Origin of the sequence: Nocardia sp. NPDC056952 (assembly GCF_042674185.1) — a bacterium.
Lineage (GTDB): Bacteria > Actinomycetota > Actinomycetes > Mycobacteriales > Mycobacteriaceae > Nocardia.
The window spans coordinates 409,114-466,784 of the sequence record NZ_JBHURA010000005.1; the positions used below are offsets into that span (position 1 = coordinate 409,114).

45 protein-coding genes (1 of these 45 running past the window's edge) are annotated in these 57,671 nt (G+C 69.0%); 23 read left to right on the forward strand and 22 right to left on the reverse strand.

Annotated features, from left to right (window positions below; genetic code table 11):
• From ACFTS5_RS20675 to ACFTS5_RS20695, 5 genes are all read left to right on the forward strand, one after another.
• A protein-coding gene (locus tag ACFTS5_RS20675; protein WP_358063630.1) for an ABC transporter ATP-binding protein crosses the window boundary here: on the forward strand, window positions 1-42 show its final stretch. 795 nt of this gene lie to the left of the window's left edge; only the last 42 of its 837 coding nucleotides appear in the window; the start codon falls outside the window, past its left edge; it ends in the stop codon at window positions 40-42.
• 196 nt (window positions 43-238) lie between these two features.
• Window positions 239-1,045: an NUDIX hydrolase gene (locus ACFTS5_RS20680; RefSeq protein WP_378633240.1), complete on the forward strand. Its 807-nt coding sequence runs from the start codon at window positions 239-241 to the stop codon at window positions 1,043-1,045.
• 9 nt (window positions 1,046-1,054) lie between these two features.
• Complete coding sequence (locus ACFTS5_RS20685; RefSeq protein WP_378633242.1) at window positions 1,055-1,831, forward strand: enoyl-CoA hydratase-related protein; 777 nt, start codon at window positions 1,055-1,057, stop codon at window positions 1,829-1,831.
• A 216-nt stretch (window positions 1,832-2,047) separates the two neighbouring features.
• Window positions 2,048-3,025, forward strand: coding sequence for a class I SAM-dependent methyltransferase (locus tag ACFTS5_RS20690; protein WP_101466273.1), 978 nt, complete (start codon window positions 2,048-2,050; stop codon window positions 3,023-3,025).
• Complete coding sequence (locus ACFTS5_RS20695; RefSeq protein ID WP_378633245.1) at window positions 3,026-4,267, forward strand: class I SAM-dependent methyltransferase; 1,242 nt, start codon at window positions 3,026-3,028, stop codon at window positions 4,265-4,267.
• A gap of 35 nt (window positions 4,268-4,302) precedes the next feature.
• Here the strand turns inward: ACFTS5_RS20695 and ACFTS5_RS20700 are convergent, their stop codons facing one another.
• The gene (locus tag ACFTS5_RS20700; protein ID WP_378633247.1) at window positions 4,303-4,842 is read right to left on the reverse strand and encodes a DUF1697 domain-containing protein; all 540 of its coding nucleotides are present in this window, start codon (window positions 4,840-4,842) and stop codon (window positions 4,303-4,305) included.
• 102 nt (window positions 4,843-4,944) lie between these two features.
• Window positions 4,945-5,691 carry an acyltransferase gene (locus ACFTS5_RS20705; RefSeq protein ID WP_378633250.1) on the reverse strand — a complete coding sequence of 249 codons (747 nt, stop codon included), beginning with the start codon at window positions 5,689-5,691 and terminating at the stop codon, window positions 4,945-4,947.
• Window positions 5,692-5,813: 122 nt separating this feature from the next.
• On the opposite strand from ACFTS5_RS20705, the gene ACFTS5_RS20710 reads away from it, so the two are divergent.
• Window positions 5,814-7,106, forward strand: coding sequence for a PQQ-binding-like beta-propeller repeat protein (locus ACFTS5_RS20710; protein ID WP_378633252.1), 1,293 nt, complete (start codon window positions 5,814-5,816; stop codon window positions 7,104-7,106).
• A gap of 9 nt (window positions 7,107-7,115) precedes the next feature.
• On the opposite strand, the gene ACFTS5_RS20715 is transcribed toward ACFTS5_RS20710, so the two are convergent.
• Window positions 7,116-8,093 carry a polysaccharide deacetylase family protein gene (locus ACFTS5_RS20715; protein ID WP_378633255.1) on the reverse strand — a complete coding sequence of 326 codons (978 nt, stop codon included), beginning with the start codon at window positions 8,091-8,093 and terminating at the stop codon, window positions 7,116-7,118.
• A 187-nt stretch (window positions 8,094-8,280) separates the two neighbouring features.
• On the opposite strand from ACFTS5_RS20715, the gene ACFTS5_RS20720 reads away from it, so the two are divergent.
• Window positions 8,281-9,579, forward strand: a complete 1,299-nt coding sequence (locus tag ACFTS5_RS20720; protein WP_378633258.1) for a putative glycoside hydrolase — start codon at window positions 8,281-8,283, stop codon at window positions 9,577-9,579.
• An 85-nt stretch (window positions 9,580-9,664) separates the two neighbouring features.
• Here the strand turns inward: ACFTS5_RS20720 and ACFTS5_RS20725 are convergent, their stop codons facing one another.
• The 4 genes from ACFTS5_RS20725 to ACFTS5_RS20740 are packed head-to-tail and all read right to left on the reverse strand — an operon-like array spanning window position 9,665 to window position 13,744.
• Complete coding sequence (locus tag ACFTS5_RS20725; RefSeq protein WP_378633260.1) at window positions 9,665-10,135, reverse strand: GNAT family N-acetyltransferase; 471 nt, start codon at window positions 10,133-10,135, stop codon at window positions 9,665-9,667.
• A gap of 29 nt (window positions 10,136-10,164) precedes the next feature.
• Complete coding sequence (locus ACFTS5_RS20730; RefSeq protein WP_378633263.1) at window positions 10,165-11,418, reverse strand: glycosyltransferase family 4 protein; 1,254 nt, start codon at window positions 11,416-11,418, stop codon at window positions 10,165-10,167.
• Window positions 11,415-12,959 carry a 1,4-alpha-glucan branching protein domain-containing protein gene (locus ACFTS5_RS20735; protein ID WP_378633265.1) on the reverse strand — a complete coding sequence of 515 codons (1,545 nt, stop codon included), beginning with the start codon at window positions 12,957-12,959 and terminating at the stop codon, window positions 11,415-11,417. Before ACFTS5_RS20735 ends, ACFTS5_RS20730 begins: the two co-directional genes overlap by 4 nt.
• Window positions 12,956-13,744 carry a class I SAM-dependent methyltransferase gene (locus ACFTS5_RS20740; protein WP_378633268.1) on the reverse strand — a complete coding sequence of 263 codons (789 nt, stop codon included), beginning with the start codon at window positions 13,742-13,744 and terminating at the stop codon, window positions 12,956-12,958. Before ACFTS5_RS20740 ends, ACFTS5_RS20735 begins: the two co-directional genes overlap by 4 nt.
• A gap of 187 nt (window positions 13,745-13,931) precedes the next feature.
• Here ACFTS5_RS20740 and ACFTS5_RS20745 point away from each other — a divergent pair, with 187 nt between their 5' ends.
• From ACFTS5_RS20745 to ACFTS5_RS20760, 4 genes are all read left to right on the forward strand, one after another.
• Window positions 13,932-14,717: an electron transfer flavoprotein subunit beta/FixA family protein gene (locus ACFTS5_RS20745; protein WP_067449214.1), complete on the forward strand. Its 786-nt coding sequence runs from the start codon at window positions 13,932-13,934 to the stop codon at window positions 14,715-14,717.
• Window positions 14,718-14,754: 37 nt separating this feature from the next.
• Window positions 14,755-15,711 (forward strand): electron transfer flavoprotein subunit alpha/FixB family protein, encoded by a 957-nt coding sequence (locus ACFTS5_RS20750; RefSeq protein WP_378633270.1) that lies wholly within the window; start codon window positions 14,755-14,757, stop codon window positions 15,709-15,711.
• A gap of 219 nt (window positions 15,712-15,930) precedes the next feature.
• Window positions 15,931-17,484 (forward strand): protein kinase, encoded by a 1,554-nt coding sequence (locus tag ACFTS5_RS20755; protein WP_378633273.1) that lies wholly within the window; start codon window positions 15,931-15,933, stop codon window positions 17,482-17,484.
• Between the two features lie 35 nt (window positions 17,485-17,519).
• Window positions 17,520-18,506, forward strand: a complete 987-nt coding sequence (locus ACFTS5_RS20760; protein ID WP_378633276.1) for an aminoglycoside phosphotransferase family protein — start codon at window positions 17,520-17,522, stop codon at window positions 18,504-18,506.
• A gap of 20 nt (window positions 18,507-18,526) precedes the next feature.
• Here ACFTS5_RS20760 and ACFTS5_RS20765 read toward each other — a convergent pair whose 3' ends face one another.
• On the reverse strand, window positions 18,527-19,381 hold the full coding sequence (locus ACFTS5_RS20765; protein WP_378633279.1) for a LysR family transcriptional regulator: 855 nt from the start codon (window positions 19,379-19,381) through the stop codon (window positions 18,527-18,529).
• A 145-nt stretch (window positions 19,382-19,526) separates the two neighbouring features.
• On the opposite strand from ACFTS5_RS20765, the gene ACFTS5_RS20770 reads away from it, so the two are divergent.
• A complete protein-coding gene (locus ACFTS5_RS20770) occupies window positions 19,527-20,855 on the forward strand; it encodes an NAD(P)/FAD-dependent oxidoreductase (protein WP_378633281.1) in 1,329 nt (442 codons plus the stop codon).
• Window positions 20,856-20,929: 74 nt separating this feature from the next.
• Here the strand turns inward: ACFTS5_RS20770 and ACFTS5_RS20775 are convergent, their stop codons facing one another.
• The 5 genes from ACFTS5_RS20775 to ACFTS5_RS20795 all read right to left on the reverse strand — a co-directional run bounded on the left by ACFTS5_RS20775 (window position 20,930) and on the right by ACFTS5_RS20795 (window position 27,287).
• On the reverse strand, window positions 20,930-21,691 hold the full coding sequence (locus ACFTS5_RS20775; RefSeq protein WP_378633284.1) for an ATP-binding cassette domain-containing protein: 762 nt from the start codon (window positions 21,689-21,691) through the stop codon (window positions 20,930-20,932).
• Window positions 21,688-23,520, reverse strand: coding sequence for a dipeptide/oligopeptide/nickel ABC transporter permease/ATP-binding protein (locus ACFTS5_RS20780; protein WP_378633286.1), 1,833 nt, complete (start codon window positions 23,518-23,520; stop codon window positions 21,688-21,690). The genes ACFTS5_RS20775 and ACFTS5_RS20780 overlap by 4 nt, the downstream gene beginning before the upstream one ends.
• Window positions 23,517-24,458 carry an ABC transporter permease gene (locus ACFTS5_RS20785; RefSeq protein WP_378633289.1) on the reverse strand — a complete coding sequence of 314 codons (942 nt, stop codon included), beginning with the start codon at window positions 24,456-24,458 and terminating at the stop codon, window positions 23,517-23,519. The genes ACFTS5_RS20780 and ACFTS5_RS20785 overlap by 4 nt, the downstream gene beginning before the upstream one ends.
• Window positions 24,455-25,996, reverse strand: a complete 1,542-nt coding sequence (locus tag ACFTS5_RS20790; RefSeq protein ID WP_378633291.1) for an ABC transporter substrate-binding protein — start codon at window positions 25,994-25,996, stop codon at window positions 24,455-24,457. The genes ACFTS5_RS20785 and ACFTS5_RS20790 overlap by 4 nt, the downstream gene beginning before the upstream one ends.
• A 196-nt stretch (window positions 25,997-26,192) precedes the next feature.
• Entirely contained in the window at window positions 26,193-27,287 is a 1,095-nt protein-coding gene (locus ACFTS5_RS20795) for an Lrp/AsnC family transcriptional regulator (protein ID WP_378633293.1), read from the reverse strand.
• Window positions 27,288-27,393: 106 nt separating this feature from the next.
• Here ACFTS5_RS20795 and ACFTS5_RS20800 point away from each other — a divergent pair, with 106 nt between their 5' ends.
• From ACFTS5_RS20800 to ACFTS5_RS20815, 4 genes are all read left to right on the forward strand, one after another.
• Entirely contained in the window at window positions 27,394-28,689 is a 1,296-nt protein-coding gene (locus ACFTS5_RS20800) for an amidohydrolase (RefSeq protein WP_378633294.1), read from the forward strand.
• A 96-nt stretch (window positions 28,690-28,785) separates the two neighbouring features.
• A complete protein-coding gene (locus ACFTS5_RS20805) occupies window positions 28,786-29,604 on the forward strand; it encodes a GNAT family N-acetyltransferase (protein WP_378633297.1) in 819 nt (272 codons plus the stop codon).
• A 46-nt stretch (window positions 29,605-29,650) separates the two neighbouring features.
• Window positions 29,651-30,562 carry a lysophospholipid acyltransferase family protein gene (locus ACFTS5_RS20810; protein ID WP_378633299.1) on the forward strand — a complete coding sequence of 304 codons (912 nt, stop codon included), beginning with the start codon at window positions 29,651-29,653 and terminating at the stop codon, window positions 30,560-30,562.
• A 378-nt stretch (window positions 30,563-30,940) separates the two neighbouring features.
• Window positions 30,941-37,093, forward strand: coding sequence for an amino acid adenylation domain-containing protein (locus tag ACFTS5_RS20815; protein WP_378633302.1), 6,153 nt, complete (start codon window positions 30,941-30,943; stop codon window positions 37,091-37,093).
• A gap of 54 nt (window positions 37,094-37,147) precedes the next feature.
• Here ACFTS5_RS20815 and ACFTS5_RS20820 read toward each other — a convergent pair whose 3' ends face one another.
• The 3 genes from ACFTS5_RS20820 to ACFTS5_RS20830 form a co-directional block, all read right to left on the reverse strand.
• Entirely contained in the window at window positions 37,148-37,999 is an 852-nt protein-coding gene (locus ACFTS5_RS20820) for a 3-hydroxybutyryl-CoA dehydrogenase (RefSeq protein ID WP_378633304.1), read from the reverse strand.
• Between the two features lie 146 nt (window positions 38,000-38,145).
• Entirely contained in the window at window positions 38,146-38,790 is a 645-nt protein-coding gene (locus ACFTS5_RS20825) for a Rid family hydrolase (RefSeq protein WP_378633307.1), read from the reverse strand.
• Between the two features lie 29 nt (window positions 38,791-38,819).
• Entirely contained in the window at window positions 38,820-40,385 is a 1,566-nt protein-coding gene (locus tag ACFTS5_RS20830; protein ID WP_378633479.1) for a flavin monoamine oxidase family protein, read from the reverse strand.
• A gap of 238 nt (window positions 40,386-40,623) precedes the next feature.
• On the opposite strand from ACFTS5_RS20830, the gene ACFTS5_RS20835 reads away from it, so the two are divergent.
• Together ACFTS5_RS20835 and ACFTS5_RS20840 are read left to right on the forward strand one after the other, a co-directional pair.
• Complete coding sequence (locus ACFTS5_RS20835) at window positions 40,624-42,117, forward strand: APC family permease (protein WP_378633309.1); 1,494 nt, start codon at window positions 40,624-40,626, stop codon at window positions 42,115-42,117.
• Window positions 42,114-42,848: an IclR family transcriptional regulator gene (locus tag ACFTS5_RS20840; RefSeq protein ID WP_378633312.1), complete on the forward strand. Its 735-nt coding sequence runs from the start codon at window positions 42,114-42,116 to the stop codon at window positions 42,846-42,848. Before ACFTS5_RS20835 ends, ACFTS5_RS20840 begins: the two co-directional genes overlap by 4 nt.
• A 57-nt stretch (window positions 42,849-42,905) precedes the next feature.
• On the opposite strand, the gene ACFTS5_RS20845 is transcribed toward ACFTS5_RS20840, so the two are convergent.
• From ACFTS5_RS20845 to ACFTS5_RS20865, 5 genes are all read right to left on the reverse strand, one after another.
• The gene (locus tag ACFTS5_RS20845) at window positions 42,906-44,399 is read right to left on the reverse strand and encodes an APC family permease (RefSeq protein WP_378633315.1); all 1,494 of its coding nucleotides are present in this window, start codon (window positions 44,397-44,399) and stop codon (window positions 42,906-42,908) included.
• Window positions 44,396-45,478, reverse strand: a complete 1,083-nt coding sequence (locus ACFTS5_RS20850; RefSeq protein WP_378633317.1) for a Glu/Leu/Phe/Val dehydrogenase dimerization domain-containing protein — start codon at window positions 45,476-45,478, stop codon at window positions 44,396-44,398. The genes ACFTS5_RS20845 and ACFTS5_RS20850 overlap by 4 nt, the downstream gene beginning before the upstream one ends.
• A 181-nt stretch (window positions 45,479-45,659) precedes the next feature.
• Window positions 45,660-49,133: an indolepyruvate ferredoxin oxidoreductase family protein gene (locus ACFTS5_RS20855; RefSeq protein WP_378633320.1), complete on the reverse strand. Its 3,474-nt coding sequence runs from the start codon at window positions 49,131-49,133 to the stop codon at window positions 45,660-45,662.
• Between the two features lie 198 nt (window positions 49,134-49,331).
• Window positions 49,332-49,817, reverse strand: a complete 486-nt coding sequence (locus tag ACFTS5_RS20860) for an Lrp/AsnC family transcriptional regulator (protein WP_378633322.1) — start codon at window positions 49,815-49,817, stop codon at window positions 49,332-49,334.
• Window positions 49,818-49,863: 46 nt separating this feature from the next.
• The gene (locus ACFTS5_RS20865) at window positions 49,864-50,442 is read right to left on the reverse strand and encodes a dihydrofolate reductase family protein (protein ID WP_378633325.1); all 579 of its coding nucleotides are present in this window, start codon (window positions 50,440-50,442) and stop codon (window positions 49,864-49,866) included.
• A 402-nt stretch (window positions 50,443-50,844) separates the two neighbouring features.
• On the opposite strand from ACFTS5_RS20865, the gene ACFTS5_RS20870 reads away from it, so the two are divergent.
• The 5 genes from ACFTS5_RS20870 to ligA all read left to right on the forward strand — a co-directional run bounded on the left by ACFTS5_RS20870 (window position 50,845) and on the right by ligA (window position 57,305).
• On the forward strand, window positions 50,845-51,279 hold the full coding sequence (locus tag ACFTS5_RS20870; protein ID WP_378633327.1) for an ester cyclase: 435 nt from the start codon (window positions 50,845-50,847) through the stop codon (window positions 51,277-51,279).
• Window positions 51,280-51,493: 214 nt separating this feature from the next.
• The gene (locus ACFTS5_RS20875; RefSeq protein ID WP_378633329.1) at window positions 51,494-52,714 is read left to right on the forward strand and encodes a cysteine desulfurase family protein; all 1,221 of its coding nucleotides are present in this window, start codon (window positions 51,494-51,496) and stop codon (window positions 52,712-52,714) included.
• On the forward strand, window positions 52,714-53,832 hold the full coding sequence (gene mnmA / locus ACFTS5_RS20880) for a tRNA 2-thiouridine(34) synthase MnmA (RefSeq protein WP_378633331.1): 1,119 nt from the start codon (window positions 52,714-52,716) through the stop codon (window positions 53,830-53,832). Before ACFTS5_RS20875 ends, mnmA begins: the two co-directional genes overlap by 1 nt.
• A gap of 201 nt (window positions 53,833-54,033) precedes the next feature.
• The gene (locus tag ACFTS5_RS20885) at window positions 54,034-55,092 is read left to right on the forward strand and encodes a methionine synthase (RefSeq protein WP_378633482.1); all 1,059 of its coding nucleotides are present in this window, start codon (window positions 54,034-54,036) and stop codon (window positions 55,090-55,092) included.
• A gap of 89 nt (window positions 55,093-55,181) precedes the next feature.
• Entirely contained in the window at window positions 55,182-57,305 is a 2,124-nt protein-coding gene (gene ligA / locus ACFTS5_RS20890) for an NAD-dependent DNA ligase LigA (protein WP_378633333.1), read from the forward strand.
• Between the two features lie 21 nt (window positions 57,306-57,326).
• On the opposite strand, the gene ACFTS5_RS20895 is transcribed toward ligA, so the two are convergent.
• On the reverse strand, window positions 57,327-57,665 hold the full coding sequence (locus ACFTS5_RS20895) for a hypothetical protein (protein WP_378633335.1): 339 nt from the start codon (window positions 57,663-57,665) through the stop codon (window positions 57,327-57,329).
• Window positions 57,666-57,671: the final 6 nt, after the last annotated feature.

Here is a 57,671-nt window from a genome sequence, read left to right on the forward strand (position 1 = left end):
CGGCGGGCTCGTCGTTCGGGCGGGCACCGGCGCCGCAACTGAGAGTCGGCTCGCGGGCCGCGATTGCGCACCGACGGCCGGGCTGACCTGGCTGGGCGTCCGGTCGCCGGGAATCCCGGCTCACGGCCGACCAAGCGGGCGTTAGGGTGCTGACAGGGCTGCGCTCGAAGGAGACAGCCGGTCCGGTCGGCAGATCGGTGTTCGCCGGGCGTGCGGCTCGGTGGTGGAGAGGAACGATATGAGTGAGTCCGGGGTCTCCGTGCGGGACGCGTCGACCGTGATGCTGGTGCGTGACGGCGAGGCGGGTATCGAGGTGTTCCTGCAGCGCCGGGTCAAGGGGATGGCGTTCGCGGCCGGGGTGACAGTGTTCCCCGGCGGTGGCGTCGACGCCGCCGACGGCACTGCCGACATCGCCTGGACGGGCCCCGAACCCGCCTGGTGGGCCGAGCGCTTCGCCACCGACGAACAGACCGCGCAGGCGCTCGTCGCCGCGGCCGTGCGGGAGACGTTCGAGGAATGCGGCGTGCTGCTTGCCGGACCGACCGCGGATTCCGTCGTCGACGACTCGGCGCGCTATCGCGCGGCGCGCGGCAAGCTCGAGCGCCGCGAATTGTCGCTCGCGGACTTCCTCGCGGCCGAGGGCCTGGTGTTGCGCGCCGACCTCCTCCGTCCGTGGTCGAACTGGATCACGCCGGAGGCCGAACCCCGCCGCTACGACACCCGCTTCTTCGTCGCGGTGCTCCCGCAGGGCCAGATCGCCGACGGCGCCACCTCCGAGGCCGCCCAGGTGGCCTGGCGGACACCACAGGACGCCCTGGCGAGCTGGCGGGCAGGCGAACACGTGCTGATGCCACCGACGTGGTCGCAGCTCGACGCCCTGTGCGGGTTCGCCGACACCGCGGCCGCGCTGGCCGCCGACCGCGTCGTCGAGCCGATCATGCCGAAGTACTCGCCCGGGGCGGGCGGGCGTCCGCTGTCGGACTTCCCCGACAACGAACGGTATTTCGACGAGCTGCCGCAATTGGGTGCACTCGGCGGCCGGTAGGTTGCTCCCATGGCCGAATTCGTGACCCTCGAGCTGCCCGCCGAGCCGACCACCCGTGGCGTCGCGCTGTTGCGCATCGATCGTCCGCCGCTGAACCTCGTCGACGCCCAGCTGGCCCGTGAGGTGGCGGCCGCGGCGGCCACGGTGGCCGAGCATCCCGGGGTCTCGGCCCTGATCGTCTACGGCGACGAGCGGGTGTTCAGCGCGGGCGACGAGATGTCGGAGCTGGCCGAGCTCGACGCCGGACAGGCCGCCGCCATGGCCGCCGATCTCCAGGCCGCGCTCGGCTGCCTCTCGCGGGTTCCGCAGCCGACGGTCGCCGCGATCACCGGCTACTGCCTCGGCGCCGGCCTCGAACTCGCGCTGGGCGCCGACCACCGGATCGTCGGCGACAACGTGAAACTCGGTCTGCCGCAGATCAAAGCGGGCCTGATTCCGCTCTCCGGCATCCGAAGGCTCTCGCTGCTCATCGGCGCGAGCCGGGCCAAGGATCTCGTCTACACCGGTCGTTTCGTCGGCGCCGAAGAAGCCGAGAAGATCGGCCTGGTCGATGAGGTCGTCGCGCCCGACGATGTCCTCACCGCGGCGCGTGCGTGGGCCGCGCAGTTCGTCACCGCCGCACCCCGCGCCCTCGCCGCGGCCAAGGCGGTTTTCGAGTCCGGGCCGCACGGCCATTCCACCGCTGTCACCGAATGGTCGGCGCTGTTCGACACCGACGACGCCCGCACCGGCACCCGCACCTTCGCCGCGGAAGGACCCAACGCCGCGACCTTCACGGGTCGCTAGCAACACCGCCGGAACCTGGGTTAACTTCGTGCGGGCCGGTGTTGTGAGAACCCGGGTAACATCCCAGCCATCCCGCGCTGAGGCGGTGCGAACCGGCCGTCCGGTCCGGTGGCGGCTCGCGCTCGTGGGAGTCCGGCGGCCGGTCGTGAGCGCAGGAAAGAGCAGTCTCTTGTCCCAGCAGCGGCGTGCCCGGGCGCACATATTAGGCTGGCCTGCATGACGGTCCATCCCGACGACCCGGCGCCGAACCCCCACGCCACCGCGGCCCAGGTCGAAGCAGCGCGCAAAGACACCAAACTCGCCCAGGTCCTGTACCACGACTGGGAAGCGGAGACCTACGACGACAAGTGGTCGATCTCCTATGACGAACGCTGTATCGCGTATGCGCGCGGCCGGTTCGACCTCGCCGTCGGCCCCGCTCCGCTGCCGTACGAGCGTGCGCTCGAGCTGGGCTGTGGCACCGGATTCTTCCTGCTCAACCTGATGCAGGGTGGCGTCGCCAAGTCCGGCTCGGTCACCGACCTCTCGCCCGGCATGGTGAAGGTCGCGCTGCGCAACGCCGAGCACCTCGGCCTCGATGTCGACGGTCGCGTCGCCGACGCCGAGACCATCCCGTACGACGACGACACCTTCGACCTGGTGTGTGGCCACGCCGTGCTGCACCACATCCCCGACGTGGAACTGGCGCTCAAGGAGTGCCTGCGCGTGCTCAAGCCGGGCGGGCGCTTCGTGTTCGCCGGTGAGCCCACCACCATCGGCAACATCTACGCCCGTCGCCTCGGCCAGGCCACCTGGAAGGTGACCACCGAGATCACCAAGCTGCCGTTCCTGTCGGGCTGGCGTCGTCCGCAGACCGAACTGGACGAGTCGTCTCGCGCCGCCGCGCTCGAGGCCGTCGTCGACCTGCACACCTTCGACCCGAGCGATCTCGAGAAGATGGCGAAGTCGGCCGGTGCCGTCGATGTGAAGGCCACCACCGAGGAACTCGCCGCCGCCCTGTGGGGCTGGCCGGTGCGCACCTTCGAGGCCGCGGTCCCCGACGAGAAGCTGACCATGCCCTACCGCCTGGCGCAGTACCGCGCGTGGCTGGGCCTGAGCTGGCTCGACGAGAACGTGCTGCGCAAGGTCGTGCCGCGCGAGTTCTTCTACAACGCGATGATCACCGGCGTGAAGCCGGGCGCGGCGCAGAAGTAGGTGGGCTATCGCTTCGGCCGCGACGATGTCGCCTATCTCGGCAGCGCGGCAGGCCGTGCCGCGCTCGCCGAGGTCGACCGGCTGGAGCTGACGACCGCGACGCACCTGCGCGATATCGAGCAGGTGCGTCGTGCGCACGGTGCACTCGCGCCCGCCTTGATCGAGACGGTGCGGTTGCGCCGTAAGGCCGTGGTGAAGCTGCCCACGGCAGGGCAGTGGCTGTTCACCGACGACGCGCTGCAACAGGCGACGCCCGCGCTCGTCGCCCGGCATCGGGCGACCCGCCTGGCCGGCCGCGCGGTGCACGACGTGACCTGCTCGATCGGCGCGGAACTGTCCGAGTTGGCAGCGGCCTGTCCGACTGTGGTCGGTAGCGATCTCGACGACGTCCGCTTGGCCATGGCCGCCCACAATCTCGGGGTGGGGCCGGTATCGGCGGTGGACCGCGGCCCGGTGACCGGTTCGGATGCCGCCCCGTCAGCGGCTGGTAGTCGAAACATCGTGTTGGCCAGGGCCGATGCCCTCGTACCGACCACGCGCGACACCGTGATCATCGCCGATCCGGCTCGTCGGGCCGACGGCCGTCGCACCTACGATCCCGCGAAACTCCAACCCCCACTTCCGGATCTGCTCGCCGCCTACGCGGGCCGCGATCTCGCCGTGAAGTCCGCGCCCGGCCTGGATTTCGACCGCCTCGGCTGGGACGGTGAGGTGGAGATCGTCTCGCTCGACGGCGCGGTCCGCGAAGCCTGCCTCTGGTCGCCCGGCCTCACCGAGCCCGGCGTCACCCGCCGCGCCACCGTCCTGACTTCCCACGGCGGCGCGACAACGCTCACCGACGCCGCCCCCGACGACATCCCCGACCGCGCCCCCGGCGACTGGATCGTCGACCCCGACGGCGCCGTCGTCCGTGCGGGCCTGGTCCGTCACTACGCCGCGAAACACGGCCTCTGGCAACTGGACCCACAGATCGCCTATCTCACCGGCGACACGGTTCCCACGGGCATGCGGGGCTTCCGCATCGAGGACCGTTTCGAACTCCGCGAGAAGACCCTCCGCCAGGAACTGAACCGCCGTGACTGCGGCTCCCTGGAAATCCTCATCCGCGGCGTCGACGTCGACCCCGATGGACTTCGCAAGAAGCTCAAGCAGCGCGGCTCGACGCCGTACACCCTGGTGATCACCCGCATCGGCCGCGCCGGCGTCGTCTTCCTCTGCCGAGCGGTCGCTCCCGCCCGCTGACAGCGCGGCTATGGCCGGCCGCACCTGGTCACGGGTCAGGCTTCCATCTTCTTCACCACGCGCTGCACCGTGAGCCAGGTACGGGTGGTGATGTCCTTGCCGTAGATCTTCTCCAGGCGGGCCATGAAGTCAGGGGTCGCGCCGGTGCTGTTGTCGATGACGGTGAGGAAGGCGCGGGCCTTGCGGTCGTAGCCGATGACGCGGGTGAGGGGGTCGTCGTCGAAGGTCTTGGTGTCGGCTTCGCGCATCTTCGTCTTGAAGAAGGTGACGGTGAGATAGGAGCCGCGTTCGTGGGGGAGACCTTCGAAGGGGTCGCGGTCGAGGAGCGCGCGCAGTTCGGAATGGCTGCGGACGATGGTGCCGCCCGGAATGCCGAGTTCGGCGTTGAGTGCCTGCTGGATGCGATCTTCCAGGTCGGCGGGGTCGTCGGCGGTGCGGAAGACGACATTGCCGCTCGTGAGTACCGACGCGACATTCTCGAAGCCCAGCCCCTCGAACACCCCGCGCAACTTCTCGTTGCGCATGTTCGGGTTGGTCGGCATGATCCCCCGCAGCAGCGCCGCATAGCTTTCCACGTCGCTGACCGTACCGACCCCCACCGACAGAAACCATCGCATCCGGCGGCCGTGTCAGCGCGATTCGGCCGATTCCCGTGAACCGGCCGAATCACCCGGGAGTCAGGACTGAGCGGCGGCGTTCTTCTTGCGCTCGATGTCGGCCAGCGCCGCCATGTAGGCCTCGCGCTCCTCGGCACTGGCATCCCAGGCGACCTTGCGGTTCTTCACGACCTTGGCGGGAGCGCCGACCGCGATGCTGTAGTCGGGGACATCGCCACGCACCACCGCATGCGCGCCGAGCACGCAACCGCGTCCGACCCGGGTGTCGCGCAGGACGGTCACCTTCGCCGCGATCCAGGTGTCGGGGCCGATCCGCACGGGACTCTTCACGATGCCCTGATCCTTGATGGGCATGTTGATGTCGTCCATGCGGTGGTCGAAGTCGCAGATGTAGCACCAGTCGGCGACCAGGGTCGACTCACCGATCTCGATGTCGAGGTAGGTATTGACGACGTTGTCCTTGCCGAACACCACCTTGTCGCCGATCCGCAGCGAGCCCTCGTGGCAGCGCAGGGCGTTGCCGTCGCCGATGTGCACCCACCGGCCGATCTCCATGCGCGCGAGTTCCGGGGTCGCGTGGATCTCCACATTGCGGCCGAGGAACACCATTCCGCGCAGCACGATATGCGGGTTGGCCAGGCGGAACTTGGCCAGCCGGTAGTAACGCACCAGGTACCAGGGGGTGTAGGCGCGGTTGGCGAGCACCCAGCGCAGCGAATCCCTGGTCAGAAATCGGGCCTGCTGCGGATCGCGGCGGCGTGATCCACGCCAGCGCGCGCTCAGTGGCGCGCCCCACATGCTCGTCACGAACTACTCTCCCGTCATGATCGCACCGGGCGTGCCCCGGGGATTCGGTCGTCGGGTACACAGAGTACTTTCGCAGGGCACACTTACCGTGCCATACCCCGATTACACAGGGAGATCAGCAGGTGCGAACTCGGACTCGCGTCGTTGCCTCGCTCGCTGCCGCCGGTGTGGTGGCGCTGGCCGGGTGCGGCACGGATGTGGACGACATCACGGTCGGCGCCGGAAAAGGCTGGCCCGCAACGCATCACGATGGCAGCAACGCGAGCGGCAGCCCGGTGCGGGGTGCGGACTCGATGTCGCTGAGCTGGTCACGTCCGGTGGGCGGCCCGATCGCCCAGCCGTTGACGATCGGCGCCGAGGGCCAGATGTTCGTCACCACGAGCACCGGCAACTGTGCGATCTTCTCCTTCCAGATGCTCACCGGCCGCAAACGCTTCTGCAACCCGCTCGGCCCGTCGACGATCGAAGCGCCGACCGTGCTCGACGGAGTCAGCAATGTGTACGTCGGTGACGACGGCGCGGTGAATTCGTTCAACTACCTCGGTCAGCCGCGATGGCGCACCCCGGTGGCGGGCGTGCCGGTGGCGATCCAGTTCACCGGTGACGGCAACGTGCTGACGGTGACGCAGTCCGGTCAGGTCGACGTGCTGAGCCGTCAGACCGGCGGTCGTGTGGTGCCGACCCTGCAGTTGCTCGGTGAACCCGACTTCCTGAAGTACCCCGGTCTCACCCGTCCCGCCTCCGGCGACGGGCTCGACGACTGCCGGACCGGTGGTCCCCGCTGCGCCGTCGCCAATACCACCGCCGTCGACCCGTCGACCGGGCGCTTCTTCGTCACCGTCTGGGAGCCGGGCAAGCAGGCCGCCGCGCTGCGCGCGATGCGCTACGCCGACGGCGCGGTGACCCAGGAGTGGAGCGCCGAGGTACTCACCGGCGGCAGCGCGACCAGCCCCTCCCTCTCCGCCGACGGCGGCACCGTCTACATCGGCGACAACAGCAAGCGCCTGATCGCCCTGAACACCACCGACGGCGCCACCCGCTGGACCCAGCCGTTGCCGTGGGCGCCGCAGGGTGGCATCTCCGTGGCGGGCGACCTGATCATCCCGGCGGGCGACGACGGCTACCTGACCGCGCTGCGCGACCAGGACGACAAGGCCGAGATCGTCTGGGAACGCAAGGACCTCGCCCTGCGTGGCACCCCGGCACACACCTCGGGCGACATCGGCTACACCGTCGCCGCCATCGGCGCGGGCCTGAGCCTCATCACCTTCGACACCACCACCGGCAACACCATCGACTCCGACCCCCTGCCGGCTGCCACCGGCACCACCACGGGCACCTCCATCGGTCCGGAAGGTGAAGTCGTCGTCGCCACCCGCCTCGGCGAGATCTTCGCTTTCACCCCGGACGCCTGAGTACCCGCCTCAGTACGGGTTGGCTCGGTCCAGCCAGCGCGCGTCGAGTTCCGTCGCGCGCTGCCGGGTGAAGGAAATGCGCGCCGGATCGCCGTCGGCGGTATAGCGCTGGTCCGGGTTCGCGGCGAGCCAGTCCAGCCAATAGGCCGAATCGAACGGGACCGCACCCCGGCCCGATCGGATGCGCGGCACCCCGCCGGGGTCGACCGCGCCGTAGGGGGCGGGGGCGGGGTTGGAGCCCACCAGCATCACGGCGTCGAAGCGGTAGGAGGTGCCGTCCCAGTGGCCTGCCGTGGCCAGTGCGTGATCGCGAGGATGGATGCCGAGCGGTAGCGCCATGGTGCGCACGACCGCTCCGGGCGCCGCCGTGGTCACCGCGCGCACGTTCTGCACCAGTTCGCGTTGCACGCCGTCGGCGTCCAGGCTCGCGAGGTTGGCGTGATCGGCTGTGTGCGCGCCGATTTCGTGGCCGTTCGAGACCAGCCATGGCAGCGCGCGCGGGTCTGCGCCGAACGGCTCGTTGTTCACGTAGAAGGTGGCCACCGGGTGGAAGTCGGGGTAGCGGGCGCCGAACTCGGCGAGAATGCCCGCGGCACTGTCCGGTGCCACCGCGCCGGTGTCGGTGAAACCGAGTTGGCTGCCGGTGGAATCGTCGAAGGTGAGTACCACCGGGTGGGTACCGGCGGGCAGGTCGAGGTCGCCGGAGATGTAGTGCGCGGCGGTCACCGGGCGGTAGTTCTCGCGGTACAGCCGTTCGAGTTCGTCCCGGAATTCCGCCGGGGTCTGGTCGTATTCGCCCGCCGGATTCGGGGTGATCTGGTGATACATCAGAACCGGGACGAATCCCAGTTCGTTGGCGGCGATTTCGGCCGGATTCGGCGGTGCCGGTTTCGCCGTCGTCACCGGCACCGTCGTGTGCGCCGGAACCGCGTCATCGTTCACCGTGGTACAGGCCGTGAGTGCGGCCGCCAGCGCTGCCGCCGACACGAGCCGAAACATTGTGTTCGAACCGCCCATCATCAATGCGATATTACGCCGCGGCGACGGATTACAGTCGATCTATCGATACCGAGTACGCCGCGTCGGAACTGCGAAATAGTTGGCGTGTCAATGGTTTTGAAAGGCGGTGTTGACGGTGGAATGGCAGCTCCGATCGGCTGATCGACGGCGATGGATGGCTCCCGTTATCGGTGTTGCCCTCGCGTCGCTGGTCGTCTCCCTGGTAGCCGGATTCGCGCTGAGCAGATCCGCGGAATCGCCCGTCGCCGACACCGTGCCGCCGACATTGCGGATGACACCGACCGATCCGGTGAGCTCCTATCGCGCGCCGGTCGTGGTGCGCGGCACCGCCACCGACGCGGCTCGCGTGTCCATCGGACCCGATTCGGTGGTCCCCGCCGCGGACGGGACATTCGAACTCTCGGTGCGATGGGCCCCCGCGTTCGAGGTCGTCGCGACGGACGCCGACGGCAATCAGACCAGCAGCACGGCGGTCACGTCGAGCACGCTGCCGAGGATGCGCGCGGTGCACGTCACCGCGCACGCCTGGTCGCACGAGGGACTGCGCGAAGCTGTCCTCGATCTCGCTCGTGAGGGCCGTATCGACACCGTGCAGCTCGACATCAAAGACGAGGACGGCGTGATCGGCTACGCCTCCCAGGTGCCGCTCGCCCTCGAATCCGGTGCCGCCGCGGCGATCTACGATGCCCCGGCGGCTCTGCGGCGATTGCACGATATGGGCCTGCAGGTAGTCGGGCGTATCGTCGCATTCCGCGATCCGACTCTCGCGGGCTGGGCCTGGCACAACGGCCGACCCGACTGGGTTGTCCAGAATCCTTCCGGGCAACCCTATTCCAGCCACTACGGCCCGATCGCCTTCACCAATTTCGCCAACCCCGACGTTCGTGGATACAACATCGCTCTCGCGGTAGAGGCAGCGCAACTCGGCTTCGACGGCATCATGTACGACTACGTCCGCCGCCCCGACGGCAGCCTGAACAGCATGCGTTTCGCCGGCCTCACCGATACCCCCGCGGTCGCGGTCGCCGGGTTCCTCGCCGAGAGCCGCTACCCCGTGCACGTCGCGGGGGCGCACCTGAGCGCGGCGGTCTACGGAATCGCCTCCACCCGCCCGGACGAGATCGCCCAGGACATCCCGCTCATCGCCCGCAGCGTCGATTTCGTCGCGCCCATGATCTACCCGTCGCACTGGGGCCCCGGCGAATACGGCGTCGCGAACCCCAACGCCCAGCCCTACGACATCATCTTCCGCTCACTGCAGGACTTCACGGCGGCCACGGCGGGCACGGGTGCGAAAGTGGCCCCGTGGCTCCAGGACTTCAGCCTCGGCGTCACCTACGGCGACGCCGAACTCCGCGCCCAGATCGACGCCACCCGAGACGCGGGCATCGACAGTTTCTTCCTCTGGAACGCCGCCACCCGCTACCACGGCGGCGGCCTCCAACCGGCCTGACGCGGAACAGGTTTCGCAGCGACAACGACCCCACCGCACTCATCACGGAGGAACCGCACAGCACGTCCTGCGAGCGGTCGATCTACTAGGTCAGCCGCTTCTCGAACCAATGGTCGGCGAGGGAATCGTCGCCATACGGCGGGATCGCGGTGTAGCCGTGTTTCGCGTACAGGGCGCGGGCCTCCACGAGATCGTTGCGCGTGGTGAGCCGGATACTGTGGGCGTACGCCTCGCGGGCGGCGGATTCGGCCGCGCGAAGTAGCGCGGCGGCCGCGCCCGCCCCGCGCGCATCGGCGTGGACGAACATGCGTGTCAGTTCCACCGTGTCCGCATCGAGGCGGCGCACCCCGATACAGCCGACGGCTGCACCGCGTCGGCGAGCGATCAGCAGCAGCCCGGTGGGCGGGGCCAGATCGTCGCTGTCATGGCCGTCGGCGAGGTGCTGGTCGATTTCGGCGTCATCGGTCGGCCGCCCGTAATAGCGACTGATCATCTCGGCCAGATAGAGCCGGAGGAGGCCGGCGGCCTCCGGCCTGTGCGGGTCGGCGGGCTCCACGGCCCACCGAACGCTCATCGAGATCGGCCTTACTTCGGATCGCGTTCCGGTAGGGGTCTTTCCACGATGTCCGGGCGGCCGAGGGAGGTGCGGACTCGGCGTTTGGCGGCGGTGTAGACCTGGGCGGTTTCGGCGGCTACCACGTCCCAGGCGAAGTCGGCGGTGAGGCGTTCGCGGGCGGTGTGGGCGCGGGCCTGGGCGGTGGCCGGGTCGTCGAGGACGGCGCGGGTCGCGTCCACCAGGCCGTCGATGTCGGCGGGGGCGAAGGACGCGCCGGTGACGCCGTCGATCACCGCTTCGCCCAAACCGCCTGCGGTGGAGGCGATCAGGGGGACGCCCGCGGCGGCGGCCTCGAGGGCGACGATGCCGAAGGGTTCGTAGCGGCTCGGCAGGACGATGGCGTCGGCGCCGTGCAGCCAGCCGAGGAGTTCGTCGTGGCCGAGGCTGCCGACGAAGTGGACCGCGCGGGCGACGCGGTGCACGCGGGCGCGTTCACGCAGCCACTCGAACTGGGTGCCGACACCGGCGACGGTGAGTGTGGTGCCGGGATGGGCGCGGCGGATGCGGGGGAGAGCGGCGATCGCGTCCTGCACACCCTTCTCGTACTCGAGGCGGCCGACGTAGAGCAGGCGCGGCGGGCCGGAGCGCGGCGCGCGGGAACGGAAGGTCCAGGAGCCGACGTCGATGCCGTTGCGGATCACCGTGATCGGCGCGAGCTCGGGCCCGTAGAGCCGGTCGACTTCGTCCTGCATGGAGGTCGAGCAGGTGATGAGCTGATCGGACTCGTTGGTCAGCCACCACTCCACCGAGTGGACTTGCTTGTTGACCCGGCCCGACACCCAGCCGCTGTGGCGCCCGGCCTCGGTGGCGTGGATCGTCGAGACGAGCGGCACGTCGTAGTACTCGGCGAGCGCGATGGACGGGTGCGCGACGAGCCAGTCGTGCGCGTGCACCACATCGGGCGTCCAGCCCTCGCCGACGCCGGGCTTGCCGAGCGCTACCCCGGCACGCACCATCGCGTGCCCCATGGCCAGCGTCCAGGCGAGCATGTCCTCGCCGAAATCGAAGCACGGCGGGTCCTCGGCCACCGCGACGACGAGCACGCCGTCGGCGATGTAGGAGTGGGTGGGGTGGGTGAGCGAGTCGGTTCCCGTCGGCCGGCGTGCCAGGACGACGACCTCGTGACCGGCCGCGGCCAGCTCGACGGCCAGGTGATGCACATGCCGACCGAGCCCACCGACCACGACCGGCGGGTACTCCCACGACACCATCAAAATCTTCATGCGGATCCTTCAACGGCGGCCGACGGGACAGCGGTCGGCAACCGCCGCGCGTCCAGACCAGGGAAGAATCCGTCGGCCATCGCCCATCCTGCAACGAGACGGGTCGCTTTGGCGAACTGACCGGCGCCGATCGCCTCGGCGAGCTCGCGGACGGCGTGCGCGTGTTCGTGGGCCCGATCGCGGGCGTACCCGGCGGCGGAGTCCTTGCTGACCATGAACGCCCAGTCGCTGGAGACGGTGAGAATCGCCTCACGCAGCAACTGATCGGCGACCGGGTCGCGCAGCGATCCGTCGCGGCGCACCTTGTCGAGGGTGTCCAGGGCCAGGCGAACGATGTCGGCGTTGAGCTCGACGAGGTCGGCGACCTGGTCGCCCGCCCAGACCCGCCAGTCCTTGCCCGAACCCCACGAGGAGTCGTTGAGCTGCACAGGTTCGCCGACGAATCCCTTCTCGCGGGCATCGGCGAGGGTGCCGACGTTCACCCCCGCTTCGGGCAGCGCGCGCAGCACCTGTTCGAGCCACTGCGGCCCCTCGTGCCACCAGTGCCCGAACAGCTCGGTGTCGAACGCGGCCACCACGAGGGCCGGCCTGCCGATCCGCGCGGACTCCTCGATCAGCCGGGCACGGACGGTCTCGACGAAGTCGGCGACGTCGCGGGTGACCGCTTCGGCCGCCAGTTCGGGATCGTAAGGGGCCTTGTCAGGACCGTCGACGGTCTTGCCGGTGACGCGCGAGGGTTTGAGCCCGGTCGCGTGGTCGTAGTGGTGAAAATCTCGGTAGGCGCTCTGGCCGGGGTAGCCCTGTTTCGGCGACCAGACCCGGTAGCTCACGGCCAGGTCGCGTCCGAAGGCGACGACCTCGGAATCGCGGACCGGCCTGCCGAGCGAGGTGTCGCCGCGCAGCGAAGGGCCGTCGACCATGAAGTGGGTGATGCCCGCGGCGTCGTAGCCCCGTTCCATGCCGGGTGTGTAGCCGCATTCGGGCGCCCAGATGCCGGTCGGTGTGGTGCCCCAGCGCAGGTGCGCGTCGGCCAGGCCCTCGGTGAGCTGGAACTGGCGCAGGCGCGGATCGAGCAGCGGCTGGAACGGGTGCGCCAGCGGTCCGCCGAGCAGTTCGATCGCGTCGGCGTCGATCAGCGACCGCCAGACCGGCGAACCGCCGTGCTGCCAGTTCTGTTCGAAATCGGCCAGCGCTGTCGCGGCGAGCCGATGTTCGTGACGGCCCAGCGCCACATTTCCCGACATCGACGCCTCGTCGGCGCGCAACTGCCAGTTGCCCAGCCAGTGATGCATGCCCGCGAGGCAGTGTGGATCGTCGAGCTGCGCGGCGAGCACCGGTGTGATGCCGAGGCTCAGCAGATGCGAACGCCCTTCGGCGGCAAGATTTTTCAGCACCTTGACCAGCGGCAGATAGGACGCGGCCCAGGACTGGTAGAGCCATTCCTCGCCGACCGGCCAGCGCCCGTGATGGGCGAGCCACGGCAAGTGGGAGTGCAGGACCAGTGTGAACTGGCCCGGCACGGCGGAGCGGGAATCGGTCAACGTGTTGCCTTTTCGGCGATCGCGACCAGGTCCAGGCTCGCGTCGATATCGCCTTCACGCAGGTCGAAATCGTCGGTGGTGACGGCGGCGACGTCGGCGGTGAGGTCGGCGGGCCACGGCTCACCGGCCAGCGCGCGCTCGATCTGGGCGTCGATGAACGACCCACCGTGCTTGGCGTCCAGCGCTTTCAGGCTCGCACCGTGGTGCACGCCCAGCATCTCGGAGACGGTGAACCCGGCGTCGACGAGCAGTTCGGTCAGCTCGGCGGCGTTGAGTTCGCGGGTGTGGAACGGGTTGAGGGGGGTGTCGCGACCGGGGGAGAAGGTGATGCGATTCGGGGTGCTGATCAGCAGCACGCCGCCGGGGCGCAGCACGCGCAGGCACTCGCGCAGGAACTGTCCCTGGTCCCAGAGATGTTCGATGACTTGGAAATTCACCACGACGTCGACGGATTCGTCGTCGAGGGGCAGCGCGGCGAGATTGCCCTGGATCATCTGCACGCGCGGGTAGCGCGCGCGGACGTGCGCGACGGCGCTCTCGTCGTAGTCCAGACCGGTGACGCGCTGGGCGACGCCCGCGATCATGTCGGCGCCGTAGCCCTCGCCCGAGCCCGCCTCGAGCACGATCTTGTCGGTGCAGCGATCGAGCAGGCGGGCATAGGCGATCTCGTGCCGGCGGAACCAGTAGTTCTCCTCGGCGATGCCGGGCACCGTCCGCTCGCCGGTCAACGGCAGTGGTTCATGTGTGGCGGCCACGGGTGCGGCAGGGATCACAGCCTCGCTCATTGGTCCGAGGTTACTGGTACCGCCGGTTCACGCAGGAGTCAGGGACCTCTTGCGCGGGTAGGTTACCCACGGGTAACTTAGCGTAGGGTAGTGTTCCGATCTGAGCTAGATATCTCACACGGACGTACGGCTCAGCTCGTGCGGCCCCACCACACACGTGTCCCCAGAAGGAGGTCGACGAAGACCGATGCCGAACATCGTCGTACTCATCAAGCAGGTCCCCGACACCTGGTCCGAGCGCAAGCTGACCGATGGTGACTACACCCTCGACCGCGAGGCCGCCGACGCGGTGCTCGACGAGATCAACGAGCGCGCCGTCGAGGAAGCGCTGCTGATCAAGGAGGCCCAGGGCGGCGAGGTCACCGTGCTGGCCGCCGGTCCCGACCGCGCCAACGAGGCCATCCGCAAGGCGCTGTCCATGGGTGCCGACAAGGCCATCCACATCAACGACCCGGCGATCCACGGCTCCGACGCCGTGCAGACCGCCTACGTGCTGGCCGCCGCGCTCGGCCAGGTCGAGGGTGTCGAGCTGGTCATCGCCGGTAACGAGGCCACCGACGGCCGCGCCGGTGCCGTGCCCGCGATCATCGCGGAGTACATCGGCATCCCGCAGCTGACGCACCTGCGCAAGCTCACCGTCGACGGCGACAAGATCACCGGCGAGCGGGAGACCGACGAAGGTGTCTTCAAGCTCGAGGCGTCCCTGCCTGCAATCGTCTCGGTCACCGAGAAGATCAACGAGCCTCGCTTCCCCTCCTTCAAGGGCATCATGGCCGCGAAGAAGAAGGAAGTTCTGGTCTTCACCCTGGCCGACCTGGGCGTCGACCCGGAGACCGTCGGTGTCGCCAACGCGGGCACCCAGGTCACCGGTGCCACCCCGAAGCCGGCTCGCACCGCGGGCGAGAAGATCGCGGACGAGGGCGAGGGCGGCAACCAGATCGCGTCCTACCTCATCGGTCAGAAGATCATCTGATCCGGCGCCGTCCGAGACTTCTAAGGAGAAAGAACTAATGGCTGAAGTACTTGTGCTCATCGAGCACGCCGACGGTGCCGTGAAGAAGGTCAGCACCGAACTGCTCACCGCCGCCCGTGCGCTGGGCGAGCCCGCCGCCGTCGTGACCGGTCCCGCCGGTACCGCCGACAAGCTGGCCGCCGCACTGGCCGCCGGTGGCGCCGAGAAGATCTATGTCGCCGAGTCCGACGACATCGAGGGCTTCCTGGTCACCCCGAAGGTCGACGTCCTGGCCGGCCTGGTCGATTCCGCCGCGCCCGCCGCCGTGCTGGTCGCCGCCTCCGCCGAGGGCAAGGAGGTGTCGGGCCGCCTTGCCGCGCGCATCGGCTCCGGTCTGCTCGTCGACGTCATCGGCGTCAACGCCGACGGCTCCGCTGTGCACTCCATCTTCGGTGGCGCGTTCACCGTCGAGGCCAAGGCCACCGGCGACGTGCCGGTGATCTCGGTGCGCCCCGGCGCCATCGAGGCCGCTCCGCAGGCCGGCGCCGGCGAGCAGGTCGTCGTCGAGGTTCCGGCGCAGGAAGACGGCGTCGTGAAGGTCATCTCGCGTGACCCGATCGTCGGTGGCGACCGCCCCGATCTCGCCGAGGCGAGCATCGTGGTCTCCGGTGGCCGCGGCGTCGGTTCCGCCGAGAACTTCTCGGTCGTCGAGGCGCTGGCCGACTCGCTGGGTGCCGCTGTCGGCGCCTCGCGTGCCGCCGTCGACTCGGGCTACTACCCGGGCCAGTTCCAGGTGGGTCAGACCGGCAAGACGGTCTCCCCGCAGCTCTACATCGCACTGGGCATCTCCGGCGCCATCCAGCACCGCGCCGGCATGCAGACCTCGAAGACCATCGTCGCTGTCAACAAGGACGAGGAAGCACCCATCTTCGAGATCGCCGACTACGGCATCGTGGGCGACCTGTTCAACGTCTCCCCGCAGCTGACCGAAGCGGTCAAGTCCCACAAGGGCTGATCACCACCCGGTCGGTTCGACCTCGGCCCGCGAAACCTGTTCCTGCGCCAGCGCAGCCCGGTTTCGCGGGCCGTTGCCGTTTCCCCGACCGGGCACGGGTCGCTGAGCGGTCGACCTCGCAACATCGAGCGGGGCCGGTCGCGGAGTCGGCCACCGTCGCGAAGGCATGTGGCGCAGGTACTTCGGTGGACCTCGCCGACGGCGGGTAGCGTGCGGGTTGTGTTGGAATCGGGGGCGGGCTTCGCTGGATATCGCTTGGAGCGGGTGCTCGGGCAAGGGGGGATGGGGACGGTTTATCTGGCCGAGCATCCTCGGTTGCCGCGCAGCGTCGCGCTGAAATTGCTGAATCGGGAGTTCTCGGCCGATCAGGAACTGCAGCGGCGGTTCGAGCGGGAGGCCGATGTTGTCGCGCAGCTGGATCATCCGAGCATCGTCGGGGTGTACGACCGTGGCAGCGATGACGGGTATCTGTGGATCGCGATGCAGTTCATTCGCGGAACCGATGCCGCCACCTGGGATTCGCGTGCGCACGAGCCGGGGGTCACCGCGCGCCTGATCGGGGAAACGGCGTCGGCACTGGACTACGCCAACCAGCACGGGGTGCTGCACCGGGACGTGAAGCCGGGCAACATCCTGATCGCCGACGCCGAACACGGTCGTGAAATCCGGGCGGTACTCACCGATTTCGGGATCGCCCGGGTGGCCACCGCCAACACCCAGCTCACGGCGACGGGTACTTTCACCGCCACGCTCGCCTACGCCTCACCCGAGCAGCTCTCCGGTGAGATCGTCGACCATCGCAGCGACCAGTACTCGCTGGCCTGCACCCTGTTCGCGATGTATGCCGGTCATCCGCCTTATACCGCCACCAACCCCGTACAGGTGGTCGCCGGCCACCTGTCGCAGCCGGTGCCGCGGCTCACCTCGGTCAGAACGGATCTGCCGCCCGCGGTCGACGGCGTCATCGCCCGCGCGATGGCCAAGCGTCGCGACGAGAGATTCGGCAGCGCGACGGAATTCACCGATGTACTGCGGGACGCGCTCGAGGGAAGGCATGTCGCCGCGCCGACCGTGCGTCAGCCGTGGACCGACTCCGAGCACCGGGTCCCTGGCTCGGGTGAACACGCGCAGCGGCCGTGGACAGATCCCGCCCAGCGGTGGCACGGCTCCGAGGGGCACCCGCAGCAGTCCGTCCCATCCGGGTACGTCCAGCAGCCCGCCCCGCAGGCATTCGGCTCCGGTGGGCAGGGGCAGCCGGGGTGGGGGCGTGCGGAATACGGTGTGCCGGTAGGCGATCCGCGGATGTACCCGGGTCCGTGGCAGCAGGCCCCGGTCGGTGGCCCGGAGCCGTCGAAGGCCGCCGCGTTCTTCGTCGGCATCGTGACGCTGCTGTTCAGTCTGTCGATCGGGGCCTTCCTGATCTACGGCATCACCGAAACCCTCGACGAGATCGACCGGGGCAAGGATCCGAGCGGGTCGTTCATAGCGATCGCGATTCTCACCGTCGTCGTCGCGTTCACCGGCAGCGGCGCGCTACTACTGCTGTGCGCGCGCACCTCCGGTCGTGTCATGTCGATCATCACCGCGGTGCTCGTCGGGCTCTTCGCGCTGTTCGGGGTCATCGGGTCCGCGGTGGGCGAGGTCTACGCCGCGACCGCCGCCAGTGCTGCGGTGTTCGTCCTCGCGGCGGCGCTGGTCGGTTTCGCGGCATCACCGTCGACCGGGCGCTGGATCCGGTATCGCAAGGCGGTGCGCGCGAGTCGCTGGCGATGACCTGCGGTGTAGCCGGCGGTCAGTAGGGTGGGCTGATGTCGTCGGGGCGTGTGGCGGTGGTGCTGCCATCTTCGGTCGAGGAGACGGTTCGCGCGGTGTTCGGTGCGGCCGGGGCGCGGTGGATCGATGCGTTGCCCGAGGTGGTGGCCGGGTTGGCCGCGCGGTGGGGGCTGACGGAGTTCTCCGCGCCGTTCGGTGGCGGAACGCATGCCTATGTGGCGGCCGCGCGGCGCGTGGGCGGGGCATGGGTGGTGTTGAAGGTGCCGATGGTCGACGAGGAGAACCTCGCCGAGGCCACCGCGCTACACAGCTATGACGGCGACGGTGCGGTCCGGCTGCTCGATTTCGACCCGGCCAGCGGTGCGATGCTGCTCGAATGGGCCCGTCCGGGCACGGAATTGCTCACCCAGCCGGGGTTCCCCAGCCTGGAGGGGCGACCGGAGAACGCCGACAAGGTGGCGTTCGCCTGCGGGTTGTATCGCCGCCTGCGGCGCCCCGCGACCACGGTTCCCGCCGGTTTCCCGGAACTGCCCGTGGCCATCGACATCGTGACCGGTCTGCGTGCGCGGCTGGCCGATCCGGAACCCGCACTGGCCGAACACATCTCACCGCTGCTGCGGGAACGGGCAGCGCGCGGGTGTGCGGAGTTGAGTGAGCCGGCCGGTGAACTGCTGATCGTCAACCGCGACACCCATCTCGGCAATATCGTGGCCGCCGAACGTGAACCGTGGCTGCTGATCGACCCGAAACCCTGCCTCGGCGAAGCCGCCTTCGACGCGGGCTTCCTGATCATGATCCAGGTTCAGACGACGCCGACCCCCGAACACGCGCGCGCCGTCGTCGTCACGACCGCGCGTCACCTCGATGTTCCGATCGACCGCGCGGGCGCCTGGGCTTTCCTGCGCGCGATCGAGGAGATCGTCTGGTCGGTCGAGGACGGCGACGACGACACCCTGCCACTGCACGTGGCGGTCGCGACGGCGCTGGCAGGCGACCCGTGGCGATCCGGCGACCCGATCTGAACGACCAGGGCCACCACGACTCACGGTCGGTGCAGCGCATCCAGCAGGGTCTGCACGATCGGGTTCTCGCGGGCGTCCTCGCGCAGGACCGCCGATACCGGGATGCGAAGGCGGTGGTCGGTGAGGTCGAGGGTGAGCAGGCCCTTGGTGGGGCCCTCGTAGAGGATCGTCCAGGACTCGGGGCGGTTGAGCAGCTCCATCGTGGCGGTGTGATCGGGCGGGATCGGCGGGCCGAAGGTGGGCCCGGTCGGGAGGTCGGCGAAGGCCGAGCGGATCAGTGTGTGCAACAACACCTGCTCCTGCTCGGGCGGGAGCAGCAGGGGGTAGGGGCTCAGATCGGCGAGGGTGACCGCGCCGCGTTCGGCCAGCGGATGATTGCTCGAGATGGCGATCACCAGGTCCTCGACCCACAGCTGTTCCACCGCGAGGCCGGGCTGTTCGACGCTGCCGCGGATCAGCGCCAGATCGCAGTCGCCGTCGGCCACCGCGGTGATCCGCTGCCGGAACGGCTTGATCACGTATTCGATCTCGGCGTCGGGGTGGGCGGCGCGCGCGGTGGCGATCGCCGACAGCGAGGGCGCGGCGAAAGACATGTTGGCGGCCAAGCGAATTCGCGGTCCGGTGGTGCGCACGGCGGCACGGATCGCCGATTCCAGGCTCAGCATCTGCTTGGCCAGTGGCAGCAGGCGCGAGGTCGCGTCGGTCGGGACGACGGCGCGGGTGGTGCGCTCGAACAGTTGCGCGCCGAGGTCACGTTCCAGTCTCGCGATCTGATGGCTGATCGCGGATTGGGAGATGAAGCAGCGGTTGGCCGCGCGGCTGAAACTGAGCTCCTCGCAGACGGCCACGAAGTAGGCCAACTGTCGAAGTTCCACCAGGTACCTCCTATTGATTAGTTATGCAGATAAGAGTCATCTCTATTATGCGCCCAGGCAGTGGAAACATCTGCGTTCCGCATCGCGTTTACTCATAGGAAAGGACTTATTACCGATCTGGAACGCGATCTTGGAGCGAGTGATCATGGAACACACAGATGTCGTCATCGTCGGCTCGGGCTTCGGAGGCCTGGCCGCAGCCAAGCAACTGGCCAAGTCACGAGTCGGTGTCGTGCTGATCTCGAGCACGCCCGAACACCTGTTCCAGCCGCTGCTGTATCAGGTGGCGACCGGCGTGCTCGCGCCCGAGGAGATCGCGCCGCCGATCAAGAACGTACTGCGCCGCCACCCCGAGATCGACGTCCGCCTCGGCAAGGTCACCGGCATCGACGCGGAGAACGCGGTCCTCACCTACGAGACCGCCGACGGTCCCCGCCAGATCGCCTACGCCTCGCTGATCGCCGCCACCGGCGCCAGCCAGAGCTACTTCGGCCGCGACGACTTCGCCGAGAAGACCTATTCGCTCAAGACCATCGACGACGCCCAGCGCCTGCGCGACCAGATCGCCCACGTGTTCGCCCTGGCCGAGGGTGCCGACGAGGTGACCAGGCATCGCCTGCTCAGCTTCGTGGTGGTCGGCGCGGGCGCGACCGGTGTCGAGGTGGCGGGTCAGATCAAGGAACTCGCGAAACGGCACTTCCACCAGCAGGTTTCGGTGACCCTGGTCGAGGGTGCCGGCGAGGTGCTGCCGCCCTTCGGCGGCGGGCTCTCGGAGTACGCGAAGCGCTCGCTCACCGACAGCGGCGTCGAGGTGCTGCTCGGCACCTTCGTCACCGACATCGACGAGGGCAAGGTGACGGTCAAGGACAAAGAGGGCATGGAGCGCCGGATCGCCGCCGAGACGGTGGTGTGGTCGGCGGGCGTGCAGGTCGGCGGCTTCGCGACCCTGCTCGCCGAGGCCACCGGCGCCGAGACCGACCGCGCGGGCCGCATCCTGATCAACCCCGACCTGACCGTCGGCGGCCACGCCGACATCTACGCCATCGGCGACATGACCTCGCTCAACGGCTACCCCGGCCAGTCGCCGGTCGCCATGCAGGAGGGTCGCCACGCCGCCGACATCATCCGTCGCAAGAAGGACGCGGGCACGCCGTTCGTCTACTGGGACAAGGGCAGCATGGCCGTGATCAGCCGCTTCAGCGCGGTGGTGAAGCTCAACGAGCGCGTGACGTTCAAGGGCACCATCGCCTGGGCGATGTGGCTGGCCGTGCACCTGATGTATCTGGTCGGCTTCCGCAACCGCTTCGCCGCGGTGGCGGGATGGCTGGTCGCGTTCATCGGGACCGCACGACCGGGCTTCGACGAGGCCACCGAGGTTCGAGCCGTCGCCACCAAGACTGACGCCCCGGTCCGGAACGAGGCCGCTCCTGACGTCGTGGCCGAGACCGACTCGCGCGAGCGCGTCACCGTCTGACCCGAAACAGCAACGACCCGTCACCATCGTGGCGGGTCGTTGCTGTCGCCGAGGGCGGCAATCCGGCGGGAGGCTCAGGCCGTCGCGAACGTGGGCACGCTGGCGAGCAGTTTCCGGGTATAGGCCTGGCTCGGATTCCCGTAGATCTGTGCGCAGGAGCCGGATTCGACGAGCTCGCCGTGGCGCAGCACCGCCACCGCATCACTGACATGACGCACCACCGCCAGGTCGTGCGAGATGAACAGCATCGTCAGCCCGAGGCGTTCACGCAGATCGAGCAGCAGATTCAGGACCTCGGCCTGGACCGAGCAGTCCAGCGCGGAGGCGATCTCGTCGGCGATGATCACCTCCGGCTCCACCGCCAGGGCACGTGCCACCGCGATCCGCTGACGCTGGCCACCGGAGAACTCGTGCGGATAGCGCTGGGCGACAGCGGGGTCGAGCGACACCGTTTCCAGCCAGCGCCCGATCGCCTCGGTGTGTCTGCGCGGATTGGCGCGGGCCGGGTCGATGGCTTCGGCGATGGCGGCACCGATGGTCATGCGCGGGTTCAGCGAGGCGTAGGGATCCTGGGAGACCAACTGCACACGTCGCCGCGACTCACTCGACGGCTTCCCCGTCAGTGACTGCCCATCGAGGGTGATCTGTCCGGCACTCGGTGCCAGCAGTCCGACCACGGCTTTCGCGATGGTCGACTTGCCCGACCCCGATTCGCCGACCAAGCCCAGGGTTTCGCCGGTCGGCACCCGAAGCGTCACGTCGTCGACCACGGTGACCCCGCGTCGGCCGGAGCCGTACGAGACGGTGAGTCCGAGGATTTCGAGTCCACTGCTCATCGCGCGGAGACCTCCTGTGCGAGTGGGGCATTGACAACATGGCAGGCCACCCCGCCGACCTGTGGTGGCAACTCGGCCTCACACCGGGGCACCGCGAGCGGGCACCGTGGTGCGAACGCGCACCCGGCGGGCCTGTCCGCGGGGGCGGGCGGGCGACCCGGAATGGTCGCCAGCCTGCCGCTGGAAGCGCTGCCGTCGAGAGTGGGGCTGGCCGCCAGCAAGGCCTGGGTGTACGGATGCCGAGCTCGCCCGGCTCGCAGCTCCTCGGCGGTCAGCTCCTCGACGACGCGGCCCGCGTACATCACGACCACGCGATGACACAGTGTGCCGACCACGCCGATGTCATGGGAGATGAACAGCATGCCGGTGCCACGGTCGTTGATCTCGCGCAGCAGGTCGAGAACTTCCGCCTGCACCGTCACGTCCAGCGCCGTGGTCGCCTCGTCGGCGATGATCAGCCGCGGATCGGGTAGCACAGCCGCGGCGATCATCGCCCGCTGACGCATGCCACCCGAGAGCTGATGGGGGTACTGGCCGAGCACGGTCTCGGGGTCGCGCACATGCACGCGCCGCAACGCCTCGGCCGCCGCCGCCATGGCATCGCGTCGGCTCGTCTCGCGATGTACGCGAAGCACTTCGGTGAGCTGACTACCGATGCGCTGCGCCGGATTGAACGACGCCGACGGATCCTGGTAGACGATGCCGATCGCCGTCGCCAACCGCACCGGATCGCTGTCGGCGGCGGTCAGGTCGAGCCCGTCGAGATCGAGACAGGCCGCCCTGGTGCTCAGTTCGTCGGGCAGCAGTCGCGCCACCGCCATCGCCGTGAGGGACTTGCCCGAGCCGGATTCGCCGACGAGGCCGACGATTTCACCGGGCGCCACCTGCAGGGAGACCGAATCGACCAGGCGCACACCGTTGTCCAACTCGATGCTGAGGTCGGTCACCGTCAGCAACGCCTCGGGCGAGGGAGCCTGGGGGGCGAGCGGTTTCGGCACCGCCGTCACGCGTCGCTGCTCGGTGCGTTCGCGCGGGTCGAGGGTGGCGGCCAGACCGTCACCGATCAGCGAGGCGAACACGCCTGTCACCGTGATGGCGACGGCGGGCCCGAGCGCTTCCGACGGGGTGGTGTAGAGCGAACGCAGGCCCCCGTTGAGCATCGAGCCCCAGTCGTATTGGGGATTCTGCACACCGAGACCGAGGAACGACAGCCCGGAGAGGGCGACCAGAACCTGCGCGTACGCGGAGGACAGCAGCACCAGTAGCGGCCCGGCGATGTTCGGCAGCAGGTGCCTGCTCATCACCCTCGCCGGTGAGACGCCGAGTAGCTTGGCGGCGGAGACGAAGTCGCGCCCGGCGACCGAACCGGCGAGGTTGGCGGTGAGCCGCGCGAACGACGGTGAACCACCGAGCACGATGGCGATCACCGACGCAGTCGGTCCGGCGCCGAGAACGGTCGCCACCACCAGCGCCATGATCAATGTCGGTGCCGTGACCATGATGTCGATGATTCGCAGTCCGATTTCGCGCACTCGCGGCCCGGACACCCAGACCGCGGTGCCGATCGCGATACCGAGTGCGGCCGCCAACGCTGTCGCCACGGTGGTCAAGACCAGGGTGAGCCGGGCCGCGACCAGGGTGCGTGCCCAGACATCACGCCCGAGCGAGTCGGTGCCGAGCCAGTGCTCGGCGCTGATCCCCGCCCGCACGGTCGAGGACATGGCGGCGGCGGTGTCGCCCAGCAGTGGCGGCGCGATCAGCGCGACGAGCGCGACGGCGGTGAAACCGATCGCACCGACCACCAGGGAGGGATGGGGACGAGTCTTCATCGGTTACCTCCGGCCAGCGACGAACGCGGATCGAGGATCGCCAGCGCGATATCGACCAGCAGGTTGAGAACAGCGGCCAGCAGACCGAGGACCAGCACACAGCCCTGGATCACCGGGTAGTCGCGCACCAGCAGCGCGTCGACCACTCGCTGCCCGATCCCCGGCCACGCGAACACCGTTTCCACGATCACCGTGCCACCCAGCATCGAGGCGAGCACCAGACCACTCAGGGTCATCACCGCGGTGAGCAGATTGGGGAGCACGTGGCGGGTGTACAGCCGCAGCGGGGGCAGACGCCTACCGCGCGCGGTGCGGATGTAGTCCTGAGACAGCACTGTTCCGGCTTCGCGTCGTACCACTCGCGCCATCACACACATGCTGGGCAGGCTGATGGCCAGCACGGGCAGGATCAGCGATTGGGTCGTCTGTGCCCCACCCGCGGGCAGCAACCCCAGGGTGATCGCGAAGACCACCACCAGGGCGGTGCCGACCACGTATTCCGGTACGGCACCGAGCAATCCGGTCGACAGGGTGAACGCCCCGTCGGTGCGTCGACTGTGCCGGGCCGCGACCGCGATGCCGAGCGGCAGCGCGATCGCCAGGACCAGGATCAGCGAGAACACGGCCAGCTGCGCGGTGAACGGCAGCCGCGCCGCGATCACGTCCGAGACTGCCTCCCTGGTCTGGAAGGAACGACCGAGGTCGCCCTGCAGCAGGCCCGACACGTAGTCGAAGAAGCGGGTGAGCACCGGGCGGTCGAGCCCGAGTTCGGTCCGGATCCGGGCGATGTCGGCCTGGGTCGCGTTCTGACCGGCCAGTGATTCGGCCGGGTCACCGGGGATGAGCTGGATCATGGCGAAGGTGACCACGACGAGCACCACCGCCACCGCGAGGAGTCCGGCCGCGCGGCGCAGCGCGAAGCCGAACCACCCTGTCACGAGCCGATCCGGAGGGTGCTGAGGTCGATCTGACCGTTGGGGATATGGGCCCGCACACCGTCGCTGAACACGTAGCGCACGTTCAGCGTCGACAGCGGCACGATGTCGACGGCGCTGAGCAGACCAGCCTGGCCCTGCTGCCAGGCGGTGCACTTGGCTGTCGGATCGGTGGTGACGACGGCCGCGCGCAGACCCTGGTCGAAGGCGTTGTTGTGGGTCGCGCCGTAGTTGCGGCCCTGAGGCGGTTCGGCGCCGGTGAGCAGGTTCGACGCGGTGAGCAGCGTGGTCGACAGTGACGCCATCACATTGATGTCCCAGTCGCCGCTGGGCAGCACCGACGATGCCCAGGTGTTGTTGTCGACATTGACCAGCTTCACCTCGGCGCCCGCCGCGCGCAGTGCCTCGGCGACATAGGTGTTGCCCGCGCCGTCGGCGATCGCGTTGGTGCCCGTCACGGTGATCTTCTTGCCCGTGAGGACTCGGGTGGCCGAGGCGAGATCGTGCTGGGTCAGCAGCGCGTCGTCGGTGTTGGCGCAGACGTTGGCGGTGCTGTCGACATAGCTCTTCAGCAGGGTTCCGGAGCCGCCGAGAACCTTGTCGTAGGCCCTGGCGTCTACGGCCTGCGCGACGGCTTTGCGGAATTCCGCGTCGGCGCCGGGCTTGCCCGCACGCTGGTTGAAGAACAGGAAGTTGCGGATCATCGGTGCGGTCGCGGTCTCGAATCCCTGTTCCAGCCGGGTGCCGTCGGGACCGGTGAAACCGGCGAAGTCGAGCTGACCGGTCTGCAGGAGATTGGCCGCCGCCGATTCACTCTTGACGATGCTGAGCTCGATCGTGGCGGGCGAGCGACCGGACCGGTCGGCGGCGAAGGCGGGAAACGCGTCGAATCCCTCGCGCAGGGACGCGGTGTAGCGGGAGCCGCGTTCGCTCGCGGTGATGACGTAGGGACCTGTACCCGCGCCCGGCACCGAGCCGGTGGCCAGGCCGGTGGGGTCGTCCAGGCCCGGCTTACAGATGATGCCCGCGTTGACCAGGCCCAGCGAGGGGAGCAGCTCCGACCACGGGTTGGCCATGCGCACCGAGACGGTGCCCGCGGCGTCGTCGCCGGTGATGGTGGTCTTGTCGCCGGCGTTGGCCGCGCCGAATGTGTAGGCCGCGCCGGGGGCGGTCTTGCGGAAGTACTCCAGCGAGGCAGCGACCTGGCTCGCGGTGAGCGGGGCACCGTCGGAGCAGGTCAGGCCCTTGTTCAGGGTGAAGGTGGCCTGTGTCGCGGTGACGTCCCAGCTGGCAGCCAGCCGGGGGACGACGACGTTCTCGTCGTCGAGACCGACCAGCGTCGAGTACAGCAGACGACCGATGGCGTAGTCGGAGGAGCCGGCCGCCCGCGCGGGATCGAAGCTGCCCAGATCGGAGGTCAGGGCCAGGCGCACGGTCGCGTCGGACGCGGCCGAGCCCGGACCGCTGGTCTGTGATGTCGTGCACGCGGCGAGCGTCGCGACCGCCGCGACACACGCTGCGGCGAAGAGGGGGCGTTTCATGCGAACTCCTTGATGCGTGAGGTGACATCAAGGAATCAGTGCCGCTGTCAGGACCTGACTGTTCGCAGCTATCAGCCGCAGGAAGGCCGTGGTATGCGGAAAAAGGGCAAGCTCAGCTCATGTGCTGCGGATATTCGCCAGGTCGAGGGGCTCTGGTCCGCCCTGTCCGGTGGCCGAGGCGGCTGGGTGCCGAATTTTATTGTGCGATAGCCGCGGTGACCGAATCGGGGCGACCGCGCAGGAGGTCGACGAGGGCGTCCTCGGCACTGGAGGCCGCGCCGTCCTCCCAGCGCCCGATCGGGATGTGGCGCAGGTGACGCCCGTGCGGGTCGAGCAAGGTGGCCCCGATCTTCAACGGCCACAACGCCATCGAGCGATCGGCGATGGTCAGTTCCGGCATGGCTTCGGTGAGCCGCGCCTCGAACGCGGGCATGTCGGCCATCGTGCGCAGCCAGACGTTGAAGATCAGATTGCGTGGACCGGTCAGCGAGTAGCACATGCGGGTTTCGCGCATCGCCGCGATCGCGTTGCCGATCTCCGGCACGCGCGACAGTGGCGCCGCGGCCCAGAAGGTGACGCTGAGCGGCCAACCCGAGATGGAGCGGGCCACCTCGCAGCGATAGGCGATGGCATTGTCCTGCTCGAGCCGGGCCAGTCGCCTGCGCACGGTGGTGGGGCTCATCTCGGTGCGTTCGGCCAGCGCGGTGACCGATTGGCGGCAGTCGCGACTGAGCTCGGTGACCAGCGGGATGTCGTCGGCGTGGATCGAGCCGTAGCCGGGGGAGCGTCGGCGCGCAGGGGCGACCAGCGAGGTGTGAGCCATCCGTGCGCGGTCGAGTCGCCAGCGGCTGCCCTCGGTGAACGAGGTGGTCACCACCTGGGACCGGGTGGTGACCACGCCGTCGAGCGTGCCGAGCCGGAAGGTGATGTAGCGGGCCAAGGACGCGTGGTCGAAGAACACCGCGGTGATCATCAGGTCGCGTGCGCCCGTGGTGAGTTCGACGGTCACCAGGTTCACGTCTAGCGCGAGTTCGGCCGCGACCTCGTGCAGACGTCTCGGCGCGCAGTCGATTTCGATGATGGCCAGAAGCGGCGATACGCCGTCGATGCTGACCGGATAGCAGGTGAGCCAGGCCAGCCCCGCGTTCTGCAGACGCGTCCAGCGGCGGGCGGCGGTGGAGCCGTCGATGCCCAGCGCACGACCGATCTGCTGCCACTGTGCCCGCGGCGCCACCTGCAACGCGGCCACCAATTGGTAGTCCAGTTCGTCCAGAGTGGCGAAATTCTGCATAGTTTTGCCTTTCGGTGGCGAGATCCGGCGAATTCTATCGGCCCGGTGACTCGGTCGGCACGGTGATGTGGCCCGCCGCTTCCCGGACCCGAAGGACTTCGCAGTGATGAACGAAATCAGCGCGCCGCCACAATCCCTGCTCGCCGGTCTCGGCCGCTCGGTCGTCGCAGCGCCCACCGAGGACCGCTGGCAGCAGCTGTACCGCCGGCTCCACGCGTATCCGGAACTGTCGGGCGTGGAATTCGCGACCGCGAGCTTGGTGGCCGAACAGTTGCGCACGCTTCCCGGCTGGGAGGTGACCGAACGAGTCGGCGGCACCGGCGTGGTCGCGGTGTTGCGAGGCGGGCCCGGGCCCGTCGTCTGGATGCGCGCCGATATGGACGCCCTGCCGGTGCAGGAGGACACCGGAGTCGACTACTCCTCGACCGTCTCGGGTGTCATGCATGCCTGCGGGCACGATGTGCACGTCACCGCCCTGCTCGGTGCCTGCGCGGAGCTGTCCGCCGACGACACGCTGACCGGCACCGTTGTCGCGATCTTCCAGCCGGCGGAGGAAACCGGCGCCGGCGCGGCCGGAATGCTGAACGACGGTCTGCTGGAACGCTTTCCACGTCCGGATATCTGCCTCGGTCAACACGTGGGACCGACGCCCGCCGGTCTTGTCGTGACCCGCGCCGACATCGTGATGGCGGCCTCGGATTCGGTCCGGGTGCGGTTGGCCGGGGTCGGCGGACACGGTTCGACTCCGCACCTGGCCGTGAACCCGTTGACCATGGCGGCGTCGCTGGTCCTGCGCTTGGAGGCTCTGGTGGCACGACAGGCGGCGGTGGCATCGGGGCCGGTGCTCACCGCGGGGTCCTTGCACGTCGGCACGAGGCCGAACATCATCGCCGAGACCGCGGAACTACTACTCACCCTGCGCACGTTCTCCGATCGATCGCGCGAGCAGATGATGGAGGCGATCAGGCGGGTGGTCGCGGCCGAGGCCGCCGCCGCGGGTGCGCTCGTCGACCCGGAGGTCGAGTTCTTCCACCCGTTCCCGATGACGGTGAACACCCCCGGCGACACCGAGCGGGTGATGGCCGAACTCGGCGCGTCCGGGCTGGCCGTGCTGCCGCTACGCAATCCCCTCAGCGGCAGTGAGGATTTCGGCCTGCTGGGGACCGCGGCGGGCTGCCCGTCGGTGTTCTGGAACGTCGGTGGCTTCGGCGCCGACCGATTCGGCCCCACCGAAGCCGCGTACATGCTGGCAGAAGGCACGCTGCCGCCCTATCTGCCCACCAATCACTCGTCGCGATTCGCTCCCGATCCCGCGGTGACACTGCCCGCCGCGATCACCGCGATGAGCGCTGCGGTACGGGCGGAACTGGGTGTCGGCGAACGTTGCGCAGCCGTGAAATGAACGCTCGGTGTGACTCCCGTCTCGTTCACCGAGCTGGCATCGACACGACACTGAGGTGTCGCCCCGATGCCAGCTCGGACTGGCTTCATCAGCAGTATGACAATTTCGTCCGTGTTGACCGCCCCGGCGCCGGACTCCGGGGTGGGGAAATCTCGGTACTCCTTGGTCGTCGCGTCTGATGCCGAGCACCGGGAAGCCGCACAGCGACTGCGCTATCAGGTGTTCGCCTCCGAACCCGGTTTCCAGATGCCCGAGAACGCCACCGGCCTCGACGCCGACAAGTTCGACGAGCACTGCGACCACCTGCTGGTTCGGGACGAGTTCTCCGAACAGTTCGTCGGCTGCTACCGCATGCTGCCGCCGGACAAGGTCGACGCGGCGGGCGGCTACTACACCGCCACCGAGTTCGATCTGACCCAGCTCGATCCCACGGGCAACCGGATCGTCGAGATGGGCCGGGCCTGCGTGGTGCCCGATCACCGCAACGGCTCGGTGCTCACCCTCATGTGGGCAGGCATCCTGCACTACATCCAGCTCACCGGCTACGACTGGGTGATGGGCTGTGTGTCGGTGCCGATGCGGGATTCGCCGACCGATCCGGCCGGAGTGAACGTGCGCGGCGTGCGCGACCAGTTGCTCGGCCGCCACGCGTGTGACCCCGAGCGTCGGGTGCACCCGTACAACCCGGTCGTCGTCGACGGACTCTCCCTCGATCAGATGACCCCGCCGAGCCGCCCCAAGATGCCGCCGCTGCTGCGCGGCTACCTGCGCCTCGGCGCCGAGATCTGCGGCGAACCGGCCCATGATCCCGATTTCGCCGTCGCCGACTTCGTCGCGCTGCTCGGCATGGAAACCATCAACACCCGGTACCTGGAGCGGCTGCAGAGCGCGGCCGCCAATTTCGACGGGAAGTAAACCCATGGTGTTCGACGCGCCGCTCGCAACGCACTCTCATTCGTGGATGCCGTCGAGCCCCTGTGGGTCCGGCTGCATCGAGCCGATCGACGAGGTCGGCACCGCCAGGATGTTCGCCCGGCTGGCCGGAATGGCCGGGCTGGTACTCAGCTTCCCGGTCCTGACCGTGGCCACCCCGAAGTCGCGGCGCGAGCAGTTGCAGCGCCGCTACGCCAGGGCGGCACTGAGTTGCCTCGGGATGCGATTACGCATCATCGACAATCGGATTCCCGAGCAGTCCTCGACGGAGGGCTTCGCCGACACCAGCACCGCGGTGATGATCGTGGCCGGGCATATCGGCTGGGCGGATGTGGTGGCGCTGGCCGCGGTGCAGCCGGTCAGCTTCGTGGCTCGTGCCGACATGGTCGAGTGGCCGCTGCTGGGCAAACTCGCCAAGCTCACCCGCGTGATCCCGATCGAGCGGGCGCGACTGCGGGAACTGCCCGGTGTGGTCGGGCAGGTGGCCGACCGGCTGTCCGCGGGTAACCGGATCGTCGTCTTCCCCGAGGGCACCACCTGGTGCGGCCGGGCCTACGGCTCGATGCGGCCCGCCATGTTCCAGGCCGCCGTCGACACCGCCACCCCGGTCCAGCCGGTGCGGCTGCGGTACCTGGACAGCGACGGAATGCCATGCACCGTACCGGGTTTCGTCGGCACCGATACCTTCGCCGATTCCGCGAAGCGGGTGCTGCGCAGCAAGGGCATGATCGCCGAGATCGTGCTGGAGCCGCTCGAACACCCCGGACCGGATCGCCGGGATCTGGCCCGGCGCTGCGAGGCGGCGGTGCGTGGCACCGACCGTTCCCGCCACGGGGTGGCCGACACTCAGTGGATCGAAGCAGGCAATACCCGCGTGCAGGACCCCTCGATGGGGGAGCAGGGGGAGGTTCGCCGCCCGGCGAGGGCTACTGCCTGGTAACCATTCCTGGCCGGAATCATCGACGACCGGAGACCGCGTTCGCGGTCTCCGGTTTTGTCGTCTGCGCCGGAGGAATCGTCACGGATGTGCAGGTCGGTGACCGGGCGACGAATAGTGGAAATGTGAAACGCTCCTGTCCGCTCGGAGATGTTTCGTCCGGCGTATGACCTGCGTATGAGCTGTGTAACAAACTGGCCAGTCGGCTATACCCATTGGTGTGTACGTTGAAACGATCAAATTGCCACTGCGCCGAAATTGATGAGATATTTGCGGTACCGTCACGCAGGATTTTTCCGATACCCCGTGTAGCCGAGAGTCCAGGCGATGTTCGAGATGTGCGATCGCAAGGGTGATCCATGGTGAAGGGAAGCCTTTCCGGTGACTGAGCAAGCTTCTGGCGTACGCCGTCGCGCCGCACGGCGAATCCGCCGCGCGCCCGTGACGTCCACGTTGCCGCGCCTCCTGCTGGCCGCCGTCGAGCGTGCCCCCGAGGCGCCCGCGTTGCGATTCGCCGGGCAGACCCTCACCTACACCGAACTGGACCAGTGGTCGTCGCGTCTGGCCAGGGTGCTGATCGCCCGCGGCCTCGGCCCCGGTGACCGGTTCGTCCTCGCGCTGACCCGCTCGATCGAGTCCGTGGTCGCGGTCTGGGCGGCCGCCAAGTCCGGCGCCACCTTCGTGCCCGTCGATCCCCGCTACCCGGCCGAACGGGTGGCCCATATGCTCGCCGACTCCGGTGCCGCGTTCGGGCTGGCCAAGACGGCGGACGCGGCCCGGCTCGACGCCGGGATCCAGTGGCTCGCCCTCGATTCCGACGAGTTCGGCGCCGAATGCGCCGCGATGTCGGATGAACCCGTGAGCGCGGGCGAACGCGTCCGCAGGCTTTCCCCGGACGACCTCGCCTACATCATCTACACCTCCGGCTCGACCGGCGTCCCCAAGGGGGTCGCGGTCACCCACACCGGCCTGGCCGGTCTGTGCGCCGAACAGGTCCGCCGCTTCGGTATCACCGCCGCCTCGCGCACGCTGCACTTCGCCTCGCCCAGCTTCGACGCCAGCATGCTGGAGATGCTGCTGGCGATCGGCGCGAGCGCGACGATGGTCATCGCGCCGCCCGATGTCTACGGTGGCGACGAACTGACCGAACTGCTGCGCGCCGAACGGGTGACCCACGCCTTCATCACGCCCGCCGCCCTGGCCGGGCTCGACCCGGCGGCGCTGCCGGAACTGGCCGCGCTCGCCGTCGGCGGTGAGGCCTATCCGCCCGAGTTGATCGCGCGGTGGGCGCCCGGCCGCGCGTTCTTCAATGTGTACGGCCCGACCGAGACCACCATCGTCTGCGCGATGAGCGATCGGCTGACCGCCGACGACGTGATCACCATGGGCGACACGATCCCCGGGATGACGGCACTGGTCCTCGACGCCCGCCTGCGCCCGGTTCCGGATCGGGTGCCCGGCGAGCTGTATCTCACCGGCGAAGGTCTGGCCCGCGGCTACCACGATCGCGCCGGGCTCACCGCGAGCAGATTCGTCGCCGACCCGCTCGGTCGCGGCAGGCTCTATCGCACCGGTGACCTGGTGCAGTGGGTTCCCGTGCCCGGCGGGGTCGGCCTGAAATTCCTCGGGCGCACCGACGCGCAGGTGAAGCTACGTGGTTTCCGCATCGAACTCGGCGAGATCGACGCGCTGTTCGCCGCCGACGACGCGGTGCGCTTCGCCGCCACGCTGATCCGGACGCTGCCCAGCGGGGAGAGCGCGCTCGTCTCCTACCTCGTCGCGGCCCCGGGTGCCACGATCGACACGGCGGCACTCACCCGGCTGGCCGAGCGGCACCTGCCCCAGCACGCGGTGCCCGCCGCGATCATGGTGCTCGACGAGGTGCCGTTGACGCCGGTCGGCAAGCTCGATCACCGGGCACTGCCCGCGCCGGAACTCACCGCCCGCGAGTTCGAGGAGCCGCGCGGTGACACCGAACGCACCGTGGCCGCGGTCTTCGCCGAACTGCTCGGCGCCGACCCGATCGGGCGCGGCGACGACTTCTTCGCCCTCGGTGGCAATTCGCTGCTCGCCACCCAGCTGGCCGGCCGGCTCGGTGCCGCGGTGGGTGTGCGGGTACCGGCCCGCACCGTGTTCGAGCACGGCACGGTGGCCGAGCTGGCCGGTGCGCTCGACGCGCTGGTCGGTGCCGCGTCGGCGCGGGTGCCGCTGATCCGCCGCGAACGTGGTGCGCACGTCCCGCTGTCGCTGGCCCAGCAGCGCATGTGGTTCATGGCGCGGCTGGATCCCGACTCCAGCGCCTACAACATCCCGGTCGCGCTGCGGATGACCGGCCCGCTCGACACCGTCGCGCTCACCGCCGCACTCGACGACGTGCTCGAACGCCACGAGGTGCTGCGCACGGTGTACCCCGAGCACGAGGGCGCCGGCTTCCAGCAGGTGCTGCCCCTGGCGCAGGCCGGCCTCGACGTGGTGGTCGACCCGATCGCGGAAGCCGATCTGCCGGGCGCACTGGCCAGGCTGACGTTCGGCGGATTCGATGTGTGCCGTCGAGTTCCCGTGCGCGCGGCCGTCTTCCGGCTCTCCGCGACCGACCATGTGCTGGCGGTGGTCGTGCACCACATCGCCACCGACGGCTTCTCGCTCGGCCCGCTGACGCGCGACCTGATGACCGCCTACGCCGCCCGCGCCGCCGGTGCGGCGCCCGGCTGGGCGCCGTTGCCCGTGCAGTACGCGGACTACACGCTCTGGCAGCAGGAAATGCTCGGCGCGGCAGACGATGCAGGCTCGCTGCTGGCCGAACAGCTCGGGTTCTGGCGCACCGCGCTCGCCGGTGCCCCGGCCCTGCTCGAGCTGCCCACCGACCGGCCGCGTCCGCCGGTGGCGGGCACTCGCGGCGCCGCCCAGGACTTCGCGGTATCCGCCGAGGTGCATGCCGCGCTGGAAACCCTGGCGCGCGAACACAATGCCTCGCTGTTCATGGTGGTGCGGGCGGCGCTGTCGGTGCTGCTGGCGCGGGTCGCCGGTACCGAGGACGTCACCGTCGGCGCGCCGGTCGCGGGCCGTGGCGAGCCCGAGCTCGACGATCTCGTCGGCATGTTCGTCAACACCATCGTGTTGCGCACCCGCGTCGACGCCGCCGAATCCTTCGCGTCCCTGCTCGATCGGGTTCGCGATATCGATCTGGCCGCCTTCGCCCACGCCGATGTGCCGTTCGAACGCCTTGTCGCCGAACTGGATCCGCCACGGACCCAGGCGCACCACCCGCTGTACCAGGTGGCGCTGTCGTTCCAGAACTTCGGCGCCACGCGCCTCGAACTGCCCGAGCTGACGGTGTCGGCGGTGGATCTGGGCGAGGAAGCGGCGCCGGTGGATCTCCAGCTCACCGTTGTTCCGCTCGAGGACAGTGACGGACCCGCCGGTCTGCGCTGCTCCTGGCGCTACGCCACCGACCTGTTCGACGCCTCGACCATGGCCAAGCTCGGTGCCCGCCTGTCCAGGCTGCTGGCCGCGGCGGTCGCCGCCCCGCACCGGCCCGTCGGCGACCTGCCGGTCCTGACCGAAGCCGAGCTGACCGAGCCCTCGGGCGAGCTCCGGCTCGTCCCCGACGCGACGTTGCTCGACGAGTTCCAGGCCCGCGCCCAGCATCGTCCGGACGCACCCGCGGTCACTTTCGGCGAGGTCACGGTGACCTACGGCGAGCTGGCCGGCCGGGTCAACCGGCTGGCTCGGCTGCTCGTCGCCGACGGTGTCGGCCCCGGAAGCACGGTGGGCGTGGCGATTCGGCCGTCGATCGATCTCGTCGTCGCCATGTACGCCGTGTTCGCGGCCGGTGGCGCCTATGTGCCGCTCGATCCCGATTCGCCCGCCGAGCGCCGCGCCGACATCCTCGCCGCCGCACGGCCGGTCTGCCTGCTGACCACCACCGGCGACGCGATCGCGGCCGACGGCCTGCCGGTCGTCACCGTGGACCGGGTGGCACTGTCGCACCTCTCGGACGCCTGGCTGACCGACGCCGACCGGCTGCGCCCACTGCACACTCTCGACCTGGCGTATGTGATCTTCACGTCCGGTTCGACGGGCAAGCCGAAGGGCGTCGGCGTGCCGCATTCGGCGATCGTCAACCAGGCCGCGTTCATGGTCGGCGAATACGGGGTGGGGGAGTCCGACACTGTCCTGCAGTCGATTCCGTTCACCTTCGATGCCTCGATGATCGGTTTCGCTTCCCCGTTGCGCGCCGGTGCGCACATGGTCGTGGCCGCCACGCAGGGGCTCACCGATCCCGCCTACCTCGCCGAACTCGTCGCCCGCCATCGTGTGACCGGCACGACCATCGTGCCCTCGGTCCTGCAGATGCTGCTGGATGCCGCGCCCACCGGCGCCCTGCGTTCGCTGCGCGCGGTGTGGGTCGGCGGTGAGGCGCTGCCGAATGCCACCATCGAACGCTTCACCACCGTCACCGCGGGTCGACTGCACAATCTGTACGGTCCCACCGAGGCCACCGTGTCGATCACCGGCGCCGATGTGACCGAGGTGGGCGACGGCATCGTTCCGATCGGTTTGCCGCACTGGAATTCTCGCGCCTACGTGCTCGACGCGCGGCTGCGGCCGGTGCCCGTCGGCACGCCCGGCGAGCTGTACCTGGCCGGCGCGCAGCTGGCCCGCGGCTACCTCGGCAGCCCCGACAAGACGATGGAGCGATTCGTCGCCGACCCGTACGGTCCCGTCGGTGAGCGCATGTACCGCACCGGCGATCTGGTGCGCAGACTCCCGTCCGGTGATCTGACCTACCTGGGCCGCACCGACGTTCAGCTCAAACTGCACGGCCTGCGCATCGAACCCGGCGAGATCGAGGCGGCGCTGCGCACGCATCCTGCGGTCGCGGGGGCGGCGGTCGCGGTGCATCACGAACAGCTGGTCGGCTACGTGACACCCCTAGACGCATCGGTCGACACCGCCGAGGTGCTGGCGACCATTCGAACCCTGTTGCCCCCGTACATGATTCCGCACCGTCTGCTGGTGCTCGACGAGTTCCCGCTCGGGGCCACCGGCAAGCTCGACCGCAAGGCGCTGCCCGCGCCCGCCGTGGAGATCCGCGAATACCAGGCGCCGGCCACCGCCGACGAGCAGATCGTCGCCTCGGCGATCGCCGGAGCGCTCGATCTCGACCGGGTCGGCCGTGACGACGACTTCTTCGTCCTCGGCGGCACCTCGCTCGCGGCGATCCGGGTGCGCGCCACCCTCGCCGAGCAACTGGGCATCGAGGTGCCGCTGCGCCTGTTGTTCAGCTATCCGCTGGTCAGCGACCTGGCACTGGCGTTGCGCGACGAGTCGTCGGCCTCGGCCGCCGGTCCCGATCCGGCCGTGGACGCGATCCTCGACCCGTCGATCGACCTCACCGGCTGCGCGCCCCAGCGCACCGGCGCACCGGCCACGCTGCTGCTCACCGGCGCCACCGGGTTCCTCGGCAGCTTCCTGCTGCGCGAACTCCTCGAACAGACGTCGGCGACCGTCCACTGCCTGGTCCGCGCCACCGATGACGCGGGCGCGGTGGATCGCGTCGTCTCCACCGCCGCGAAGTACCACATCGACCTGTGGCCCTATCGCGACCGGATCGTCGGCGTCCCCGGCGATCTCGCGCAGCCGAACCTCGGCATGGACCCACTGCGCTTCGCCGAACTCGCCGCCAGGGCCGACGCGATCTACCACAACGGCGCGCTGGTGAACCACCTCGAACCGTACGCGCGGATGCGAGCGGCCAATGTCTGTGGCACCACCGAGGTGTTGCGCCTGGCCACCACCACCAGGGTCAAGCCGATCCACTATGTGTCGACCCTGTCGGTGCTGGCGGGGGTCCCGCAGGACAACGGGGTGCCCGCCGGTCTGCCCGGTTACGCGATGACCAAGTGGGTCGCCGAGCAGCTCGTGCACGCCGCGATCGAGCGTGGCGTTCCCATCGCCGTCTACCGCCCCGGCTTGATCACCGGCGACTCCCGCACGGGCGTCGCCCCCGCCGAGGACGCCTGGTGGACGATGTTGCGGTCCATGCTGGTGCTCGGGGTGGCGGTCGATGTGCGCGCGATCGCCATCGAGATGGCCCCGGTCGACCATGTCGCGGCGGGGATCGTCAGCCGGTCCCGCCAGGCGGCGGCCATCGGTAATATCTTCCGGGCCTCCGGTGCGCAGGTGCCGTTGCAGGTCGTCTACGAGGAGATCCGCAGTCGCGGTTACCGTTTCGACTTCATCGACCCGATGGAATTCGGCCTCCAGCTCTCCACCGCGGCCGAACGCCGGGACGCGGACCCCATCCTGGCGCGGGCTTCGGCACTGAGCGGCAACTACGCGGCCGCGCTCGCCAAGGCGAATCCGGCGTCGGTGCTCACCGGCGTGGAATCGGCCCCCGCCGAACCCTTCCGCGGCCTGCCGATCGAGTTCCCCGCGGTCGACGCCGCGGTCATCGCCCGCTACTTCGACCACTACATCGACATCGGCTTCTTCCCGGCGCCCGGAGCGAACCATCTCGCGCCCGCGTGAGCGGGGGCTCGCCGAGGTTCCCGCAGGAGCACCTGGCTCCTGCGGGAATCAGCATTACTTCGCGTAGTCGTAGAACCCGCGTCCGGTCTTGCGGCCCAGTCGGCCCGCGTCCACCATCCGGCGCAGCAGCGCGGGCGGGGCGAGGTGCGGCTCGGCGAACTCCGCGTAGAGCGACTCCGACGCCGCGAGGGCGATGTCGAGGCCGACGGTGTCGAGCAGCGTCAGCGGGCCCATCGGGTAGCCGCAGCCGCCCTTCATCGCCGCGTCGATGTCCTCGGCGGTGGCGTAGCCCGACTCGAGCATCCGGATCGCCGAACACAGGTAGGGGATGAGCAGCGCGTTGACGATGAACCCGGAGCGGTCACCGGCCTGCACAGCCATCTTGCCGAGGGTGTTCTTCACGTAGTCGGTGACGGCCACGGCCGCTTCCGGCGCGGTCACCAGGGTCGAGATGATCTCGACCAGCGGCATCACCGGCACGGGGTTGAAGAAGTGCACGCCCACGACCCGCTCGGGCCGCTTGGTCGCCCCGGCCACCTTGATCACGGGGATCGAGGAGGTGTTGGTGGCGAGGATGCCCTCGGGCTTGACGATCTTGTCCAGCTTGCCGAAGATCTCGTACTTGAGCGCCTCGATCTCCGGCACCGCCTCGATCACCAGGTCACGATCGGCGAACTCGTCCATGTCCAGGGTGACGCGCACCCGCGCGAGCACCGCGTCGGCCTCGTGCTGGGTGATCTTGCCCTTGGTCACGGCACGGCCGATCGAGGTGGCGATCCGGTTCTGTGCCGCCTCGGCGAACTCCGGCTTCGTCTCGAGCACGAGCACCGAGCTGCCCGCCTTGGCGCACACCTCCGCGATCCCCGCGCCCATCGTGCCGCCTCCGATTACACCGATCAACTCCACTGGAGAACTCCCAACATCGCATTGCCCTGGCTGTCCCGGGGATTATTTCACCCGGGCTGGCACTCAGTGCCACAGGCTGGCGAGAACGTGAGTTATCGCACCGGCCGGACGTGACCTTGACCAGGGAATTCGTCAGGCGAGCCGGCTCATTTACGGGCCGGGTACACAGCGTCGACTTCGACTTCGACCAGCCACCCCGCCACCGGCAGACTCGCCACTTCCAGGGCGAAGCGGCTCGGTCGTGCCGCGTTGCGGACCAGGGGTGCGGCCGGGGCGGCGCTGCCGAGCGGGACCAGTTCGGTGTCGCCGGTGGTGAGGTTCGTATTCGCGAAGAACTGCCGGTAGGCGCGGTTCCAGCCGGCGTAGTCGGCACGGTCGGTGCCGGGGGCGTTGTCGAGGAACACGCGCATGGTGATGACGTCGTCCAGGGTCAGGCCCTGAGCTTCGAGGTTCTCCCGGATTCTGGCCAGCACCGACATGCCCTGTGCCTCGGTGACGGTGACACCGGCCGGCAGCTTCGCGTCCGCGAACTGCTGGGTGTCGATGAAGGATTCGGGGCTGCCGGTGGGGGCGGCCTTGTTGGTGGCGGTGGGGCCCAGCCCGCTGGTCTTGTAGACGGTGGCGTCGGCGGCGATCGTCACGCCTTGGGCGATCATCGGATTCGCCTGTCCCGCTTCGAGAACCGAGGTACTCGGCGCAGCGGACGGCTTCGGCTCGGCCGGGTCGGCCGAGCAGGAGGTGAGGGTCAGCGCCGCGAGGGCCGTCACGGCCAGGGTGATCGTCGTCTTCATGGTCGATACTCCTTGTCGGGGTGAGAGATTCAGGCGGCGACGCGAGCGTGCAGGGCGGTCACCACGTCGCGGGCGGAGGTGAAGGCGCCGTGTTGCCAGGCGATCGCGTTGGACAGGTGGTCCCCGGCGAAGTAGATGCGCTCCACGGGGGCAAGGAGCTTCGTGTACTCGGGGGTGGCCTCGCCGCCGTGGGAGCTGCTGCCCGACCACCCGACCCACGCGCCCTCGGAGTACGCGGTCCGCCGCCAGCTGCCGGAGAACGACGAGGCGATGTCGGCGCGGTACTTGTCGCCGTGAATCGCCGCGCCCTCGTCGACGGCCTTCGCCAGACGTTGCCGGTGGGTGAGCGATTCGAAGGCCTGATGACGTTTGCCGGTGTTGTAGTAGCCGACCACCACGCCACGGTCACCGTTGTAGTGGTCGTAGGGGAACATGATCTGCGCGATGTCCTTGTCGGTATTGCTCGCGCCGCCGTAGATCCGGTCGTCGAGCTCCCACCAGCGGCGCGAGTACTCGATGCCGAGCTTGCCCGAGGACACCGGGATCGCCGCTTTCAGCGCGGTGAGCACGTCGGCGGGCAGGTTGTTGGCCAGTCGGCCGACGAGATGAGGCGGCAGCGTGCAGATGCAGTAGTCGGCGTCGAGGGACTTGCGCGCGCCGTCCTGGGTGTATTCGATCCGCACACCCTCGGGGGTGTTCTTCATCGCCGACACCTCGGCGCCGAAATGGATGCGCTGCGTGCCGATCTCGCGCTGGAAGGCGGCGTAGATGCGGTCCATGCCACCGACCGGGGTCATCATCATCATGGCCTGGTCGTAGCCGAATTCGAAGCTGAAGTTGCGGCCGAGACCGCTGCGGATCGTGTCGGACATCGGGAACGGCTTCGGCTGTTCGCCGAAGTTCAGACCCGCGCCGGGTTCGGCGGTGTAGCCGCGCCGCGTCGAGCCGAGATAGCGGCCGTCACTGGAGAGGTCGCCGAAATCGCGCAGGAACGACGACAGCGCTTCCTTGTCGGCGCCGGAGAGCACGTCGTCGAGTGCGCCCCGCGTCGCGGCCTTCTGCAGCAGCTCGGACATGTAGCCGTACATGTCGGCCTTGGCGGCGCGGTATTGCACCGACTGCCCGGAGATCGAGGTGCCGCTCTGATAGTTGACCAAGGTGGACGCGTTCTGATTGCCGAACGGCTGGATCTCGACACCGAGTTCGCGACAGTAGTCGAGGGTGATGTGGCCCTGCGGAATTCGCGTGGCGCCCAGATTGAAATAGTGCCCTTCGGCGAAGGTACAGCTCTGGGTTTCGCCGTTGAGATCGGTTTCGGTGGTGCCGTTGCGCACCGACCACACCCGTCCGCCCGCGCGCTTCCTGGCTTCGAGCACGGTCACGTCGTATCCGGCCTTGCCCAGTTCGTAGGCCGCGCACAACCCCGCCGGGCCGCCGCCGAGGATCGCCACCTTCGCGCCACCGTCGCCCTTGCCGATGAGGTCGCCCATGGCGGGCGAGCGGAACGACACCTGCGCCGTGGCGGGCGCGAGGCCGAGGGTCGACATCGCGCCGTAGGCGAGGCCGGCCCCGCCGGTGATGCCGAGACTCTGCATGAATGATCTTCTGGTGACTGCCATGGGTAGCTCCGTCCGCCGCGATATCCGTTCTGCGACAGCGTCCGTCAGCGGTGGGTCGGCGCCGCTACGCCGCGGAAAACGTTCACCGATCGGCGAGTGGGATCGCCCGCCGTCACTTTCTCGCTCGGTTGCCACCGGTCGACTCGCGCCCGCAATACCGCCGAAACCAGGTCTGGATATCCTCGCCCGCACCGACAACGCTGGGAGGTGTGGGATGACGGCACTGGCCGACGCGGTCGCGCGCTCGTTCGCGGCCGGGGAACCCGAGCGCCCCGCGGTGTCGCCGTTGCGGGCGCTGGGGCGCAGGCAACTGCCGGGTCTGGCGTTGCTCGGCCAGTCGATCGCGACCACCGCGCCCGCCGCGTCGATGGTGCTGTTGCCGGCCACGATGCTCACCCACAACGCCCTGCTGCCCGGCCTGGTGACGATCGTCATCGCGACGCTGGTCATCACGCTGATCGCGTACTGCGTCGCACAGTTCACCCGGCGCCTGTCCGCGGCGGGTGGGCTCTACACCTTCGTCAGCCACGGCGCAGGACCGCGCGCGGCGCTGACCTGTGGTGTCGGAATGCTGGTGAAGTACCTGGGCAGTGCGTCGCTGACGATGTATCACGGGTCGCAGACCGCTCTGGCCTTGGCAGCGCAGCTGGGAATCACGCTACGCGGCTGGCAGATCGGGGCCGTCTATCTCGGCATCGCGGTGCTGATCGGCGCGGTGCTGGTGCGTGGTGTGCGGTTCGCCGCGATCGCGATCCTGGCGGTCGAGGCATGTTCGCTGGCCTTCATCATCGGCCTCATGCTGGTGTCGGGGCCTGCTGTCGCGATCACCCCGGCCGCACCGAATGTTCCCGCGGTGCTGGCCATCGCGATGTCGGCGCTGTTCGCGCTCGCGGGTTTCGAGAGCGCCACGTTCTTCGCACCGGAGACGCGGCGTCCGCTGGTCACCGTGACCCGAACGGTGCTGCTCACCCCGGTGCTGTGCGGGGCGCTGTTCATCTTCGCGTCGTGGGCGGCCTGGTCCGGGCATGCGGGGGCGGTGGTGAACGCGTATCTGCACGGGACGGCGAGTGGGTCGAGTCTGCTCGTGGTGATCCTGCTCGACGCGGGGCTGACGTGCTCGTGGCTCGGGTCGTCGATGGCTTCGTCGAACGCCGCGTCGCGGCTTGTGTATTCGATGAGCGTGGAGGGTGTGTTGCCGCGGGTTCTCAGCCGCGTCGGCATGCGGTTGCGGACCCCGCACGTGGCGTTGGTGGTGATCATCGGCATCGTCGCGACGGTCGGTTCGGGTTTCGTCGCGCTCGACGGTGTGCCCGCCGCGGCCAAGACCGTGATGCGCACGGCACTCGCGCTGTCCTACATCCTGGTCGCGGTGGGTGCTGTGCTGTTCCTCGGCCGGATCCGCGAGCGCAGCCGCGCCGACCTCGTCGCCGGGTGGGTCGGCAGTGGGGTGCTCGCCGCGGTGCTGGTCTGTCTGACGGTGTCGGATGCGAGCGACGGTGTGGTGGTCGCGCCCGTGACGGTGCTCGCGGTGCTGCTGGCCGGTGCCGGCTGGTATCGCTATCTGCGGGACAGCTGTCCCGGAAGTCTCATGGCCATCGGTGTTTTCGACAGTCCCGAATCCGCGGACGTCCTGCCCGGCGCCGGGGTGTTCGCCGTCAACGCCCGCGGCGAGATGGCCCTGGTAGGGGCGGACCGCGCCGAACAGTGACAACGACGACCCGCCGCGACGGCCCGACCGGGCACGAGCCGAGGGCTGTCCAGAAGGCCCTCGCGCTGCTCGAGGCCGTGGCGCGACTGGGTTCGGGCGCCACCGCGAAGGACATCGCCGCGCAGACCGGCATCGCCCCTGCGACCGCGTACCGCCTGCTGAATCTGCTTGTCGCCGACGGGTACCTGGTGCGGATCGAGGACCTGTCCGGTTTCGCCCTCGGCCGCCGTACCCGTGAACTCGCCGGGGCGGCCGAGCCCGTCTCGGGCAATCCCCGGATCCTCGGCGAACTGCGCGCCCAGCTGCGCTTCGGCATCCATCTCGCCTCCTTCGCCGACGGCCGGATCAGGATGATCGACAAGGACCCCGACCACGAGCTCAGTGGTGAGAAGGTGCTGCTCACCTGCCCGCACGCCTCCGCTATCGGCAAGATCCTGTTGGCGCGGCATCCCGAATCCGTGGTCGAGGCAACGTTGCGCAAGGTCACCACCTCCACCATCACCGACGCCGCCGATCTCGCCGCCGAGCTGCGCCGAGTCGCCGTGGACGGCGTCGCCGTCGAGGTGAACGAATGCCGCCTCGGCCGCAGCGCCGTCGCGGTCCCGGTCCGCACCGCCGACGGCACCGTCACCGGTGCCCTGGCCGCGATCGGCAAGACCGGCCGCCTGCCCGTGCACGATCGCGACCTCATCGACCTGCTCACGGCGGCGGCCGGTCAGCTGACACTCTGACCGCACGCGCGAAGCCCGGCGATCAGGGGATCGCCGGGCTTGACGGGCATGCCGGGTTTATCGAACCGGTGTCAGTTCCGGTTCCGCGGAATCCGGTCGCTTGCGGCCGAGAACCGAGTGTCGGCGCCCGTAGGCGAAGTAGACGATGACACCGAGGGCCATCCAGATCACGAACCGCAGCCACGTCTCGATCGAGAGGTTGAGCATCAGCCACAGGCAGGCCAGGGCGCCGAGGATGGGAACCACGGGGACGAAGGGGACGCGGAATCCGCGCTGCAGGTCCGGGCGGGTGCGGCGCAGTACCAGGACGCCGATCGACACCAGGACGAAGGCGACCAGCGTGCCGATATTGACCATTTCCTCGAGCGTGCCGAAGTCGACGAACCCGGCGAGCAGCGCGCAGACCACGCCGACGAGCACGGTCAGCCGGACCGGCGTGCCCTTCTTACCGGTCTGGGCCAGGCTCCGGGGGAGCAGGCCGTCGCGAGCCATGGCGAACAGCACTCGGGTCTGGCCGAGGAACATCACCATGACCACCGTCGACAGCCCGGCGAGGGCACCGATGGCGATGATGTTCTTCACCCACGTATCGCCGTGGATGGCGAAAGCTGTGGCGAGCGTGGCATTGCCGTCGGCCAGTTCGGTGTAGGACACCATGCCGGTGAGGACCACCGAGACCGCGATGTAGAGCACCGTCACGATCGCGAGCGAACCCAGGATGCCGCGCGGGACATCGCGCTGCGGGTTACGTGTCTCCTCGGCGGTGGTGGCGACCACGTCGAAGCCGATGAAGGCGAAGAACACCAGGCTGGCCGCGGCGAGCAGGCCGTACCAGCCGTAGCTGGTGCCGCCGGATCCGGTGAGGAAGGCGAACAGCGACTGGTGCATCCCCTCGGCCTTCGCCGACGGTTGCGCGGGAGGGATATAGGGCGTCAGGTTCGACGGCTTGAAGTAGGTCGCGCCGACCACCAGCACCAGCGCGATCACACCGAGCTTGATCGCGACGGCGATGGCCGAGACCCGCGAGGACAGCTTGGTCCCGGTCGCCAGCAGCACGCCGACCACCGCGATGATCACCACCGCGCCCCAGTCGAAGGTCACCGATCCGAAGTGCACCACCGGCGCCGACGACCCGAGCACGTCGCCGAGGTACTGCGACCAGCCCTTGGCGACCACCGACACCGCGAGCGCGAACTCCAGGATCAGATCCCAGCCGATGATCCAGGCGATCACCTCGCCGAAGGTGGCGTAGGCGAAGGTGTACGCGCTGCCCGCCACCGGCACGGTCGAGGCGAACTCCGCGTAGCACAGGGCCGTGAGCCCGCACGCGATCGCCGCGAACACGAAGGCCAGTGAGACCGCCGGTCCCGCCACGGTGCCCGCGGTGCGCGCGGTGAGGGTGAAGATGCCCGCGCCGATCACCACGGCGACACCGAAGATCGTCAGGTCTTTGGCCGTCAGATCCTTCTTCAGCTTGGCATCGGGATCGTCGGTGTCGCGGATCGACTGCTCGACGGACTTGGTGCGGAACAAGCCGCTCTTGCTCGTCATGAGAGCGACCGCGGGATGGCATCGAGACGGCGCTCGGCGAATCGGTTGGCGGCGGCACCGGTCCCGATCCCCTCGGTGATGGCGGCGGCGATGATCTCGCGGCAGCGCGGGTAGATGTCGGCGACCTCGGCTTCGACCTCGGCCGGCGTGGCGGCGCGCAGTTCACCGGCCACCTGGATGAGGCCACCGGCATTGGCCACGAAATCGGGCACCCAGGTGATGCCGCGGTCGGTGAGCGCCTGCTCGACCTCGGGTGTCGCGAGCTGGTTGTTCGCCGCGCCGCAGATGAGCTTAGCCTCGATCGTCGCGGCGCTCGCCGCGGTGAGGGTGGCGCCCATCGCGCAGGGGGCGTACACGTCGACCGGCGCGGTGGACACTGTCGACAGCAGCCGGACGGCGGGCAGTTCGCCGGTGATGCGCCGCAGCGCCGCCTCGTTCACATCGGTCACGCAGACCTCGGCGCCGTCGGCCAGCAGCAGGGCGGTGAGTTCGCGCCCGACCTTGCCGACACCCTCGACGCCGACCGTGCGACCGGCCAGTGTCGGTGCGCCCCAGACGAATTCGGCTCCGGCGCGCATCGAGTGGAAGACGCCGAGCGCGGTCAGCCGGGCACTGTCGCCGCTGCCGCCCGCGCCGACACTGCGGCCGGTGACGTGGCGGGTGTGCCGACCGATGACATCCAGATCGTCGGTGTTGGTGCCCACGTCACCGGCGGTGATGTAGCGCCCACCGAGGGTTTCGACGAACCGCGCGTAGGCGGCGAGCAGGTCCTCGCTCTTGAGGGTGGCCGGATCGCCGATGATCACCGCTTTGCCGCCACCGAGGTCGACACCGGCCGCGGCGGCCTTGTAGGTCATCCCCCAGGACAGCCGCAGCACGTCCTGCAGGGCCGCGGATTCGTCGGCGTACGGGTAGAAGCGGGTTCCGCCGAGGGCCGGGCCGAGTGCGGTCGAGTGGATCGCGATGATCGCTTTCAGCCCGGACCTGTCGTCCTCGCAGAACACGACCTGCTCGTGGGCGCGGGCGCTCAACTCGTGCGATCGGCCGAAGACTCCTGCCTCGGTGTGCGCAACGGTCACTGTCGATTCCTTTCCGGTTTCCGCGCACCAGGGTTGTGCCCTGGCCGCGGGGTGGTGATGCCGCGGGTACGCGGCGGTTCCGTTGTGCCGCTGGTGCGGCGACGTGGTGGTACCGCGGGGCGCTCGGCCGTGGGTCGTGGCAGCCGAGTGGCACCGTGGGTTCGGTGGCAGCGTGGTTCGGTCAGTCCTCGATACCGAGCTCGCGCAGCCCGGCGCGGTACAGCTCGACATTGCCGAGCTTGATGTCCTCGTAGCCGCGCACGACGTCGGTGAGTGCGGCTGCCGCGGTGGCTGTTTCGTAGTTCTCGGTGGTCAGATCGTGTGCCAGCCGGCGAACCATGCCGGTGTAGTGGGCCAGCAGTTCGCGTTCGACCTTGCGGACGTGGGCGTAGCCGAAGGGGTCGAGCTTGGTGCCGCGCAGGAACTTGCCCTTGGCCAGAACCTTCAGCGCCACATGCGACTTCGGCCGCAGACCGATCTTCTTGTCGCGGCCCAGCGCACGCAGCATCGGCGGGTGCAGCTTGTAGGTGAGCTTCTCGCCACCGGGCACCTGGGCCTGCACGTCGGCGAGGAAGTCCGGGTCCACGAGCAGCCGGGCCACTTCGTACTCGTCCTTGTAGGCCGTGAACTTGTACAGCCCGCGCGCGACCGCCGCACTGAATTCGGTGCGCTCGGAGACCGAACGTTCTGCCGCCCAGACGGATTCGACCGTCTCGAGGTATCGATGCGCCACCTTCGCGTTCTGGTAGCCGATCAGCTGAGCCGCTCGCAGCTCCACGATCCGGCGCACCTCGCCCTCGACGCTGGTGTTCGCCAGCAGCTCCGCGGGCGCCACCGGCTGGGTGCGTCGCGGCCGACGTGAGTCGACCGCCGCCGCGAACGCCGCCGGATCGGCCACGGCGACGCGCCCCCACCGGAACGCCGCGATGGTGGCGTTCACCGCGACACCGTTGATCCCGATGGCCTCCTCGATCGCCGCGACCGGCAGGCGCAGCCCGCCGTTCTGGACGGCCGCGCCCACGATCAGGAAATTGGCCGCCGCCGTGTTCCCGAACAGCGTCAGCGCCGCCGCGAGCGCGTCGAAGTGACTGATCGAATGCGTCACCGTGGCAAGCCGATCCAGCAGGGTGTCCGTCGCCGGGTAGGCCACCGACTTGTCGAAGACCATGTCGCCGGTCGGGGTCTGGCTCGTCGACGCCACTGCCACGGTGCTCGCCGCGTCGCCGTACTGGAGGTAGCGGGGGTCGGTGGCGGTGAGCAGGTCGACGGCGAGCAGGCAGTCGGCGCTGCCGGGAGTGAGCCGATTGGCCGGCTCCAATTCCCCTGTGGAGAACCGCAGGTGGGACAGCACCGGGCCGGCCTTCTGGCTCAGGCCGATCTGGTCCAGACTCTCCACCTCGTAGCCCGCGCGCAGGGCGGCGGTGGCCAGGACCTGGTTCACCGTGACGATGCCGGTACCTCCGATTCCGGCGATCAGCACGTTCTGCGTGCGAGTCGGCGCGCCCACGCCCGGGTCGGCCACGGCGGGCGGCTCGACGGGTTCGCGCCGCCGGGACTTGCCCTCGGCCGGATCCACCTCCACCGTCACGAAGGACGGGCAGTCGCCGTCCAGGCAGCTGTAATCGGTGTTGCACGAGGTCTGATCGATGCGGGTCTTGCGCCCGAACTCGGTCTCGACCGGCTGCACCGACAGGCAGTTCGACTTGGCGCCGCAATCACCGCAGCCCTCACATACGGCCTCGTTGATCACCACCCGGGTGTTGCGGGTCGGCAGTGTCCCGCGCTTGCGCTGTCTGCGGGCGTCGGCGGCGCAGTGCTGGTCATAGATCAGCACTGTGACGCCCTCGATCTCGCGCAGCAGTTTCTGCGCCTCGTCGAGCCGGTCGCGATGCCACAACAGCGTGCCCTTCGCCAGCGCTCGCTTGCTGTGCCGCTTCGGCTCATCGGCGCAGATGACGACCTTCCGGACACCCTCGGTGGTGAGTTTGTGGGTGAGCTGCGCGACGGTGATCCCGCCCTCCACGTCCTGGGCGCCGGTCATCGCGACGACCTCGTTCCAGAGCAGCTTGTAGGTGATGTTCACCCCGGCCGCGACGCAGGCCTGGATCGCCAGCTGCCCGGAATGGAAGAAGGTGCCGTCGCCGATGTTCTGGAACAGATGCGGCACATCGGTGAACGGCGCCTGCCCGATCCACTGACTGCCCTCACCGCCCATCTGGGTGAGCCCGGTGACCGCGCTGTCGGTGCGTCCGGACATGGTGACCAGGGTGTGGCAGCCGATGCCGCCGCCGCCGATCGAGCCGTCGGGCAGGGCGGTGGAGCGGTTGTGCGGGCAGCCGCTGCAGAAATAGGGCGTCCGCTTGGCGGAGAGAACTTCCAGCGGAAGTGCCGGCGGCGCTGCCCTTTTCAGCTCCACCCGTCCGCGTAGCACCCGGCGCAGCGGCGCCAGCAGCCGTCCGGCGGTGAGTTCGCCGTCGACCGGCATCAGGCGCGCGCCGCGCTCGTCCTGCTTGCCGAGCACGCGGGGCGCGTCCGGGGTGCCGTAGAGGATCTCGCGGACCTGCGTTTCGATGAACGCGGTCTTGTCCTCGACGACGATCAACTGCTCGAGCCCGCGGGCGAACTCGGTGAGCGCGGCCGTGCCCAGCGGATAGGGCATGCCGATGCGCAGCAACCGGATTCCGGCGCGGTGCATGGTCGCCTCGTCGACACCCAGATCCAGCAGAGCCTGGCGGACCGCGTCGAAGGTGGTGCCGGTGGCCGCGATCCCCACCTTCGCCTCGGCCGGGTCCACCTCGACGACGTCGAGAGCGTTGGCCGCACCGTACGCGTGCACCGTCGCCCAGCGCGGCCCGTACAGGTCCGCTTCGGCGAGCACGCTGTCGGTCGGAGCCGCCATCGGCCGCTGCCGGTAGACGAAAGTCGTTCCCTCCCACTGTACTTCGGGCACCGTCAGCGCGAGGTCGGCTACATCCGCGCCGACCGTCCACGCCCCGTCGGCGACATCGGCCACGATCTTCAACGCCACCACGCAACCCGACGCCCGCGACATCGCGATGCCCTGCATGCCGAGGGTGATGATCTCCTCGGCGTTGCGCGGGAACAGAACGGGCACACCCATGGCGGCCAGCGAGCGTTCGCTCACCGCGGGCACGGTCGACGACTTCGAGGCCGGATCATCGCCCACCAGCAGCAGCACGCCGCCGCGCGGATTCACGCCGTACATGTTGGCGTGCCGGATGGCGTCGGTCGCGCGGTCGACGCCGGGACCCTTGCCGTACCAGACTCCGACCACGCCGTCGTGGGTCGGCCGCCTGGCGGGCAGCTCGGCCTGGCTGCCCCAGACCGCGGTGGCGGCCAGTTCCTCGTTGAACCCGGGGACGAAGGTGATGTCGTGCTCGGTGAGCACCTCGGGCATGCCGAGCAGCATCTTGTCCACCCCGCCCAGCGGGCTGCCCTGGTAGCCGGAGACGAACGTCGCGACGCGGCGACCGGCGCGGATATCGCGCACGTGCTGTTCCACCAGCAGCCGGGCGATGGCCTGGACCCCGGTCAGCAGCACCGGGCCCGCGCCGGAGCGGTAGCGATCGGCGAGGTCGTAGGGCGCGGCCGGCTCGGCCGACGGTCGGGCAGTCGCACAGACGACGGTGGTCATGAACGCCTCACCACACTTTCCACAACCCAGATCGTGAGCTGCGCAACGAAGGAACTTGCTATCGGTGCTGCGAAATGTGCCGTGGAGGGGCAATCGGTGTCAACAGTCAGTCGAATAGTTGATCAGTCTGCTCAAAAGTGATCTGTACCACTGGGCTGGATGTGTCAATCTGCTCGAGGACGAGAGACCTGGGTCACATCACGGCTGATTCGTCCGGTTCGTCAGGTGCTCGACCAGCGGCAGGCTCCGATACCCGATCGGGGTGGCCAGGGCGAGCATGGTCTCGGTGTGGTTCACGCCGTCGATGGCGTGCACCCGCTGGATGATCTCCAGGAGATCCTGCTGCGATTGCGCGGCGATGCGCACCAGCAGATCGGCGCGGCCGGTGGTGGCGTGCACCTCGAGGACGTGCGGGAACCCGCGCAGCGTCTCGATGATCGGATCCATCTTGTTCTGATCGAGTTCGATGCCGAGGAAGGCGTGCACCGCGAACCCGATGGCCTGCACATCGATATCGGGCGGATAGCCCCGCACGGCACCCGACGCCTCGAGCCGCTTCATCCGCGCCTGCACGGTATTGCGGGCGACCCCGAGTCGCTGCGCCAGCTCGAGAATCGGCGCCCGCGGGTCACGGGCCAGTTCGGCCAGCAAGGCGGCATCGAGCGCGTCGAACTTGATGGTCATGGGCGCATTCTGACACGCACCGAACCCGGGAACCGCACACCTGATCTCAGCCGTGCAGGGTCGGCCGGTAGACGAGTTCCTGGATGTCGCCGTCGAGCGTCCGGCTCTCGAGCAGTTCGAGGTCGAAATCGGCCGCACCCCGGAAGATCGGGTCGTCACCGGTCTGTCCGGTGATCACCGGGAACACCGTCACCTGGACGCGGTCGACGAGCCCCGCGGCCATCAGCGCCCGGTTCATCGACAGGCTGCCGTGGGAGCGCAACGGCACGGCGGACTTCTCCTTGAGCTCGGCGACCACGTCGACGGCGTTACCGCGGGCGATCGTCGCGTCCGGCCAGTCGAGCGGCCCCTCCAGCGTGCTCGACACCACCGTCGCCGGGAGATCGCGCATCCGGGTGACCCAGGGGTCACGCACCTCCGCCACGTCGCCCGAAGCCAGCATCTCCGCGAACGCCCGATAGGTCTTGGGCCCGAACACCATCCGCTGATCCACCTCGAACAGCGCCAGCCGGTGGCCGAGCAGCTCCGGCCCTTGCTTGCCCCAGTACCCACCCCAGTCGCCCCCGCTGACGCTGCCATAGCCGTCGAGGCTGGAAAAGACATCGAATGTGTACGTGGTCGCCATCGGATTCTCCTTGTCGTCTGCGGGATGTATCGATGCAGACGACGTCGCCCCGGAAAACTCATCGCGCGGCGCGCCGACCGGGGAGGCCCGGTGGTCGTCGCCTTCGGTGTATCCGGCCGCGCTTTCTCGCTGTCGCCCCTTACCTTGCTTGCGAAAAAGGCGCACAATTATTCCGTACACCGGCTTCACGTTTGCGCCCGGTGGGGAGTCGAATGCTTGCCGGGCAACATCTGGGCGGGCATCCTCCGTGATGGCAGCGTCCTCGTATCGGGTTGTGACGGCTGGATTCCGTCGGCATCGCGGCCAGAGCGTCACACCATGCTGAACGCCGGGCGCGGCGAAGGCTGCCTGTAGTGACGAGCCCCTTCGCCGGTTCGGCGTCACTACCAGTTAGGAAACGCCATGTCAGAGCAGAACAAGGCTTCAGCCAAGCGCATCTTCGACGCGTGGAACTCGCGAGACCTCGATGTCTTCGACGAGGTCATGGCCGACGGCTGCATCAACCACGATCCGCAGAACCCGTTCGCCGAGGTTCATGGCCCCGAAGGCCTCAGGCGGCTCGTGCAGATGTATCTCGCCGCTTTCTCGGATCAACGGTTCCTGATCAACGAACAGATCGCCGAAGGCGACTTCGTCACCACCCGATGGACGGGAACCGGAACCAATGACGGCGAGATGATGGGTATGCCCGCCACCGGCAAATCGGCAGTTGTTCAGGGAATTACGATCAATCGTTTCGAGGACGGCAAGATCATCGAGAGTTGGGCCTCCTGGGACACGCTCGGGATGATGCAGCAACTCGGCGTAGTCCCGGCGGCGCACTCCGCGACAACCTGACCCGTGACGTGGCAGACCGCACCCACGCAATGACGCACGGAGGGAGCTGAGGTCGATCTGATCGAGCGGATTCCCGGCGTCTGTACCGTCGATCCGGGAATACCGATCGGTGATGCCCGCGTTGAGGATCCTGGGTAAATCGTCGAAAAATCGTAGGAAGCAGGGGTGGACCCCGAAGATGACCAGGTCAGCGGTGGTATAGGCTTTGTCGGTCATGAAGTCGGCTTATTCGGGTCCGGTCAACGGTGCGCCCAAGACGGTCTACCTCGATCACGCGGCGACCACTCCGATGTTGCCCGCCGCCGTCGAGGCGATGACGGCTGCCCTCGGGGCGGTCGGCAACGCGTCCTCGCTGCACGGATCGGGGCGGGCGGCGCGGCGGTCGCTGGAAGAGGCGCGCGAGTCGATCGCCGCTGATCTGGGTGCGCGGCCGTCCGAAGTGATCTTCACTTCCGGGGGTACCGAGAGCGACAATCTCGCCGTCAAGGGGATCTTCTGGGGGCGCAGGGCGGCTGATCCGCGGCGCACCAGGATCGTCACCAGCTCGGTCGAGCATCACGCGGTGCTCGATGCCGTGGAGTGGTTGGAGAAGCACGAGGGCGCGCAGGTCAGCTGGCTGCCGGTCGACGCGGAGGGCGTCGTCTCGCCGCAGGTGCTGCGCGAGGTGCTCGCCGCGCATGCCGACGAGGTGGCGCTGGTCAGTGTGATGTGGGCCAACAACGAGGTCGGGACCATCGAGCCGATCACCGAATTGGCTGCTGTGGCACAGGAATTCGACATCCCGATGCACAGCGACGCCATCCAGGCAGTGACCCAGATTCCGGTCGACTTCGCCGCGAGCGGGCTGGCCGCGCTGAGCGTGGCCGGGCACAAGGTCGGCGGTCCGCACGGGATCGGCGTACTGCTGCTGGGCCGAAGTGTGCCGTGTGTGCCGCTGGTACACGGCGGCGGGCACGAACGCGACCTGCGCTCCGGTACCCCCGATGTGGCCGCGGCGATCGGGATGGCCGCCGCGCTGCGCGATGCCGTCACCGACCTGCCCGCGCGCGCTCAGCGGTTGCGGGCGTTGCGCGACGAGCTGATCGACGGTGTGCGGGCCGCGGTGCCGGATGCCGTGCTCAACGGGCCCGCGCAACGACTGCCCGGCAACGCTCACTTCACGTTCCCCGGCTGCGAGGGCGACTCGCTGCTCATGCTGCTCGACGCCGCCGGTGTCGAATGCTCCACCGGTTCGGCCTGCAACGCGGGCGTCGCCTCGCCCAGCCATGTGCTGATCGCGATGGGTGTGCAACCGTGGCAGGCGCGCAGTTCGCTGCGCTTCACGCTCGGTCACACGTCGACCGGAGCCGATGTCGAAACACTGTTGACCGTGCTGCCGCAGGTCATCGATCGGGCCAGGGCCGCAGGCCTGGCCGGCGCTAGAGGAGGTGCCTGATGAGAGTTCTCGCCGCGATGAGTGGTGGTGTCGATTCCGCGGTGGCCGCGGCGCGGGCCGTGGACGCCGGGCACGAGGTGGTCGGGGTGCATCTGGCGCTGTCGGCGAACCCGGGCACGCTGCGCACCGGGTCGCGTGGCTGCTGCTCGAAGGAAGACGCCGGAGACGCGCGTCGCGCCGCCGACGTGCTCGGAATCCCGTTCTACGTCTGGGATTTCGCCGATCGCTTCAAGGAAGACGTGATCGACGACTTCGTCGCCGCCTACGCCGCGGGGGAGACCCCGAACCCGTGCCTGCGCTGCAACGAGAAGATCAAGTTCTCCGCGCTGGCCGATCGCGCGCAGGCGCTGGGCTTCGACGCGGTGGTGACCGGGCATTACGCGCGGCTCGACGAGGGTGTGCTGCGTCGTGCTGTCGACGCGGACAAGGACCAGTCCTACGTGTTGGCGGTGCTCACCGCCGAGCAGCTCGCGCGGGCGATGTTCCCGGTCGGTGACACCCCCAAGCCTCGGATCCGCGAGGAAGCCGCCGAGCGTGGGCTGGCGGTGGCGAACAAGCCCGACAGCCACGACATCTGCTTCATCCCGTCCGGGGATACCCGCGCCTTCCTCGGTGCCAAGATCGGCATCCGGCCCGGTGCGCTGGTCGATTCCGACGGCACGGTGCTCGGTAGTCACGAGGGTGTGCACGGGTTCACCGTCGGTCAGCGCAAGGGCCTCGGCCTGAGCCACACCGCCGCCGACGGCAAGCCGCGGTATGTGACCGGGATCGATCCCGATTCGGGGACCGTGAAGGTCGGTTCGGTCGAGGATCTGCAGGTCGACATCGTCACCGCCGACCGCGCGATCTGGACGTCCGGCGTGCGCCCGACCTCGTCGATCGAGTGCGTCGTGCAGGTGCGCGCGCACGGCGGGACCGCGCCGGCCGTGGTCGAGCCCGAGGGCGACGGCTTCGTCGCCAGGTTGCGTGAGCCGCTCACCGGCGTCGCCAAGGGTCAGGCCATCGTGCTGTACCTGCCCGACGACGACGGCGGCGACACCGTGATCGGCAGCGGCACCATCAACGGCACCGACCGTGCCGCGGACGTCGAGTCCGGTTCGTCGGCGGCGTCAGCCTGATCGTGTCGTGGTGGGTGCGCCGGTAGTCGGCGCGCACGGCAGGATGACGGGTGACGGCCCGCGCCGTGGTGCGGCGCACGGTTCGTGGTGGTCGGCGCCGATCCGGTGTGGACCACCGACCCAGACGACACGAAAGGTGTTGAGCGCGTGACGTTGTGGCGTGGTAGTGAGCAGTCCGACGACCGATCCGCGGCGGAGCCGGTGGACTTGCTCGCCGGAGCGTTCGCCACCGGTCTCGGTTCCTGGCCGGGCACCGATCCACTCGAGGCGGCGACCACCATCATCGGTGAACTGCCGGAACTGCCCCACCTCGTCGAACTTCCCGATCGCGGGATCGGCGCCGACATGATCGGGCGCGCCTCCGCGCTCCTGGTCGATCTGCGGTTCGACGCGACCACCCGCGGTTACCGGCTCGCCGACCGCCCGGGTTCGGTCTCGCGCAAGGCCCGCGACTTCGTGCGCGTCGATCTCGACGCGATCGAGGAAGCCTGGGAGACAGCGGGTCTCGTCGGTTCCGGCCGGGTGATCAAGATCCAGTCGGTCGGGCCGCTCACCCTCGCCGCCGAGGTCGAACTGCCCGGCGGTCATCGCATCCTCACCGATCGCGGTGCGCTGCGCGACCTCACGGACTCGCTGGCCGAGGGCCTTGCCCTGCACGCCGCCGAGATCGGTAAACGACTCGGGGCGAAAGTGGTTGTGCAACTGGACGAACCGCAGTTGACAACGGTTCTCGACGGATCGCTGACCGGCCCGAGCGTGCTCAACACCGTCCGTGCGCTGCCCGGGCCGGAGGCGATCCACTTCCTCGACGTCGTGATCAACGCCCAACCGGGACCGGTCGTCCTGCACACCTGCGCAGCCCGCCCGGCCCTGCCCACCCTGCGCCGCACCGCGGCCGCCGCCCTGTCCTTCGACGCGTCGACCATCACCACCGCCGACTTCGACGACATCGGCGAAGCCGTGGACTCCGGCAAGAAGCTGGCCCTCGGACTCATCCCCACCGAACCGCCCACGAGCCCGCTCACCTGGCGCACCGCCGCCGAGCCCGCGGTCCGGCTCGTGGACGACCTCGGTTTCCCTCGTGCGGCCCTCACCCAGGTCCTGGTCACCCCCACCTGCGGTCTGGCGGGAGCTCCGCTCGCGTGGTCTCGCAAGGCCCTCGCGCTGGCCGCCGACGTCGCCCGCGCCTTCGCCGAGGACCCGGACTCGCTCACCATCGAGCGGCCGGAACAGTCGCGGTCGGGCCGCGGTCATCGGTGAGGTAGTTCCCGCCGATCTCCACGAAATCTCGTTCCCGCACGGCTGCGACGTGCGTGGATGTGTCGGTGTGCTCGACTAACCTCGGGTGGGTGAGTGACAGCGACAGCGCGGTTTCTGTGAGTGCCGAAGCCGCTACGCCCGAGCAGCGGGTGCAGTGGCAGCAGTTGGCCGACGAGGTGCGTGGGCATCAGTTCCGCTACTACCTGCGGGACGCGCCGATCATCACCGACGGCGAGTTCGACGCGTTGCTTCGCGAGTTGCAGGCTCTCGAGGACGCGCATCCGGATCTGCGGACCCCCGATTCGCCCACGCAGCTGGTCGGCGGCGGATTCGCGACCGAGTTCACCGCGGTCGACCATCTCGAGCGGATGCTGTCGCTGGACAACGTGTTCGACTACGACGAGCTGCGCACCTGGGCGAGCAGGGTCGAAGCCGAAACCGGGTCCGGGCTGCACTATCTGTGCGAAGTCAAGATCGATGGCGTCGCGTTGAACCTCGTGTACGAGAACGGCAAGCTGGTGCGCGGCGCGACTCGCGGTGACGGGCGCACCGGGGAGGACGTCACCCTCAACGCGCGCACCATCGAAGACATCCCCGCAGAGCTCACCCCCACCGAGGAATTCCCGATCCCGGAGCTCCTGGAAGTTCGCGGCGAGGTGTATTTCCGGCTCGAGGACTTCGAGACGTTGAACGCGCAGATCGTCGCCGAGGGCAAACCGCCCTACGCGAATCCGCGCAATACCGCCGCCGGTTCGCTGCGCCAGAAGAATCCCGCGATCACCGCCCAGCGTCGGCTGCGGATGATCTGCCACGGGTTCGGCCGTATCGAGGGTTACCGCCCGGCCTCCCAGCACGAGGCCTACCAGGTACTGGCTGCCTGGGGCCTGCCGGTCTCGGCCCACACCCGCCTGGTCGAGGGCATCGACGCGGTCATCGAGCGGGTCGCCTACTGGGGCGAACATCGCCACGACATCGAGCACGAGATCGACGGTCAGGTGATCAAGGTCGACGAGACGGCCCTGCAACGCCGCCTCGGCTCCACCTCACGTGCCCCACGCTGGGCCATCGCCTACAAATACCCGCCCGAAGAGGCCACCACCACGCTGCTCAACATCGAGGTCAACGTCGGCCGCACCGGTCGGGTCACCCCGTTCGCGGTGATGTCGCCGGTCTCGATCGCCGGCTCGACCGTGTCGATGGCGACCCTGCACAATGCCTCGGAAGTGAAGCGCAAGGGCGTGCTCATCGGCGATACCGTGACGATCCGCAAGGCCGGTGATGTGATTCCCGAGGTCCTCGGGCCCGTCGTCGACGCGCGCACCGGTACCGAACGCGAATTCGTCATGCCGACGCACTGCCCCGAGTGTGCCACCGAACTCGCCCCCGCCAAGGAGGGCGACGCCGACATCCGCTGCCCCAACCAGCGGCATTGCCCGGCCCAGCTGCGCGAACGCGTCTTCCACCTGGCCGGTCGCGGCGCCTTCGACATCGAGGCCCTCGGCTACGAAGCCGCCAACGCCCTGCTCACCTCGGGCGCGATCGCCGACGAAGGCGACCTGTTCGCCCTCGACGCGCAGGATCTGCTCGGCGTGCCGCTGTTCACCAAACAAGATGGTGCCCTCTCGGCCAACGGTGCCCGCCTGCTCGAGAACCTCGAAGCGGCCAAGGACACTCCGCTGTGGCGGGTGCTCGTCGCGCTGTCCATCCGCCATGTCGGTCCGACCGCGGCCCGCGCGCTGGCCGCCGAGTTCGCGGACCTCGCGCGCATCGAATCCGCGACCGGAGAAGAACTGTCAGCCACCGACGGTGTCGGCCCCACCATCGCCGCGGCGGTCGTGGAATGGTTCACCGTCGACTGGCATCGTGCGATCGTCGACAAGTGGCGTGCGGCCGGGGTGCGGATGGAAGACGAGCGCGACGAATCCATCGAACGCAACCTCGACGGTCTGTCGATCGTCGTCACCGGATCCCTGCAGACCTTCAGCCGCGACGGCGCGAAGGAGGCGATCCTCGTTCGCGGCGGCAAGGCGGCGGGCTCGGTGTCGAAGAAGACCGCGTTCGTGGTGATCGGCGAGGCGCCCGGTTCGAAGGCGGCCAAGGCGGAAGAACTCGGCGTCCAGATCCTCGACGAAGACGGCTTCCGGCGGCTCCTGGAGGGTGGCCCCGACGCGGTCAGGGTCGCACCGGACGAGGATCCGGTCGTGGCGGACTAGCCGAGTCCGAACACCCCGGCGTCAGTTCGGGGTGACGGTGACCGTGTTGCCGATCTGGGTCTTCATGTCGAACGACGCGCACTGCCCGTTGCTGAGCTCCTGGGTACGCAGCGGCCGCTTCTTGATGTTGGTCTGGATCTCCACCGTCACATCGGTGCTCGTCATCGAGCACACCTTCGACACCGGAGCGTCGGTGTAGGACACCGACCCCGCACCCTGACACGAGTTGGTCGAGTTCCCCAGGAACACCCGCGCGGTTCCCGCCGGGCACGGATCGGCCAGCGCGCTGGGCGCACTCACCAGCGCCGCGGGCACGAGCGCTCCCGCGGTCACCGCGGCAACGACAACTCCGCGAACCATCACCCG

Coding starts and splice junctions, on each gene's coding strand:
- ACFTS5_RS20895 (WP_378633335.1), bottom strand. CDS start 57,665: ATGGTTCGCGGAGTTGTCGTTGCCGCGGTGACCGCGGGAGCGCTCGTG.
- ACFTS5_RS20740 (WP_378633268.1), bottom strand. CDS start 13,744: ATGAGCGAGGCTGTGATCCCTGCCGCACCCGTGGCCGCCACACATGAA.
- ACFTS5_RS20685 (WP_378633242.1), top strand. CDS start 1,055: ATGGCCGAATTCGTGACCCTCGAGCTGCCCGCCGAGCCGACCACCCGT.
- ACFTS5_RS20805 (WP_378633297.1), top strand. CDS start 28,786: ATGACAATTTCGTCCGTGTTGACCGCCCCGGCGCCGGACTCCGGGGTG.
- ACFTS5_RS20760 (WP_378633276.1), top strand. CDS start 17,520: ATGTCGTCGGGGCGTGTGGCGGTGGTGCTGCCATCTTCGGTCGAGGAG.
- ACFTS5_RS20845 (WP_378633315.1), bottom strand. CDS start 44,399: ATGACGAGCAAGAGCGGCTTGTTCCGCACCAAGTCCGTCGAGCAGTCG.
- ACFTS5_RS20790 (WP_378633291.1), bottom strand. CDS start 25,996: ATGAAACGCCCCCTCTTCGCCGCAGCGTGTGTCGCGGCGGTCGCGACG.
- ACFTS5_RS20775 (WP_378633284.1), bottom strand. CDS start 21,691: ATGAGCAGTGGACTCGAAATCCTCGGACTCACCGTCTCGTACGGCTCC.
- ACFTS5_RS20795 (WP_378633293.1), bottom strand. CDS start 27,287: ATGCAGAATTTCGCCACTCTGGACGAACTGGACTACCAATTGGTGGCC.
- ACFTS5_RS20825 (WP_378633307.1), bottom strand. CDS start 38,790: ATGAAGACGACGATCACCCTGGCCGTGACGGCCCTCGCGGCGCTGACC.
- ACFTS5_RS20690 (WP_101466273.1), top strand. CDS start 2,048: ATGACGGTCCATCCCGACGACCCGGCGCCGAACCCCCACGCCACCGCG.
- ACFTS5_RS20810 (WP_378633299.1), top strand. CDS start 29,651: ATGCCGTCGAGCCCCTGTGGGTCCGGCTGCATCGAGCCGATCGACGAG.
- ACFTS5_RS20800 (WP_378633294.1), top strand. CDS start 27,394: ATGAACGAAATCAGCGCGCCGCCACAATCCCTGCTCGCCGGTCTCGGC.
- ACFTS5_RS20860 (WP_378633322.1), bottom strand. CDS start 49,817: ATGACCATCAAGTTCGACGCGCTCGATGCCGCCTTGCTGGCCGAACTG.
- ACFTS5_RS20835 (WP_378633309.1), top strand. CDS start 40,624: ATGACGGCACTGGCCGACGCGGTCGCGCGCTCGTTCGCGGCCGGGGAA.
- ACFTS5_RS20770 (WP_378633281.1), top strand. CDS start 19,527: ATGGAACACACAGATGTCGTCATCGTCGGCTCGGGCTTCGGAGGCCTG.
- mnmA (WP_378633331.1), top strand. CDS start 52,714: ATGAGAGTTCTCGCCGCGATGAGTGGTGGTGTCGATTCCGCGGTGGCC.
- ACFTS5_RS20875 (WP_378633329.1), top strand. CDS start 51,494: ATGAAGTCGGCTTATTCGGGTCCGGTCAACGGTGCGCCCAAGACGGTC.
- ACFTS5_RS20870 (WP_378633327.1), top strand. CDS start 50,845: ATGTCAGAGCAGAACAAGGCTTCAGCCAAGCGCATCTTCGACGCGTGG.
- ACFTS5_RS20865 (WP_378633325.1), bottom strand. CDS start 50,442: ATGGCGACCACGTACACATTCGATGTCTTTTCCAGCCTCGACGGCTAT.
- ACFTS5_RS20780 (WP_378633286.1), bottom strand. CDS start 23,520: ATGAAGACTCGTCCCCATCCCTCCCTGGTGGTCGGTGCGATCGGTTTC.
- ACFTS5_RS20730 (WP_378633263.1), bottom strand. CDS start 11,418: ATGAAGATTTTGATGGTGTCGTGGGAGTACCCGCCGGTCGTGGTCGGT.
- ACFTS5_RS20720 (WP_378633258.1), top strand. CDS start 8,281: ATGGCTCCCGTTATCGGTGTTGCCCTCGCGTCGCTGGTCGTCTCCCTG.
- ACFTS5_RS20830 (WP_378633479.1), bottom strand. CDS start 40,385: ATGCAGAGTCTCGGCATCACCGGCGGGGCCGGCCTCGCCTACGGCGCG.
- ACFTS5_RS20680 (WP_378633240.1), top strand. CDS start 239: ATGAGTGAGTCCGGGGTCTCCGTGCGGGACGCGTCGACCGTGATGCTG.
- ACFTS5_RS20855 (WP_378633320.1), bottom strand. CDS start 49,133: ATGACCACCGTCGTCTGTGCGACTGCCCGACCGTCGGCCGAGCCGGCC.
- ACFTS5_RS20745 (WP_067449214.1), top strand. CDS start 13,932: ATGCCGAACATCGTCGTACTCATCAAGCAGGTCCCCGACACCTGGTCC.
- ACFTS5_RS20750 (WP_378633270.1), top strand. CDS start 14,755: ATGGCTGAAGTACTTGTGCTCATCGAGCACGCCGACGGTGCCGTGAAG.